47 protein-coding genes and 2 pseudogenes are annotated in these 51941 nt (G+C 72.7%); 27 read left to right on the top strand and 22 right to left on the bottom strand.

Going from position 1 to position 51941, the window contains the following annotated elements; genetic code table 11:
- The first annotated feature begins 12 nt into the window (after window positions 1–12).
- Window positions 13–942 carry an ATP-grasp domain-containing protein gene (locus tag IEZ17_RS32705; RefSeq protein ID WP_189306548.1) on the top strand — a complete coding sequence of 310 codons (930 nt, stop codon included), beginning with the start codon at window positions 13–15 and terminating at the stop codon, window positions 940–942.
- 15 nt (window positions 943–957) lie between these two features.
- Here IEZ17_RS32705 and IEZ17_RS32710 read toward each other — a convergent pair whose 3' ends face one another.
- A complete protein-coding gene (locus IEZ17_RS32710) occupies window positions 958–1446 on the bottom strand; it encodes a rhodanese-like domain-containing protein (RefSeq protein WP_189306550.1) in 489 nt (162 codons plus the stop codon).
- Between the two features lie 94 nt (window positions 1447–1540).
- Between IEZ17_RS32710 and IEZ17_RS32715 the strand changes: the two genes are divergently transcribed.
- Window positions 1541–1987 carry an Lrp/AsnC family transcriptional regulator gene (locus IEZ17_RS32715; RefSeq protein WP_189306552.1) on the top strand — a complete coding sequence of 149 codons (447 nt, stop codon included), beginning with the start codon at window positions 1541–1543 and terminating at the stop codon, window positions 1985–1987.
- Here IEZ17_RS32715 and IEZ17_RS32720 read toward each other — a convergent pair.
- Complete coding sequence (locus IEZ17_RS32720) at window positions 1977–5129, bottom strand: AAA family ATPase (RefSeq protein ID WP_189306554.1); 3153 nt, start codon at window positions 5127–5129, stop codon at window positions 1977–1979. The genes IEZ17_RS32715 and IEZ17_RS32720 overlap by 11 nt on opposite strands.
- On the bottom strand, window positions 5129–6292 hold the full coding sequence (locus tag IEZ17_RS32725) for an exonuclease SbcCD subunit D (RefSeq protein WP_189306556.1): 1164 nt from the start codon (window positions 6290–6292) through the stop codon (window positions 5129–5131). The genes IEZ17_RS32720 and IEZ17_RS32725 overlap by 1 nt, the downstream gene beginning before the upstream one ends.
- Before the next feature lie 527 nt (window positions 6293–6819).
- Between IEZ17_RS32725 and IEZ17_RS32730 the strand changes: the two genes are divergently transcribed.
- Entirely contained in the window at window positions 6820–9489 is a 2670-nt protein-coding gene (locus tag IEZ17_RS32730; RefSeq protein WP_229852864.1) for a SpoIIE family protein phosphatase, read from the top strand.
- A 449-nt stretch (window positions 9490–9938) separates the two neighbouring features.
- On the opposite strand, the gene tgmB is transcribed toward IEZ17_RS32730, so the two are convergent.
- From tgmB to IEZ17_RS32745, 3 genes are all read right to left on the bottom strand, one after another.
- Window positions 9939–10868: an ATP-grasp ribosomal peptide maturase gene (gene tgmB / locus IEZ17_RS32735; RefSeq protein WP_189306560.1), complete on the bottom strand. Its 930-nt coding sequence runs from the start codon at window positions 10866–10868 to the stop codon at window positions 9939–9941.
- A gap of 6 nt (window positions 10869–10874) precedes the next feature.
- Window positions 10875–11066 (bottom strand): putative ATP-grasp-modified RiPP, encoded by a 192-nt coding sequence (gene tgmA / locus IEZ17_RS32740; RefSeq protein ID WP_189306562.1) that lies wholly within the window; start codon window positions 11064–11066, stop codon window positions 10875–10877.
- A gap of 441 nt (window positions 11067–11507) precedes the next feature.
- Window positions 11508–11858, bottom strand: a complete 351-nt coding sequence (locus IEZ17_RS32745; RefSeq protein WP_189306564.1) for a DUF7691 family protein — start codon at window positions 11856–11858, stop codon at window positions 11508–11510.
- 439 nt (window positions 11859–12297) lie between these two features.
- On the opposite strand from IEZ17_RS32745, the gene IEZ17_RS32750 reads away from it, so the two are divergent.
- From IEZ17_RS32750 to IEZ17_RS32765, 4 genes are all read left to right on the top strand, one after another.
- Complete coding sequence (locus IEZ17_RS32750; protein ID WP_189306565.1) at window positions 12298–12798, top strand: ricin-type beta-trefoil lectin domain protein; 501 nt, start codon at window positions 12298–12300, stop codon at window positions 12796–12798.
- A gap of 386 nt (window positions 12799–13184) precedes the next feature.
- Window positions 13185–14054 carry a universal stress protein gene (locus IEZ17_RS32755; RefSeq protein ID WP_189306567.1) on the top strand — a complete coding sequence of 290 codons (870 nt, stop codon included), beginning with the start codon at window positions 13185–13187 and terminating at the stop codon, window positions 14052–14054.
- Window positions 14055–14169: 115 nt separating this feature from the next.
- On the top strand, window positions 14170–14469 hold the full coding sequence (locus tag IEZ17_RS32760) for a DUF1876 domain-containing protein (protein WP_189306569.1): 300 nt from the start codon (window positions 14170–14172) through the stop codon (window positions 14467–14469).
- Between the two features lie 40 nt (window positions 14470–14509).
- Entirely contained in the window at window positions 14510–15871 is a 1362-nt protein-coding gene (locus IEZ17_RS32765) for a nicotinate phosphoribosyltransferase (RefSeq protein ID WP_189306571.1), read from the top strand.
- 23 nt (window positions 15872–15894) lie between these two features.
- Here IEZ17_RS32765 and IEZ17_RS32770 read toward each other — a convergent pair whose 3' ends face one another.
- Window positions 15895–16761, bottom strand: coding sequence for a universal stress protein (locus IEZ17_RS32770; protein WP_189306573.1), 867 nt, complete (start codon window positions 16759–16761; stop codon window positions 15895–15897).
- A gap of 172 nt (window positions 16762–16933) precedes the next feature.
- Here IEZ17_RS32770 and IEZ17_RS32775 point away from each other — a divergent pair, with 172 nt between their 5' ends.
- Window positions 16934–18652: a sensor histidine kinase gene (locus IEZ17_RS32775; protein WP_189306575.1), complete on the top strand. Its 1719-nt coding sequence runs from the start codon at window positions 16934–16936 to the stop codon at window positions 18650–18652.
- A 22-nt stretch (window positions 18653–18674) separates the two neighbouring features.
- Here the strand turns inward: IEZ17_RS32775 and IEZ17_RS32780 are convergent, their stop codons facing one another.
- Window positions 18675–19379 (bottom strand): response regulator, encoded by a 705-nt coding sequence (locus IEZ17_RS32780; protein ID WP_189306577.1) that lies wholly within the window; start codon window positions 19377–19379, stop codon window positions 18675–18677.
- Window positions 19380–19910: 531 nt separating this feature from the next.
- On the opposite strand from IEZ17_RS32780, the gene IEZ17_RS32785 reads away from it, so the two are divergent.
- From IEZ17_RS32785 to IEZ17_RS32795, 3 genes are all read left to right on the top strand, one after another.
- Entirely contained in the window at window positions 19911–20672 is a 762-nt protein-coding gene (locus IEZ17_RS32785; RefSeq protein ID WP_189306579.1) for an HAD family hydrolase, read from the top strand.
- Window positions 20672–23077: a glycoside hydrolase family 65 protein gene (locus IEZ17_RS32790; protein WP_189306582.1), complete on the top strand. Its 2406-nt coding sequence runs from the start codon at window positions 20672–20674 to the stop codon at window positions 23075–23077. The genes IEZ17_RS32785 and IEZ17_RS32790 overlap by 1 nt, the downstream gene beginning before the upstream one ends.
- Window positions 23078–23297: 220 nt before the next feature.
- Complete coding sequence (locus IEZ17_RS32795) at window positions 23298–23702, top strand: STAS domain-containing protein (RefSeq protein ID WP_189306584.1); 405 nt, start codon at window positions 23298–23300, stop codon at window positions 23700–23702.
- Here the strand turns inward: IEZ17_RS32795 and IEZ17_RS32800 are convergent.
- The 3 genes and pseudogenes from IEZ17_RS32800 to IEZ17_RS32810 all read right to left on the bottom strand — a co-directional run bounded on the left by IEZ17_RS32800 (window position 23650) and on the right by IEZ17_RS32810 (window position 26681).
- Window positions 23650–24334: pseudogene (locus tag IEZ17_RS32800) on the bottom strand (CBS domain-containing protein). The gene IEZ17_RS32795 and the pseudogene IEZ17_RS32800 sit on opposite strands and share 53 nt — an antisense overlap.
- A 99-nt stretch (window positions 24335–24433) precedes the next feature.
- Window positions 24434–25897 carry an APC family permease gene (locus IEZ17_RS32805; protein WP_189306587.1) on the bottom strand — a complete coding sequence of 488 codons (1464 nt, stop codon included), beginning with the start codon at window positions 25895–25897 and terminating at the stop codon, window positions 24434–24436.
- Between the two features lie 157 nt (window positions 25898–26054).
- A complete protein-coding gene (locus IEZ17_RS32810) occupies window positions 26055–26681 on the bottom strand; it encodes a YigZ family protein (protein WP_189306589.1) in 627 nt (208 codons plus the stop codon).
- 241 nt (window positions 26682–26922) lie between these two features.
- On the opposite strand from IEZ17_RS32810, the gene IEZ17_RS32815 reads away from it, so the two are divergent.
- Complete coding sequence (locus IEZ17_RS32815) at window positions 26923–27687, top strand: type VII secretion system-associated protein (protein ID WP_189306591.1); 765 nt, start codon at window positions 26923–26925, stop codon at window positions 27685–27687.
- Between the two features lie 580 nt (window positions 27688–28267).
- Window positions 28268–29707, top strand: coding sequence for an RtcB family protein (locus tag IEZ17_RS32820; RefSeq protein ID WP_308427736.1), 1440 nt, complete (start codon window positions 28268–28270; stop codon window positions 29705–29707).
- 759 nt (window positions 29708–30466) lie between these two features.
- On the opposite strand, the gene IEZ17_RS32825 is transcribed toward IEZ17_RS32820, so the two are convergent.
- Window positions 30467–31357, bottom strand: coding sequence for a universal stress protein (locus IEZ17_RS32825; protein ID WP_189306593.1), 891 nt, complete (start codon window positions 31355–31357; stop codon window positions 30467–30469).
- 756 nt (window positions 31358–32113) lie between these two features.
- The gene (locus IEZ17_RS32830) at window positions 32114–32548 is read right to left on the bottom strand and encodes an archease (RefSeq protein ID WP_229852865.1); all 435 of its coding nucleotides are present in this window, start codon (window positions 32546–32548) and stop codon (window positions 32114–32116) included.
- A gap of 219 nt (window positions 32549–32767) precedes the next feature.
- Here IEZ17_RS32830 and IEZ17_RS32835 point away from each other — a divergent pair, with 219 nt between their 5' ends.
- Window positions 32768–33208, top strand: coding sequence for a hypothetical protein (locus IEZ17_RS32835; protein ID WP_189306596.1), 441 nt, complete (start codon window positions 32768–32770; stop codon window positions 33206–33208).
- Window positions 33175–34665, top strand: coding sequence for an AAA family ATPase (locus IEZ17_RS32840; RefSeq protein ID WP_189306597.1), 1491 nt, complete (start codon window positions 33175–33177; stop codon window positions 34663–34665). The genes IEZ17_RS32835 and IEZ17_RS32840 overlap by 34 nt, the downstream gene beginning before the upstream one ends.
- A 449-nt stretch (window positions 34666–35114) precedes the next feature.
- On the opposite strand, the gene IEZ17_RS32845 is transcribed toward IEZ17_RS32840, so the two are convergent.
- The 3 genes and pseudogenes from IEZ17_RS32845 to IEZ17_RS32855 all read right to left on the bottom strand — a co-directional run bounded on the left by IEZ17_RS32845 (window position 35115) and on the right by IEZ17_RS32855 (window position 37260).
- Window positions 35115–35612, bottom strand: a complete 498-nt coding sequence (locus tag IEZ17_RS32845) for a DoxX family protein (protein WP_189306598.1) — start codon at window positions 35610–35612, stop codon at window positions 35115–35117.
- 115 nt (window positions 35613–35727) lie between these two features.
- A pseudogene (locus tag IEZ17_RS32850) lies at window positions 35728–36090 on the bottom strand (amino acid permease); the annotation flags it as partial.
- A gap of 297 nt (window positions 36091–36387) precedes the next feature.
- Window positions 36388–37260 carry a universal stress protein gene (locus IEZ17_RS32855; RefSeq protein ID WP_189306599.1) on the bottom strand — a complete coding sequence of 291 codons (873 nt, stop codon included), beginning with the start codon at window positions 37258–37260 and terminating at the stop codon, window positions 36388–36390.
- A 246-nt stretch (window positions 37261–37506) separates the two neighbouring features.
- Here IEZ17_RS32855 and IEZ17_RS32860 point away from each other — a divergent pair, with 246 nt between their 5' ends.
- From IEZ17_RS32860 to IEZ17_RS32870, 3 genes are all read left to right on the top strand, one after another.
- Complete coding sequence (locus tag IEZ17_RS32860; protein WP_189306600.1) at window positions 37507–37965, top strand: pyridoxamine 5'-phosphate oxidase family protein; 459 nt, start codon at window positions 37507–37509, stop codon at window positions 37963–37965.
- 149 nt (window positions 37966–38114) lie between these two features.
- Complete coding sequence (locus IEZ17_RS32865; protein ID WP_189306601.1) at window positions 38115–38480, top strand: transketolase C-terminal domain-containing protein; 366 nt, start codon at window positions 38115–38117, stop codon at window positions 38478–38480.
- Between the two features lie 219 nt (window positions 38481–38699).
- Complete coding sequence (locus IEZ17_RS32870) at window positions 38700–38945, top strand: acyl carrier protein (RefSeq protein WP_189306602.1); 246 nt, start codon at window positions 38700–38702, stop codon at window positions 38943–38945.
- Between the two features lie 495 nt (window positions 38946–39440).
- On the opposite strand, the gene IEZ17_RS32875 is transcribed toward IEZ17_RS32870, so the two are convergent.
- Window positions 39441–40433 carry an Acg family FMN-binding oxidoreductase gene (locus IEZ17_RS32875; protein ID WP_189306603.1) on the bottom strand — a complete coding sequence of 331 codons (993 nt, stop codon included), beginning with the start codon at window positions 40431–40433 and terminating at the stop codon, window positions 39441–39443.
- 251 nt (window positions 40434–40684) lie between these two features.
- Between IEZ17_RS32875 and IEZ17_RS32880 the strand changes: the two genes are divergently transcribed.
- From IEZ17_RS32880 to IEZ17_RS32890, 3 genes are read left to right on the top strand one after another with little or no spacing between them, the layout of a single operon-like run.
- Window positions 40685–41380: a CBS domain-containing protein gene (locus tag IEZ17_RS32880; protein ID WP_189306604.1), complete on the top strand. Its 696-nt coding sequence runs from the start codon at window positions 40685–40687 to the stop codon at window positions 41378–41380.
- A gap of 18 nt (window positions 41381–41398) precedes the next feature.
- The gene (locus tag IEZ17_RS32885; protein ID WP_189306605.1) at window positions 41399–42262 is read left to right on the top strand and encodes a universal stress protein; all 864 of its coding nucleotides are present in this window, start codon (window positions 41399–41401) and stop codon (window positions 42260–42262) included.
- Between the two features lie 52 nt (window positions 42263–42314).
- Window positions 42315–43037: a helix-turn-helix domain-containing protein gene (locus tag IEZ17_RS32890; protein ID WP_189306607.1), complete on the top strand. Its 723-nt coding sequence runs from the start codon at window positions 42315–42317 to the stop codon at window positions 43035–43037.
- Window positions 43038–43197: 160 nt separating this feature from the next.
- Here the strand turns inward: IEZ17_RS32890 and IEZ17_RS32895 are convergent, their stop codons facing one another.
- Window positions 43198–43659, bottom strand: a complete 462-nt coding sequence (locus IEZ17_RS32895) for a cyclic nucleotide-binding domain-containing protein (protein WP_189306609.1) — start codon at window positions 43657–43659, stop codon at window positions 43198–43200.
- Between the two features lie 383 nt (window positions 43660–44042).
- Here IEZ17_RS32895 and IEZ17_RS32900 point away from each other — a divergent pair, with 383 nt between their 5' ends.
- The 3 genes from IEZ17_RS32900 (at window position 44043) to IEZ17_RS32910 (ending at window position 45799) form a co-directional block, all read left to right on the top strand.
- Window positions 44043–44291 (top strand): DUF1918 domain-containing protein, encoded by a 249-nt coding sequence (locus IEZ17_RS32900; protein WP_189306611.1) that lies wholly within the window; start codon window positions 44043–44045, stop codon window positions 44289–44291.
- Window positions 44292–44328: 37 nt separating this feature from the next.
- Complete coding sequence (locus IEZ17_RS32905; RefSeq protein ID WP_189306613.1) at window positions 44329–45180, top strand: universal stress protein; 852 nt, start codon at window positions 44329–44331, stop codon at window positions 45178–45180.
- 334 nt (window positions 45181–45514) lie between these two features.
- A complete protein-coding gene (locus IEZ17_RS32910) occupies window positions 45515–45799 on the top strand; it encodes a DUF1876 domain-containing protein (protein ID WP_189306615.1) in 285 nt (94 codons plus the stop codon).
- Window positions 45800–45972: 173 nt separating this feature from the next.
- Here IEZ17_RS32910 and IEZ17_RS32915 read toward each other — a convergent pair whose 3' ends face one another.
- Window positions 45973–46410: an Hsp20/alpha crystallin family protein gene (locus IEZ17_RS32915; protein ID WP_189306617.1), complete on the bottom strand. Its 438-nt coding sequence runs from the start codon at window positions 46408–46410 to the stop codon at window positions 45973–45975.
- A 494-nt stretch (window positions 46411–46904) separates the two neighbouring features.
- Here IEZ17_RS32915 and IEZ17_RS32920 point away from each other — a divergent pair, with 494 nt between their 5' ends.
- Window positions 46905–47480, top strand: a complete 576-nt coding sequence (locus IEZ17_RS32920; RefSeq protein WP_229852866.1) for an Rv1733c family protein — start codon at window positions 46905–46907, stop codon at window positions 47478–47480.
- 18 nt (window positions 47481–47498) lie between these two features.
- Here IEZ17_RS32920 and IEZ17_RS32925 read toward each other — a convergent pair whose 3' ends face one another.
- The 3 genes from IEZ17_RS32925 to IEZ17_RS32935 all read right to left on the bottom strand — a co-directional run bounded on the left by IEZ17_RS32925 (window position 47499) and on the right by IEZ17_RS32935 (window position 50170).
- Window positions 47499–48146, bottom strand: coding sequence for a CBS domain-containing protein (locus tag IEZ17_RS32925; RefSeq protein WP_189306619.1), 648 nt, complete (start codon window positions 48144–48146; stop codon window positions 47499–47501).
- A 418-nt stretch (window positions 48147–48564) separates the two neighbouring features.
- Window positions 48565–49233 (bottom strand): CBS domain-containing protein, encoded by a 669-nt coding sequence (locus IEZ17_RS32930; RefSeq protein WP_189306621.1) that lies wholly within the window; start codon window positions 49231–49233, stop codon window positions 48565–48567.
- A 268-nt stretch (window positions 49234–49501) separates the two neighbouring features.
- Window positions 49502–50170: a CBS domain-containing protein gene (locus IEZ17_RS32935; protein WP_189306623.1), complete on the bottom strand. Its 669-nt coding sequence runs from the start codon at window positions 50168–50170 to the stop codon at window positions 49502–49504.
- Between the two features lie 706 nt (window positions 50171–50876).
- On the opposite strand from IEZ17_RS32935, the gene IEZ17_RS32940 reads away from it, so the two are divergent.
- Together IEZ17_RS32940 and IEZ17_RS32945 are read left to right on the top strand one after the other, a co-directional pair.
- Window positions 50877–51284, top strand: a complete 408-nt coding sequence (locus IEZ17_RS32940; protein ID WP_189306624.1) for a CoA-binding protein — start codon at window positions 50877–50879, stop codon at window positions 51282–51284.
- Between the two features lie 25 nt (window positions 51285–51309).
- Window positions 51310–51801, top strand: a complete 492-nt coding sequence (locus IEZ17_RS32945; RefSeq protein WP_189306626.1) for a GNAT family N-acetyltransferase — start codon at window positions 51310–51312, stop codon at window positions 51799–51801.
- Window positions 51802–51941: the final 140 nt, after the last annotated feature.

Genomic DNA, 51941 nt, shown 5'->3' on the forward strand with positions numbered 1-51941 from the left:
GGGTCCGCTGCCATGGCAGTCGATCCTGCGGCGGACCGCCCGCTCTTTCTCTTCTCCGGCGACCCCCTGCACCCGCGGCGCACCGACCCGCACTTCGCGGACGAGGCCGCCGCGGCACGTTCCGCGGGCGCGGTCACCTCGGTGCTGGACCACGAGGCGCTGCTGGCCGGGGAGGCCACGCGGGCGGTCGCCCGGGTGCCGCGCGAGGCCGGCCCGGTCTGGTACCGGGGTTGGATGCTGCCCGCCGGCCGCTACACCGAGCTGGCCGCGGCGCTCGCCGGGCACGGCTGCCGTCTGCTGACCTCGCCCGCCGCCTATCGCACCGCCCATGAACTCCCCTGCTGGTACGGCACCTTCCGCGCGCTCACCCCGTCCAGCGCCTGGCTGCCCTGTGCGCCCGGCAGGCCGCCGGAGCCCGCGACGCTCGCCCGGCTCGCCGCACCGTTCACCGCGCCGGGGCGGCGCCGGTCGCTCGTCGTCAAGGACTGGGTCAAGTCCCGCAAGCACGAGTGGCAGGAGGCGGCCTACGTCCCGGACGCCGCGGACACCGCCCGGCTGGCCTCGGTGGTCGGCCGCTTCGTGGCCCTCCAGGAGGAGTTCCTGACCGGTGGTGTGGTGCTGCGCGCGTTCGAGGACTTCGACCGGGCGGCGGGCGAGGCGCGGGTGTGGTGGGTGGACGGCGAGCCGGTGGTGACCGGCCCGCACCCCGACACCCCGGATCTGCGCCCCGCGCCCGATCTGGACCATGTGGCCGGTGCGGTACGGGAGTTGGGCGTGCGCTTCGTCACCACGGATCTGGCGCTGCGTACGGACGGGGTCTGGCGGGTGGTGGAGGTCGGCGACGGCCAGGTCAGCGGGCTGCCCGCGGGGGCGGACCACCGGCCGCTGTTCGCGGCACTGGTCGCGGCGGGCGCGGAACGGCCGCGCGCCGCGGCCGGGTAGGCCGGCGCATCGGCCTCAGCAGCCGCACTCCCCGTCGCCCACGGGCGCGGTGAGCGGATCGGCCGGGAGCCGCCGCGGGCCCTGCCGGGTCGTGACCGCGTAGCCCTCGCGGATCCAGTACTCGATGCCGCCCAGCATCTCCTTGACGCGGTAGCCGAGGCGGGCCAGGGCGAGGGCGGCCCGGGTGGCGCCGTCGCAGCCGGGGCCCCAGCAGTGGACGACGACCGGGACGGCCGGGTCCAGCAGCCCGGCCGCGTCCTGCGGGATGCGGGCCGTGGGGAGGTGCACGGCGCCGGGGACATGGCCCTGGTCCCAGGCCGCGGCGCTGCGGGAGTCGACGAGGGCGAAGCCGGGGGCGCCGGTGGTGAGCGCGGCGTGGACGTCGGCGACGTCGGTGTGGAAGGCGAGGTGGGCGGCGAAGTACGCGGCGGCGTCGGCGGGCGCGGCGGGCGGCACGGCGAGGACCGGGCCGGTGGCCGGGGGCCGCGGGGTTTGGGTGGTCATGGCCGATAATCTACGGTCGGCCGCCCGGCCGGCGAAGGGACGATCACCGGCAAGAGCCTTGATATGCCGGGGATTCCACTGCTAGACAGCGAGGATGACCGGTTATTCCCCTGACGCCACCGACTGGCGCATCCTCGACGTCCTCCAGCAGCACGGCCGCGCGGGCTACGCCGAGCTGGCGCGTGCGGTGAACATGTCCGCGAGCGCCGTCACCGAACGGGTCCGGCGGATGGAGGAGGCCGGGGTGATCTCGGGGTACGCGGCGGTGATCGAGCCGGAGCGGATCGGGCTGCCGGTGCTGGCGTTCGTCCGGCTCCGGTATCCGAACGGGAACTACAAGCCGTTCCACGATCTGCTGGAGACCACACCGGAGATCCTGGAGGCGCATCACGTCACGGGCGACGACTGCTTCGTGATCAAGGTTGCCGCGCGGTCGATGAAGCATCTGGAGGAGGTGTCCGGACGGATCGGTGCGCTGGGCGCGGTGACGACCAGCGTGGTCTACTCCTCGCCGCTCCCCCGGCGTCCCGTCAGCCGCTGATCCGGCCCGTCCCGGGGACCGGTCGGCCGGGCACCCGGTGGCGGACCGTTGAGCCGGCGCGGTCCTTGACGACCTCCAGCTGCGCGGGGATGCGCGCCTTGAGGTCCGCGACATGGCTGACGATGCCGACGCTGCGGTCCCGTTCGCGGAGCGCGTCGAGGACGTCCAGGACCTCGTCGAGGGTCTGTTCGTCGAGGCTGCCGAAGCCCTCGTCGATGAAGAGGGTGTCCAGCCGGGTGCCGCCCGCCTCGTCGGTCACGACATCGGCGAGGCCGAGGGCCAGCGCGAGCGAGGCGAAGAAGGTCTCGCCGCCGGAGAGGCTGGCGGTGTCCCGCTCCTGGCCGGTCCAGGCGTCGATGACGTGCAGGCCGAGGCCGGAGCGGCGGGCGCCACCGGCCCGTTCGTCGGAGTGGACCAGGGTGTACCGGCCGCCGGACATCCGGTGCAGCCGGGCGGTGGCCGCGGCGGCGACCTGCTCCAGGCGGGCGGCCAGCACATACGACTCCAGGCGCATCCGCCGTTCGTTCTCGCTGGAGGTGCCGGAGGTCAGCGAGGCGAGGCGGGCGATCCGGTCGTACGCGGCGCGCAGCGGGGCCAGGCGGCGGGCGTCCTCCTCGGCGCCGGCGGAGAGCCGGTCCAGGGCGGTGCAGCGTTCGCGGGCCGCGACCAGGCCGGCGGCGGCGGTCCGCAGCCGCTCCGCCGCCGCCCGGTGCGCGGTCCGGGCGGCGTCCGGGTCGGCGGGCGGCAGCGCCGCGGCGGCGGCGAGCTCGGGCCGGTCCAGCTCGGCCGCCACGGCCGCCGACTCGGCCTGCCGGTCGTCCAACTCCCGCTGGACGGCGCGCCGTTCGGCTTCCGGCAGCAGGGCCTCGGCCGCCGCTTCCGGTGTGCCGAAGCCGGCACGGTAGGCGGCGTCGGAGAGCTGTGCGTCGGCCTCCTTGAGGCGCTGGGCACAGCCGGCGGCCGTACGGGACGCCTCGGCCGCGGCGGCGAGCAGCGCGATCCGCCGCTCCAGCCGCTCGGCCCGCTCGGCGACACTGCCGCAGTCGCCCCGCGCCTCGGCCAACTCCGCCTCCAGCGCGGCCCGTTCGCGGTCCAGTGCCTCGCGGTGGGAGGTCCGGGCGGCGGCCCGGCGCTCGGCCTGCTGCTGTTCGTCGCGGCGCCGCTCGTACTCCCGCTCGGCGCGCGCCAGCGCCTCGCGGGCGCCGTGCAGATCGGCTCCGGCGGCGTGGGCGCGGGCGAAGTCGTCCCGCAACTGCTCGACGTGGTGGGCGAGTTCGGCCGTCGGGGCCTCGCCGGCCGCGGCGTCGGCGGCGGCCAGCGACTCCTTGACGGACTGGCGGTGCTCCTCGATCCGCTGGCGAGATTCCTCGGCGCGGCGGTGGACCTCCTGGGCGGCCTCCTCGGCGGCCCGGTCGACATGGCCGGCGCCGGCCCGGGCCGGGTCCGGGTGCTCGGTCGCGCCGCACACCGCGCACGCCCGGCCGTCCTGGAGTTGGGCGGCGAGTTCGGCGGCGATACCGCGCAGCCGCAGCTCCTTGAGCTCCAGCCAGTGCTCCTGGGCCTCCGCCGAGCGCTCCCGGGCGGTCAGCAACTGCGCTTCGGCGTCCCGCAGTTCGCCGGCGAGACGGTCGCGCCGGCGGGCCGCGTCCAGCCGTCCGGCGGCCGGGGCGATCCGGTCGCCGAGTTGTTCCGCGCGGCCTGCGGCCTCCTGCGCGGTCTCGATCCGCCGCTGGTGGGTCCGGCGCGCGGCGTCCCATTCGGCGAGCCACTGGGCGGCGTCCAGCAGCGTCTGCTCGTCGGCACGCGCCTCGCGGTCGAGGCCGGCGCGCTCCCGGCCGAGGTCGGCGGCCCGCCGCTCGGCTCGGCGCGCCGCCGCGAGCGCTCCCAGGTCGGCCCGCAACGTCCGCTCCAGCGCGGCGAGCCGGTCGCCCTCGGCGTCCGCGAGGTCGGGCGGCAGCGGATCGCGGTGCTGCCGTTCGGCGCGCTGGGCGGCGGCCAGCTCCTGCCAGGCGCCCTCGCGCAGCGCGAGGACGGGTGCCACGTCCGCGGCGGCACGGGCCCGCTCCAGCCGTTCCCGGAGACGGTCTCCCTCGTGGGCGCGGGCGGCGAGTTCGGCGGCGCGGCGGCGGGCGTCGGCGTGCCGCCGCTGGAGCCGGTCCCGCTCCAGGGTCTCCTCCAGCCGTGCGGCGGCCGACCGCTCCGCCGTCTCAGCGGCCTGGACCGCGGACGCGGCGATCTCCCGGCGCTCCCGGGCGCTCACCCGGGCGACCGCGGCGCGGGCCAGCACCGCCTCGGCGAATCCGGGCTCGCCGGGGCCGGGCGCGGCGGCAGCGGCGGTCGCAGCGGTGGCCGCCGCCCGTCCGCCGCGCCGGTCCGCGCCCGCCTGCACCGGCACAACCACCCTGGCCAGGGCGGGTACTGACGGGTCGTCGAGATCCGGGACCGCCCCTGCCGCCTGCGCCATCCGGTGCGCCAGCGCGAGCAGCCGGTCGTCCCCGGCCGCGACCTGGTCGGCCGCGGCCCTGCGGCGCGCCGTCAGCTCCTCTTCGAGCGCGGCGAACCGCCGGGTGTCGAAGAGCCGCCCCAGCAGCCGGGCCCGCGCCTCCGCGTCCGCCCGCAGGAAGCGCGCGAAGTCGCCCTGCGGCAGCAGCACCACCTGGCAGAACTGCTCCTTGCTCATGCCGAGCAGCTGCTGGATCTCCTCGCCGATCTCCTGGTGCGAGCGGCTGAGCGCCTTCCACTCACCGGCCGGCGCGCCGCCGGCGACCGGCCCGGCGGGGACGAACTCGCGCAGCCGGCTCTGCGCCTTCTCCTTCGTCGTACCGCCGCCGCGCTTCTTGGGCCGGGGCTGCTCGGGCAGCCGGGTGATCTCCAACCGCCGTTCGGCCACGGTGAGTTCGAGGACGACCTCGGTGAGGGTGGACGGGTCGGCGAGATCGCTGCGCAGCGCCTGGCCGCTCTGCCGCGCCCCGGGCACCGACCCGTACAGCGCGAAGCAGACCGCGTCCAGGACCGAGGTCTTGCCCGCGCCGGTCGGTCCGTGCAGCAGGAAGAGGCCGTCCCGCGCCAGCCGGTCGAAGTCGACGGTCTGGGCGCCGCCGAACGGCCCGAACGCGGTCACGGTCAGCCGGTGCAGCCTCATCACGCCACCTCCGCCGCCGCGTCGGCGGCCCGTACCTCGTCGATGGCGGACCGCAGTTCGACCCGCTCCGCGTCGTCGGCGGCGCGCCCGGACCGGACGTGTGCCACGAAGTCCTCGGCGATCTCCTGGTCGCTCCGGCCGCGCAGCCGCTGCGCGTACGAGGCCGCGGACCGGGCCGGGCCCTCGTCGGGGTCGAAGACCAGGCTGAGGGTGTGCGGGAAGCGCTTGGCGAGCCGGGCCATGGGCTCGTGCGGCCGGGAGCCGTCGGTGAGCGTCGCCTCGACCCAGGAGTCCTCGTGCCGGGCCAGTTCCGGGTCGTCCAGCAGCCGCTCCAGCGGTCCGCGGATGCGGGCCAGCGGTCGCGGGGCCGGGCAGTCCACCCGCTCGGCGTGCACGGTGCCGTCCGCGTCGAGGTCGACGAGCCAGGACGACTTGCGGTGCGCGGCCTCGGAGAAGGAGTAGGCGAGCGGCGATCCGGAGTAGCGGATCCGCTCGGTGAGGGTCTGGCAGCCGTGCAGATGGCCCAGGGCCGCGTAGTCGACGCCGTCGAACACGGCGGCGGGGACGGACGCGACCCCGCCGACGGTGATGTCCCGCTCGCTGTCGCTGGCGGTGCCCCCGGTGACGAAGGCGTGCGCGAGCACCACGGAGCGCGTCCCGTCGGGCCGGGCGGCCAGGTCGTCGCGGACCCGGTCCATCGCGGCGCCGAGCACCGCGGCGTGATCGGCGCGCGGGGCGCCGAGGGTGTCGCGCACCATGGCCGGTTCGAGATACGGCAGTCCGTAGAGGGCGACCGGGCCGTGTGCGTCGTCGAGGAGGACGGGGGTGCCGCAGGCCGCCGGGTCGGTGCGCAGGTGGATGCCGGCCTGCCGCATCAGTCCGGAGCCGACGCCCAACCGGCGGGCCGAGTCGTGGTTGCCGGAGATCATGACGGTGGGCACGCCGAGGGCGGCGAGCCGGTGCAGGGCCTCGTCGAAGAGCTCGACGGCGGCGAGCGGCGGTACGGCGCGGTCGTAGACGTCGCCCGCGACGAGGACCGCGTCGACCTCCCGGTCGCGGACCGTTCCGACGAGGTGGTCGAGGAACGCACGCTGGGCGGGGAGCAGGCTCACGCGGTGGAAGGACCGCCCCAGATGCCAGTCGGAGGTGTGCAGAAATCTCAAGAAGCTACTCCGACCTGCACGTTTCCCCCCACTGCACCTACAGAACCAGCACGAGCCAGCACGGGCTCGCCATCAGCACCCACCACGCTAGCGCCTGTCGGCACCTGATCCGTCACGATCCTCGGCCTGCCACTGGCATGCGACGTCAGATCGCCGCACATGTCCGTGGTGATCCGATTGGCGGCGCCGCGGTGATCAGTATGCGCCAGAGGAGGCAAGGCAGATCGTCTTCCGCAGATCGCCTCTCAGCGGGGGATGATCTGGTGGGGTCGCCTCGTCAAGGGGGGAGAAGACCGCGAGCCGGACCGCGCGGGACTGACAGGACCGGGCGGGCCGCAGGACTGGGCAAGCCGTGCGAGTGCCCGGCGTGGTGCATGACGTCCGTGCCGGAGCGAGGTTAGACAAGAGGCATGGCCCGAATCCCGGGCCGCTCCACGCGTGAGCGTCGACAGCGGCCGCCAGGCTCGCCGGAGACACCGAAGCAGCGTTCCCGGCCCAGGGCGAGCACGAGCAGCGTCGCCGGACAGATGTTCGCGCTTCAGGCGCTGATCATCGTGCTGCTCGTCGCAGCAGCTGTAGCCGCACTGGCGCTGATGGCTCGGAACGACAGATTCCAGGCGGCGCGAGCCCGCTCGCTGGCCGCCGCCGAGAGCTTCGCCCACGCCCCCGGCCTGCCCGCCGTGCTGCGCGGCCCGAACCCGGCTTCCGTGCTCCAGCCGCTGGCCGAAGCGGCCCGCAAGACGGGCGATGTCGCCTTCATCGTCGTGATGAACCGGGACGGCATCCGCTATTCGAGCCCGCGGCCGGAACGGATCGGCAAGAAGTTCATCGGCACCATCGGACCGTCGTCGACCGGCCACGTCACGGTCGAAAGCCTCCAGGGTCCCGTCGGCGAGGAGATGCAGGCCGTCGTCCCCGTGATGGACGGGGGCCGGGTCGTGGGCATGGTGGCGTCCGGGCTCAAGGTCAGCAACATCAGCGGCGCCGCCGACCGGCTGCTCCCGTTCCTCATCGGCGCCGGCGCCGGCGCGCTGGCCCTGGCCACGGCCGGGACGGCTCTGGTGAGCAGGCGACTGCGGCGGCAGACCCACGGTCTCGGACCGGCCGAGATGACGCGGATGTACGAGCACCACGACGCGGTGCTGCACGCCGTGCGCGAGGGCGTGGTCATCGTCGGCGACGAGGACCGGGTCGTACTCGCCAACGACGAGGCGCGCCGGCTCCTCGCTCTGCCCCCGGACGTGGTGGGGCGGCAGGTCGACTGCCTCCGCCTGGACCCCGCGGTGGCGGGGCTGCTGCTCTCCCGGCGCGATGCCTCCGACGAAGTGCTCCCCGTCGGCGACCGTCTCCTGGCGGTGAACAACCGGTCGACGGGCCGCCGCGGCGGCCCGCCCGGCAGCGTCGCCACCCTGCGGGACTCCACCGAGCTGTGTGCCCTCACCGGGAAGGCCGAGGCCGCCCAGGGCAGGCTGCGACTGCTCTACGAGGCAAGTGTGGCCGTCGGCACGACCCTGGACGTCACCCGCACCGCCGAGGAGCTCACCGCGGTGGCCGCCCGCTGGTTCGCCGACTACGTCACCGTCGACCTCGTCGAGCCCGTCCTGCGCGGTGACGAGCCGCCCGGCGCCTACGCGGAGGCGCCGGAACTGCGTCGCGTGGCGCTCAGCGGTACGTTCTCCCCTCCCCCATACCGGGTGGGCGAGGTGTACCGGTACGCCCCCGCCACGCCGATGGCCACCGTCTTCGTCAGCGAACGGCCCGTGCTCGTACCCGATTTGACCGCCGCCTCGGAATGGCGTGCGGGAGACCCCGAGCGCACGCGCATCGTCATCGAGCACGGTTTGCAGTCACTCATCACCGTGCCGCTCAAGGCGCGCGGTGTGCTGATGGGCGTCGCCGACTTCTGGCGGATGCGGGAAAGCCCGCCCCTGGAAGAAGACGACCTGACCCTGGCCGAGGAGCTGGCGGCCCGGGCGGCCGTCTGCATCGACAACGCGCGCCGCTTCACCCGCGAACACACCATGGCCGTCACCCTCCAGGGCAGCCTGCTCCCCCGCGTGCTGCCCGAACACACCGCGCTCGACGTCGCCTACCGGTATCTCCCCGCCCGGACCGGAGTGTGCGGAGACTGGTTCGACGTCATCCCGCTGCCCGGGGCCCGGGTCGCGCTCGTCGTCGGCGATGTGGTCGGCCATGGCCTGCACGCAGCCGCCACCATGGGCCGACTGCGCACCGCCGTGCAGAACTTCTCGACCCTGGATCTGCCACCGGACGAGCTCCTGGCCCATCTCGATGACTTGGTCGGCCGCATCGACCAGGATGCGGCCGCAGATACGGCCACGGACGCGAACACGGCCGCCGATACGGACTCGGACAAGGACGCGGGCCCGGCGAAGGACGAACTCGCCATCACGGGCGCCACCTGCCTCTACGCCATCTACGACCCCACCACCGGCACCGGCACCATGGCCCGGGCCGGCCATCCGCCACCCGCCGTCGTCCACCCCGACGGCACCGTGGAATTCACCGAGCTCCCCGCAGGCCCGCCGCTCGGCGTGGGCGGTCCCCCCTTCGAGGCCGTGGAGCTACGGCTCCCGGAGGGCAGCAACGTCGTCCTCTACACCGACGGCCTCGTCGAGGACCGGGAACGCGACCTCGACACCGGCCTGGAGCTCCTCGGTAGGACCCTGGCCCGCCCCTCCCGTCCACCGGAGGAGATCTGCGACGTCGTCATCAGCGCGCTGCGGCCCGACCGCCAGAGCGACGACATCGCCCTCCTCGTTGCCCGCATCCACCGCACGGATCCCGGCCGCATCGCCGAGTGGGACGTGCCGTCCGACCCCTCGGCCGTGGCGGGCGCCCGCGCCGACGTCACCCGACAGCTGACGGGCTGGGGGCTGGAGGAGCAGGCGTTCACCACCGAGTTGATCCTCAGTGAGCTGATGACCAACGCCATCCGCTACGCCCCCGGCCCGATCAAGGTGCGCCTCCTGTACGACCGGACTCTGATCTGCGAAGTGACCGACACCAGCAGCACCTCGCCCCACCTACGCTACGCCGCCGACGAAGACGAGGGCGGCCGCGGCCTCTTCCTCGTCGCCCAACTCGCCGAACGCTGGGGCACCCGCTACTTCCCCCGAGGCAAGGTCATCTGGGCCGAGCAGGCGGTGCCCGGAGAGATGCAGAGCAGTCCGTGACCTGGAGAACCGACGACATCGGGCGGTGTGCAGCGGTCGCCAACGCCGATCGGGAGCGGTCTCTGCGACAACGACATCGGAGCGACCTGCCGCGCACTCATGGGAATACGCCTTCCGAGCGTTGACCGACCGCCTTCTCGCCGCTCGGCGACTCATGCGATTCAACCGTATGCACGTGGACCCGACCGAACCACCAAGGCCGGAAGTTCATGACTGGGCACTCTCACCTCTTCTGTTGCCCCGGTGCAGTCGGATCCGGAAAGACCGCAAAGACCACGGACGAAAGTGGTACGTGTTCTCTTCTGGCCTCGACAGCACAGGGAAGCGGTATTCCGTGAGGGGAGTCGCCTACGACGCGACAGGCTGTGGCTGGACGCCGCACAGCTCCATGCAGCGGGTGCCTTGAGCCCCATACCCGTGACTTGGGTGTGGGGCCCAAGGAGGCCGGGTCAGGCGAGGGGAGCCGCCGCCAGCCAGGTGGCGATTGCCTGGGTGATGGGCTGGTCGGTGTCGAGCTGGATGAATCCGAACTGGCCGCCCTGGTTGCATTCGAGGAACCACCAGGTCCCACTCCCGTCCTCGGCGAAGTCGAATGCTCCGTAGGCGAGTTGGGCGGCACTCATATAGGCGGCCACCGACCGACGGACGAGGTCGGGGACCTCGGCCGGCTTCCAGGAACCGTTCTGCGTGAAGCGGCCGTCCACTTCCTCGGGGTCGGCCTCCTTGCGGGCGGCGAAGAGGCGACCGTCGACACAGGTCAGCCGGATGTCGGCCTGTTTGCGGATGTGCTGCTGGAGCAGGGTCGGGCCGGCCGCGACAGCGGTGAAATCCGCGTCGAGGCCGATGCGGGTGGTGGGCAACACCATCGGAGGGTCGCCGGGGTGCTTCCCGGACACCGACTTGACCACGAGATCCTGGTACGCGGCGGCGAACTGACGCGCGACCGCGGGGAACGAGGTGATCAGCGTGGCGGGCACGGCGAAGCCGCTCTGCTGGGCGGTATGGAGCTGCCAGGGCTTGTATCGGGCCTGTACGGCCGCCGCGGGGTGGTTCATCCAGCGAGCCCGGGTAGCGGTGAGCATGCCATAGAGCGCCTGCTCGGACTCCTCGGTGAGCCAGGTCGACTGTTCCGCTGCCCGACTACCCGGTGCACCGGGCCTGCGGACCCACACCGAACGCAGGCCGCTCAGGCTCACCATGCGTTCGTCCGTCTTGAGGTACCCGTGGAAGCCCTTGCCGACGTATTCCGCCGAGAGGTCGATCCTGCCGGGCAGATCGGCGGGGTCGAGCCGGACGAGCGGGACACCGAGGTCGTGCAGGTTCGCGACGACCATGTCCGCGGTCAGGTCTTCCTCACAGGTGAGGACCAGAACGGTCATCGACGTTCAGTCGTCGAAGTGGGTCTTGGAACCGGCGGTGGAGGCAGTGGCACTGGTGGCCAGCAGGACCAGTCGGCTACTGGTGGCCGGGCTCCCGTCGGGCAGGACGTTGAGTTGCCGCGTGGCGTCGTAGGTGTAGGGAGTGGTGGCCTCCGGCTTCACCGCCGGACGGGCGTAGCTCAACGCAAACGGTCGCATACCTTCTCCTTCAAAACCCCGTGTTCCAGCCCCAGGCCATGGTCAGGGACGGATATTTGGTCGAACAACTCTGCACATGTGACGCAACTATTCAGTCATTAGTTGCCACCTTTGCCGGTTTCCCGCGATCCACTTGACGGAACTGGCGCCGGAACGTATCGACGGACCGATGCATACCGCCCCAGAGTGAGGGCGGCACTACGCTGCGCATGCCCCACACTCGCTGAGACGAGACCGTCCGCGAGGGCGCGAGGCGCATTCCGGCCGCCGCGCCGGAAGCCGAAGTCAAGGCATATACAGACGAGTGGAAGGCGGCCACGTCGTGGAACGCCTTTCGGGCCTCGCGGTATGAACACCCCGGGCCACCTGCCGGGTTCTCTACCGCAAAACCCCTTGACCACCGCGGAGAAGCCGCGCCGGACCGTGGCCCTGTCTCACCGGTCAGCCCTTGCTGGAGAAGAAGATCGTGTGCGGGGTGGACCGGTCGAGGTTCTCTTTGCCGCACTCCCACGCTTCGTGCTCGACGTCCGGCATCTCTATGAGGACCTGGACGCCATAGGTGAAGCCGTCGTCGACCTTGTCCCGAACCGCGCAGCAAGCGTCCGCGGCGGGCTTGGCCTTGGCCGGCGGGAACATGCCGATGTGCGGGCCGCCCATAGGACAGTTGCTGGTCGGCTGGGAGGTTCCGGCGGCTCCGAGGAAGGCGACGACATCGACTTTGTCGGCGCTGCCGAGCGAGATGGTTCGGCTCGTGATCGCGCAGTTCCGGGTCGTATGAGCGAATCCGGCCACGACCGCCCTTACCGGATCGCGCCGCGGAGGCAGCCGGAGACAGCAGCAGAAGTGGCCTGATAGCGGAAGCGGACCCCTCGCGCCCGTCAGGTGGACCGGGATTCACTGGGCCGCGGCTGCCCCACCCCCCTATCAGCGCGCAAAGCCGCCCGACTATTGACGTCCGGGTAATGGCCGGAAATTTCAAGGTTTCGGCCGAACCGTCCCGTGCGTTTTACGGACAGAGACGAACAGGTCTCGATTGTCACTTGCCGGCTACCGCCCTCTACGGGAATGCAAATCCATTGAAATCCCAACATTCAGCGTCATGTGACGTCCTGAACGCACCTTTCGGGCAGGCAATGTCCGACCGTAGATTCCAGGGCGAGGCACGTGCCCCGGGAACATGCAGATCCCATCACTCGGTGACGTTCAGACGTCACGAGATCAGGAGGAGATCGTGGCAAGTCGCAAGGTCATCGCCGTCGCTCTGTCCGCATCGGCCCTGGTGAGCGCGGCGCTGCTGACCACCGGCAGCGCTCAGGCGGCGTCTCCCTCAACGTTCCGGCCGGACGTACGCTACACATTCCAGAACGTCGAGAGCGACCGGAACCTCGACGCCTTCGGCAACGACACCGTCAAGGCGTGGTCCGCAGATGCCTCCGGAACGCAGGACTTCTACCTGAGAGCCGGACGCTTCCAGGGGTACCAGTTGGAGAGCGCCCACCACGCCGGCCGATGCGTGACGGCCAAGGGCATAGGGCGGCAGGTGGCCCTGGAGAACTGCAACTCTGCCGTGCAGGCCCAGTATTGGGACTATGCGAACCGGGACGAGGGCTCGGCACTGATCAGCCGTAAGTTCGCCCGAGGCTGCATCGCCGACGCAGGCGAGTACAACAGCGTGGCTCTCGTGCCGTGCACCGGGGCCGATGCCCAGCGCTGGATTCCTCTGATCGGCTGAGCGGCACGCCGACTTCGGTCGCAGGGCCGCCTCGTTCCCGTCCTCGCCGACCTCCGCCGCCGGCATGTGGCAGCCGTGACCGGGAGGGCCGGTCAACGGGGTGGCCCGGACGGCCGGTCGGTCGGCCGTTCGGTCGGCGACGGTCATGCCCTGGCCGTCGCAGAAATCTCACCCGGCCGCTCCGCTCCCCTGACCCGCACCTGCGCCCGCCCGAACCCTGCCGACCGGCGCTTGTGTCCCGCTGACCGGCAGCCGACCAGGCTGGTCGCCGCGGTGCCCCGCCCGCTCACCGGCCGCATCCTGCCACCCCGATCACCGGTCCGTCGGACACTTGAGGTGTGGCGCGATGCGTTCGGCCGCGAGCGAGAACGGAGCGAGGTGAGGTCATGAAGGACGTCATCACCGTCGGAGTGGACGGGACGCCCGAGGCATCGGCCGCCGTCCTCTGGGCGGCGCGGGAGGCCGAGCTGCGGCGGGCGCGGCTGCGGCTGCTGCACGCCTGGGTGCTGCTCGCCCCGGAGCCGGTGCCCGGACCGGCCGGGGAGGCGGACCAGAACTACTGGGCGCACCGGATGGTGCGCGACGCCCACGAGGCGGTCCGGGCCCGCCATCCGGACCTGCCGGTGGACGAGGCCCTGGTCTCCGCGGACCCCCTGGCGGCCCTCAAGGACGCCGCCGACCGGTCCGACCTGCTGGTGCTCGGCTCCCGGGACGTGGGCACGATGGCCCGTTACGTCCTGGGCGAGGTCGGGCTCCAGGTGGTGGTGCACACCGACACGCCCACGGTGCTCGTGCGGGCACGGCAGCGCCCCGGGGCGCAGGCGCCGGACGCCCCTGTCATGGTCGGGCTGAGCCTGCACGAGCCGTGCGAGGCGCTGCTGGCGTTCGCCTTCGGGAGCGCCGCCCGGCGGGGGGCCGTGCTGCGCGCGGTGCACGGCCGGCATCTGCCCTCGTACGCGTACAACCGGGGCGGCGGGGTGGAGCCGGTCGCCGCGGAGGAAGCGGCCCGGGACGCCCGGCGGGAACTGGACGCGGCGCTCGGGCCGTGGCGGGAGAAGTTCCCGGAGGTGCGGGTGGACGCCCGGGTGGAGATGCAGAGCCCGGCGCAGGCGCTGCTCCGGGACGCCGGTGGTGTGGCGCTGCTGGCCGTCGGCCGCCGGCACAAACTGCGCTACCCGGCGCCGCGGATCGGCCACATCGTCCAGGCCGCGGTGCACCACGCGCCGTGCCCGGTGGCGGTGGTGCCGCACGAGTGAGCCGGTCCGCGGCGCCTCGGTGGGCGTGCGCGCGCCGACTTCGCCGGGTTGCTCCGACAATGGAGGTACGGGCCGGTCGGACGGCGCGGCCTGGAGGACACCGCGGAGGTGTGTCATGGCAAGGACCGCCGAGTGGCCCGTCCGGCTCGTTCTCACCGAGGAGGACGGGACGACCAGGGCGCGGGTGGATCTGGACACCGGAACACGGTCGCTGACCGGGCACGGCCGGGCCCGGTGCAATCCCGAGGACCAGGACGTACCGGTGATCGGGGACGAGCTGGCGGCCGGGCGGGCGATGAAGGACCTGGCGGGGCAGCTGATCCGGCTGGCGGACCACGATCTGGCGGGCGTCGGCGCCGCGCCCCCGGGGCACGAGCGGCGCACCGCCTACGGCTGGACGAGCGAGCCGGCCTAGGGCCCGTGGAAGAGGTCCTTGGCCAGGGAAGGAGTCGGCCGTGCCGGATGTGACGACGGCCGGGGTGACGACGACCGATCTGTACGAAGTGACCATGGCGCTCTCGTACCTCCAGGAGCGGATGGAGCAGCCGGCCACGTTCAGCTGCTTCGTCCGGGAGCTGCCCCCGGACCGGGGGTTCCTGATCGCCGCCGGGGTGGACTCGGTGCTCGACTTCCTCACGCGGTTCCGGGTCGGGCTGGAGGACGTCGAGGTGTTCGCCGAAGCGCTGCGGCAGCCCGTCGGGGAGTTGGCACCGCTGCTGGACCTGAGCTTCGACGGCGAGGTGCGCGCGGTGCCCGAGGGCCGGGTGGTGCTGGCCGGAGAGCCGCTGCTGGAGGTCACCGCGCCGCTGCCGCAGGCGCAGCTGATCGAGACCTTCGTCCTGAACCAGATCAGCCACCAGACGGCCGTCGCCGCGAAGTGCGTGCGCTGCGTCCTGGCCGCGCGGGGGCGGCCCGTGGTGGATTTCTCGCTGCGCCGGACGCACGGGACGGAGGCGGGGTTCCAGGCGGCCCGGCTGTCGGCGATGGCCGGTTTCGCGGGGACCAGCAATGTGGCGGCGGCGTACGCCGAGCGGCTGCCGGCGGTCGGCACGATGGCGCACTCGTACGTCGAGGCGTTCGAGGACGAGGAGACGGCGTTCACCGCGTTCGCACGCACCCACCCCGGGCCGGTGACGTTCCTGGTGGACACCTACGACACCGAGTCCGGGGTGGCGGCGGCGGCCCGGGTGCTGCATGCGCTGGACCGCGCCGAGGGTGCGGCGATCCGGCTCGACAGCGGCGATCTGGGGGCACTGGCGGTGCGCGCGCGGGCGATGCTGGACCGGGCGGAGCTGCCGCAGGTGCAGATCGTGGCGAGCGGCGGGCTGGACGAGTTCGCGGTGCACGACCTGGTGAGCGCGGGGGCGCCGATCGATGTGTACGCGGTGGGCACCCGGGTCGGGGTCAGCGCCGACGCGCCGTTCGTGGATTCGGCGTACAAGCTCGTCGCCTATGACGGGCGGCCGGTGATGAAGCTGTCGTCGTCGAAGGTGACCGCCCCTGGCTGCAAGCAGGTGTTCCGCGGGCGCGGCTGCCGCGATGTGATCGGGCTGGCCGACGAGCTGCCGCCCGCGGGGACGGTGCCGCTGCTGGAGACGCTGATGCGCGACGGGGTGCGCTGTGCGCCGCGTACGACGCTGGCGGACGCCCGGCAGCGGCTGGCGGCGGATGTGGCGGATCTGCCGGCGGCGGCCCGCGCCATCCGGTCGCCGGTGCCGGTGGAGGCATCGGTGTCCGCGCCGCTGGCCGCTCTGACCGAGGACGTCCGGCGGCGGATCGAGCGGGCGGTGCTGGCGCCGTACGGCCACTACGCCTGACGGCCGGCAGTGCCCGGCGGGCCTCAGCCGTGCGGGACCACCGCCACCGGGCAGGCGGCGTGGTGCAGCGCGGCGTGTCCCACCCGGCCGAGCTGGAGCCCGAAGTGCCCGTGGCGGCGCCGGGCCCCGACGACCAGCAGGTCCGCGGCGGCCGAGCGGCGGACCAGCACCTTGTGCGCCGGGCCCTCGACGGTGGTGCGGCGCAGCTGCACCGACGGGTGGTCGGCGATCTCCGGCTCCAGCGCCTCGTCGACCAGCGCCGACGCCTGCTGCTCGTGGTAGTGCTCCGGTCCGGCGGGGCGCTCCTCGGGGTCTGCGGTCTCGTACGCGGGGCAGCGCCAGGCGCGGACCGCGTCCAGGGCGCAGCCGCGGGCCTCCGCCTCGCGGAAGGCGAACCGGACGGCCGGGGAACCCTTGGCGGTGTCGCCCACGCCGAGGAGGACCCGGTCGTGGGTCCCGGCCAGCCCGGCCTTGTCGCCGCGGACCACCACGACGGGGTGCGTGGCGCGGGCGGCCACCGAGAGGCTGACCGACCCCAGCAGCAGGTCGACGAACTCGCCGCGCCCTTTTGAGCCGAGCACCACGGCCGTGGCGTAGGGGGCCTCGCGCAGCAGGGCAGTGACCGGGTCGTCGGCCAGCACCTGGATGGAGACCTCGACGTCGGGGTTGCGGCGGCCTGCGCGGTCGGCGGCGGATCCGACGATGCCGTCGGCGATGAGCTGCTCGGCGGGGGCGCCTTCGGCAGGTGCCACGCCTTCGTAGCGCTCCCATCGGGAGGCGTACACCAGGCGCAGCGGCAGCCCGTGGAGTGCCGCCTCGTCCACCGCCCAGTCGAGCGCCCGCAGCCCGGATTCCGATCCGTCCACACCTACGACCAGGGGGAGTTCCATGGTTCCCACCGCCTTCTGTCGCTCGTGCCGCTGCGGTGTGTTCCTGCTGTCACCATCGCACGGCGGGGCGTCCGGGAGGAGGGCCGCTCGGCTCTCGTTGCGGCCCCGGAGCCCGTCGGCGGCTACCGTGGAGTTGTGGTCCCGGCCGCGTGGCGGGGGCCACGGCGGAGGCATGGTGGGCGAGCGGGAAAGCGACCGGAACGGTGCGCCGCGGCGGCGGCTGGCGGCCCTGCCGGAGGACCTCCAGGCGCAGCTGGACGCGGTGCACCGCGGCGGCGGCGAGTCGGCGCATCTGCTGCTGGAGGCCGTGCTGTCGGTGAGCCGCGGGCTGGATCTGCCGCAGGTGCTGCGCCGGATCGTCGAGGCGGCGATGCTGGTCGTGGACGCCGAGTACGGCGCGCTGGGCGTGGTCGGCGAGGGCACCCGGCTCTCGCAGTTCCTGCCGGTGGGGATCAGTGCCGAACAGGAGCGCGCCATCGGCTCGTTGCCGGCCGGGCACGGCATTCTCGGCGAGCTGATCCGACATCCCCGGCCGCTGCGGCTGGCGGAGCTCTCCGCACATCCCGCGTCGTACGGATTCCCGCCGCACCACCCTGCGATGCACAGCTTCCTGGGCGTGCCGATCCGGGTCCGCGACGAGGTGTTCGGCAACCTCTACCTGACCGAGAAGCGGGGCGGCGGCCCGTTCGGCCCCGAGGACGAGACGGTGCTGTCGACGTTCGCGGTGGCGGCGGGGGTGGCCATCGAGAACGCCCGGCTCTACGAGGAGGCCGGGTACCGCCAGCGGTTGCTGGAGGCGAACGGCGAGATCGTGGCGAGCCTGATGCCGGGGGCGGACGAGATGCATGTGCTGCACCTGATCGTCGGCCATGCGCTGCGGATCCTCGCCGCCGACCTCGGCGTCCTGGCGCTGCCGGACGCGCCCGGTGAGCTGCGGATGGTACTGGCGTCCGGCGTCGACGCCGATGACCACCGGGGGCTGGTGCTGCCCCTGGAGGGCTCGTTCGCCGGGACCGCCTTCGCCGCCGGCAAGCCGCTGATCAGCCTGGACATCGAGCACGACCCGAGGATCACGGCGGGGCCGCCCCGCTGGTCCGGTCTGGGGCCGGCGGTTGCGGTTCCGATGATCACCGGGGAGCGGGTGCGGGGTGTGCTGATGCTGGCCCGGCTGCACGGCGGTGACCCGTTCACCGAGCCGGAGACCGCGCCGCTGCTGACGTTCGCCGGGCAGGCGGCGCTGGCGATGGAGCTGTCCGAACAGCGGGCCGCCGCCGAGCAGTTGGCGCTGCTGGAGGACCGCGACCGGATCGCCCGTGACCTGCACGACCTGGCCATCCAGCGGCTGTTCGCCACGGGGATGACGTTGCAGAGCGTGGTGCGGTTCGTCGACCATCCGGAGGCCGGCGCGCGGCTGCTGCGCGCGGTGGACGATCTGGACGAGACGATCAAGATCATCCGGTCCACCATCTTCGGGCTGCGCGCCCGCGACGCGGGGCGGGCGGGCCACGGGCTGCGGGTGCGCACGGTCACCGCCGTGGAGCAGGCCGCCCGCCCGTTGGGCTTCACCCCTGCCCTCCACATGGAGGGCCTGATCGACACCGATGTGCCGGCGGAGATCGCCGACCATGTGCCGGCGGTGCTCGCCGAGGCGCTGAGCAATGCCGCGCGGCACGCCCGGGCGACCGCGGTGGGCGTCTCGCTGATCGTGCGCGGCGGCACGCTGACCCTGTCGGTCACCGACAACGGCGTGGGCATGCCCCGGGGCGGCCGGCGCAGCGGGTTGCAGAACCTCGCCAAGCGGGCCGAGAGCGTGGGCGGCGAGCTGGCGGTGGAGACACCGGCGACCGGCGGCACCCGGGTGGTGTGGCGGGTGCCGCTGCCCACGGGGTGAGCGGGCGGGGCGCCGGCCGGTGTCAGAGGCGCGGCCGGGCGTCGGTGGCGGCGGGCGGGGTCGCGCGGGTGGCCAGCACCGCGGCCTGGATCCGGCGTGCGACACCGAGCTTGGCGAGCAGCCGCGAGATGTGGTTCTTGACGGTCTTCTCGGAGAGGTAGAGCCGTTGCCCGATCTGATGGTTCGTCAACCCTTCGCCGACCAGGGCGAGTATCTCCCGCTCCCGCGGCGACAGCCCGGCCAGCGCATCCGCCTCGGGCCCGGCGCCGGCGCCCTCGCCCCGCAGGCTGTGCATCAGCCGCGCCGTGGTCGCCGGGTCGAGCATCGAGCGGCCGGATGCGACGGTGCGCACCGCGGCGACCAGGTCCGCCCCCTTGATCTCCTTGAGCACATAGCCGGCCGCGCCCGCCATGATCGCGTCGAGCAGCGCGTCATCGTCGTCGAACGAGGTGAGCATCAGACACGCCAGGTCCGGCAGCCGGGCCCGCAGCTCCCGGCAGACGCTGATCCCGTCGCCGTCCGGCAGCCGTACGTCGAGCACCGCGACATCGGGCCGCAGCGCCGGGCCGCGGGCCAGCGCGTGCCCCGCGGTGCCCGCGTCGCCGATCACCTCGATGTCGGGCTCCGCGTCGAGCAGGTCCTGCACACCGCGCCGCACCACTTCGTGGTCATCGACCAGGAACACCCGGATCGGCCGCTGCGGCGAGAAGACACCCGCCTCGCTCATCATTCCTCCACGCTGCCGTACGGGCCCCGCCCCGCTCCTTCATCGTGGGCCCGCCTCCGCGGTCTCGCCAGGGCCGAACGGGCACCCGTCCCGCGGAAGCCGGCCCGCCGGTCGTCAGGGCCGTTCGGCCCCTCTCCGCCGCCGCCGTGGTGTGCGAGGTCGGACCGTAGGCCCGCGCGCGGGAAGGAGCCCGCGAGGCGTCTCCCGGCAGTCCTCCCGCCCCGGCGGCCCAACCCGCTGCGGCACCGCCCTGCTGCCGGCCGGCGCGGAGCGGTGCGGTACCGCCCTCCTCGGCCACCGGTTCCTGGACCGGTGGGAACGGGAGTGGGCGGCGGCGGGCGGCAGCCTCGGGCGCCCGTCGTCGCGAGGGGCGCACCCCGCATCCGGCGCCGGATGCCGTGACGGCAGGTGTCGTGGTGCCATGGAGAGACCACCGTCCCGTCCATCCATGCCCGTCCGTATCCGTCCACGTTCGTCCATGTCTTTCGTGCCTCTCGTGTCTTTCCGTGTCTTCCTTGAAGGGATCGGGTCATGGCCGCCGCGTCGCCCCTGGCCGCGTGTCTGCGCTCGCTGGGGGCCGTGCTCTTCGACACCGACGGAGTGATCACCGACTCCGCCGGGCTGCACGCCGCGGCCTGGCAGGAGGCGTTCGACGCGTGCCTGACGGCCGTGGGCGGGCAGCGCCCGTTCGATCCGGTGGGCGAATACCTCCGGTACGTCGACGGCAGATCCCGCGAGGACGGCGCCGCCGCCTTCCTCGCCTCCCGGGGCCTGGAGCTGCCGCTCGGCTCCCCCGGCGACCCGCCCGGCACCGGAACCGTCCGGGCGGTCGCGGCCCGCAAGGACGCCCTGTTCACCGCGCTGCTGGAGGCACAGGGCGTCACCGCCTGGCCCGGCACCGTACGGCTCCTGGAGGCCCTGCGCCGCGAGCGGGTGCCGTGTGCCGCCGTCTCCGCGTCCCGCCACGCCGGCGACCTGCTCTCCCGCGCGCGACTGCTCGACCGGTTCGCGGCCGTCGTCGACGGCAACGAAGCCGCGCGGCTGGGGCTGCCGGGCAAACCGGACCCGGCGCTCTTCCTGGAGGCCGCCCGCCGCCTGGCCGTACCCGCCGAGGACACCGCCGTGATCGAGGACGCGCCGGCCGGTGTCGAGGCGGGCCGGCGCGGCGGCTTCGGCCTCGTCGTAGGCGTCGACCGGACGGGCGGCCCGTACCGCGCGGGTCAGCTGCGGCGGCGCGGCGCCGATGTCGTCGTCAGCGACGCCGGCGAGCTGCTGCTGCCCGGGACCGGCTGATGGGAGCGGACGCCTGGACCTGGTCGTACGAGGGGTACGACCCCGGGGCCGAGCGGCTGCGTGAAGCCCTGTGCACCCTCGGCAACGGCCGTTTCGCCACCCGCGGCGCCGCCTCGGAGACCCCCGCCGGCCCCGCGCACTACCCGGGCACCTACGCGGCCGGCTGCTACAACCGCCTCACCTCCACCGTCGCCGGACGCACGGTCGAGAACGAGGACCTGGTCAACCTCCCCAACTGGCTGCCGCTGCGCTACCGCATCCTCCCGGCGGACACCCCGGACCCCGGCCCCTGGCTCTCCCCCGACCACCCCCAGCTGACCGGCCACCGCCGGACGCTCGACCTGCGCCGCGGCACCCTGACGCTCCGGTCGGTCTACGAGGACGGCGCCGGGCGGCGGCTGACCGTGACCGAGCGCCGCCTGGTGCACATGGCCGAGCCCCAACTCGCCGCGCAGCGCCTGACGTTCACCGCCGAGGGCTGGTCCGGCGCCGTGGAGGTGGTGGCCGGACTCGACGGCGATGTCCGCAACTCCGGCGTGGACCGCTACCGCGAGCTGGCCGACACCCATCTGACCGGCTGGTACACCGGCATCGAGGACGACGGCACGTTCTGGCTGCACTGCCGCACCCGCACCTCCGGCATCCGGATCGCGCTGGCGGCCCGCACCCGGACCGCACCGCGCCCCCGCGCCGGCCACGCCCGCCTCACACCACGGCGCGCCTCCCGCACCCTGACGGTCCCGCTCCGCCCCGGCGCCACCGCGACCGTCGACAAGACGGTGGCCCTGTACACCTCCCGCGACCGGGGTGTCACCGATCCGCTCGCCGCCGCCCTCGGCACCGTACGGGACGCCCCGGCCGTTCCCCGGCTGCTGGCCTCGCACCATCGCGGCTGGGACCGGCTCTGGCAGCAGGCGCGCCTGGACGTCCCCGAGGAGGCGGGCCGGATCCTGCGGCTGCACGTCTTCCACGTCCTCCAGGCCCTCTCCCCGCACACCGCCCGGCTGGACGCCGGGGTGCCCGCCCGCGGTCTGCACGGCGAGGCGTACCGCGGGCACGTCTTCTGGGACGAGCTGTTCGTGCTGCCGTTCCTGAACCTGCACTTCCCGGAGGTCTCCCGGTCGCTGCTCAACTACCGCCACCGGCGGCTGCCCGCCGCCCGCGAGGCGGCCCGCGAGGCGGGGCTGGCGGGGGCGATGTATCCGTGGCAGAGCGGCAGCGACGGCCGCGAGGAGACCCAGCGGCTGCACCTCAACCCGCGCTCGGGCCGCTGGCTGCCGGACCACTCCCGGCTCCAGCACCATGTCGGCTCGGCGGTCGCCTACAACGTGTGGCAGTACTGGCAGGCCAGCGGGGACACCAAGTTCCTGCACACCAAGGGCGCGGAGATGCTGCTGGAGATCGCCCGCTTCTGGGCGGCGAAGTCGGACTGGGACCCGGCGCTGGGCCGCTACCGCATCCGCGGCGTGGTCGGCCCCGACGAGTACCACGACGGCTATCCGGGCGCCGACCGGCCGGGCCTGGACGACAACGCGTACACCAACGTCACCGCGGCCTGGGTGCTGAGCCGGGCGCTCGACCTGTGCCGCACCCTGCCCGAGGCCCGTCGGCAGCAGCTCTTCGAACGGCTGGCGCTCGCCCCCGACGAGCGGCAGCGCTGGGACGACATCGCGCACCGGCTCCACGTGCCGTACCACCACGGCCTCATCAGCCAGTTCGCCGGCTACGGGCAGCTGGCCGAACTCGACTGGGCCGGCTACCGCGAGCGCTACGGCGACATCCGGCGGCTGGATCGGATCCTGGAGGCGGAGGGGGACACCGTCAACCGCTACCAGGCGTCCAAACAGGCCGACGTGCTGATGCTGGGCTACCTCTTCTCCCCGGCGGAGCTCTCCGGCGTCTTCGGGCAGCTCGGCTACCGGCTCGACGACGACATCTGGCGCGCCACCGTCGACCACTACCTCCACCGCACCAGCCACGGCTCGACGCTGAGCGCCCTGGTCCACGCCTGGGTGCTGGCCCGGGTGCGCCGCGCGGACGCCTGGACGTACTGCGAGGAGGCGCTGACCGGCGATGTCGCGGACGTCCAGGGCGGCACCACCGCGGAGGGCATCCACCTGGGCGCGATGGCCGGCACGCTGGATTTCGTCCAGCGCGGGTTGACCGGTCTGGAGACCCGCGACCGCGCCCTGTGGCTGGACCCCGCGCCGCTCCCCCAGCTCTCCAAGTTCGGGGTCCGCATCCGCTACCGCCGCCACCGCGACATCGACCTGCGGATCCGCGCCGACCGCGTCACCATCGCCGTCCCGGACTCGGAGCACGCCGCGGTGCAGGTCCGGCTCCGCGGCCAGCCGTTCACGGTCGCACCGGGAACGGTCCGGCGGCTCGGACTGCCCGGCGGCTGACGGTCGGCGGACGGGACCGGTGGCGGTGGGCCGCTCCGGGTGCCGCGGGCGGCAGCCGATGGGGCCGAAGGGCCCTGTCCGGTATGGCCCGTCCGGCACTCCCCCCGCCGTCCGCACCGGCCCTTTGCTGATCTCAGCGGCCGTCCGGCCGTGATCGCGCGGGCAGGTGAGGACCATGCGGCGGGAGCCGGCGAACGCCCCACAGAGGCGCGGCACCGGCATGCCCGGGACCGCCCGCGTCGTACGGCTGCGTGGTGCGCTCGACTACGTCAGCGCCCCCGGCACCGTCGCGCGCCTCGACGCACTGACCTCCGGGCCGCGCCCCGACCTGGTGCTCGACCTGGCCCGACTGGACTTCCTGGACTGCTGCGGCGTCGGCGTGCTGTGCCGTGCCCGTCGCCGCGTCCTGGAGCGCGGCGGCCGGCTCTCGCTGGTGATCACCGACCCGCATCAGCTGTGGATCCTGCGCACCGTCGGCCTGGGTGCCAGCTTCGACGTCCTCGACACGGTCCCGGACGACGGTCCAATACGGGGCGGCGGCGCGCCGTACGGTCCCCGGGGCGGTTCCCCGCTCACCGGTCCCGCATCGCCGCCGGGGCCGTCTGCACCGGCGTCGGCCCGGTGACGTCGAACGTCACGTCCACCACGCCCTCCACCGCGCGCACCAGCCGCGCCGCCACCGGGATCAGCGAGGTGTCCCGCACCCGCCCCGCTGAGCGTCACCACCCCGTCGGAGACGGTCACCCGCAGATCGCCGTGGGACACCGCGAGGAGATGCCCGACGATGTCCCGCCGGATTTCTGCGGCGAGTTCGTCGTCGGACCGGAGGAACACCTTCAGCAGATCGGCCCGGCTGACGATCCCCTGGAGCATCCCCTCGGCGTCCACGACCGGCAGCCGTTCGACGGACCGGCGGGCCATCGCGCGCGCCGCCTGGGCGAGCGTGGCATCGGCAGGCACCGTGACAGCGGGCGCGCTCATCAGCTCCCCGGCGGTCAGCTCCCCGGCCTTGCGCAGGTCCTCCGGCCGCCGCAACTGCTCCGGCCGGTCCGGATCCGCCTGCCGGACCTCCTCCTTGGGCAGCAGATCGGCCTCCGAGACCACCCCGGTCACCCGCCCCTCCCTGGCCAGTACGCGCACCGCGCCGACCTTCCACCGCGCCATGGTCTCGACGATCTCCTTGAACGTCGCCTCCTGGCCGACCGCGACCACGGTCCGGGTCATGACATCACCGACGAGGTGCGGGCTGTGCCGCATGACGCCTCCTCATACGGACCCGCCGATGGCACCCCCAGCGTGAACTCCCGCTCCTCCGGGGGGCAGGGACCGTCCGGCCCCCTCCGCGGGCGGCCCGGCTCACCCCTCCGCCACGGGCACCGCTTCCTCGTCCGGGTCCGCCCCGTGGAGATACCTTTCGTCGATGCGCTTCGGCCCGAACGGCCACTCCCGCTCGCCACGGGCCCACACCAGGAACGCCAGCCCGCCCGCCGCGACCCAGGCCAGCGACCATTCGATGGGGTGCCGGCCCGGAGGGCTGCGGTCCGCACAGCCGTAGATCACCAGCCAGCCGACCAGCGCCACGACGCTCGGCAGCGGGTAGAGCCACATCCGGTACGGGCGGCGCAGCGCCGGCTGGCGGCGGCGCAGCACGGTGACCGCGGCGACCTGCGCCAGCGACTGGACGATCACCATCACCGTGGTGAGCAGCTGGATGATCGTCGCCAGATCGGTGTGCCGGCCGAGGAGGAATCCGGCGGCCATGACGACGCCCATCGTCAGCAGCCCCAGGACGGGGAAGCGGTGGCGCGGGTGCAGCGCCCCGTACACCCGGAAGAACACACGGTCGCGGGCGGCGTCGTAGGGGACCCGCGAACCGCCCAGCAGCCCGGTGAGGACGGAGGTGACGGCGGTGACGAGGATGAGCGCGGTGACGGCGTCGGCTGCGGCCGGCCCCCAGGTCTTCTCCAGTACGGCGGCGGCGACGGACGAGCCCGCGGTGCTCTGCGGGTCCAGCATCTCCCGCCAGTTGACGACCCCGAGGGTGCCGATCTGCAACAGCAGGTAGATCGCCATGATGCCGAGGATCGAGGAGATGATGGCGCGCGGCAGGGTGCGGCCGGGCTGCCGGATCTCGGCGCCCATGTAGGCGGCGGTGTTGTAGCCGAGGTAGTCGTAGATGCCGATGGTGAGCCCGCCGGCGAACCCGATCCAGAAGTGACCGGCCGTCAACTCGACGGCGTGTGCGGGATAGGTGAACGCCAGCGCCGGGCTGAAGTGGGTGAACGCGGCCACGATGACGAGGGCTACGGAGGCGATCATCACCGCCCACAGCACGACGGTGAGCCGGGCGATCCGCTCCACCCGGCGCCACAGCAGCACCACGATCCCCACCGTGACCACCAACCCGACGGCATCCCCCTGCCCCTGGCTCATGCCCGGCCACAGGTACCCCAGGTACTGCACGAAGCCGATGACGCCCGTGGACATCCCGAGCGGGATGAACAGCATGGCCGTCCACACGAACAGAAACGGCATCAGCTTCCCGGTCCGGTACTGGAACGCCTCCCGCAGATAGACGTAACTCCCGCCCGCCCCCGGCAGCGACGCACCCAACTCCGCCCAGATCAGCCCGTCCGCCAGCGCCAGCACCGCGCCCGCGAGAAACCCGATGACGGCCTGCGGCCCGCCGAACGCGGTCACCATCAAGGGGATCGTCACGAACGGCCCGATGCCGCACATCTGGCTCATGTTGATGGCCGTGGCCTGGAAAAGCCCGATCCGGCGGACGAATCCCACCCGGTCGTCGAGGAGTTCAGGCATGCGTGAAGCCCCTTCCCGTGCCGGCGCGCACGCCGGTCCGCGGCCCGTTCCGCCGCGCCCCAGGCTGACACGCCGGACGCCGCCGCGCACCGGTGCGTACCGCACCGGCCCCGTCGGCCGCCCGCGCCCGGTCACCGCCCTCCGCCGGGCCGGCCGGTCACGCCTCCCCGTACGCCTCCCCGCCGAGCTCCAGCCGCGCCGCCCCGGCCGTGGTGTCCGCCAGCCAGGCCCCGAACCCCGCCACCTCCGCCTCCGGCACGCCGACCTCGATACGGACCTCGGCCCCGTACGTCACCTCGCGCACCGCCCGGCCGGTCGTCCGCAGGTCGTTCTCCACCCGCCCGGCGCGCTGGTGGTCGACGGTCACCGTCACCAGCCGGAACCGCTGCCGGACGACCGTCCCGAGCGTGTCCAGCGCCTCGCCGACCACGCCCCCGTAGGCGCGGATCAGCCCGCCGGCGCCCAGCTTGACCCCGCCGAAATACCGCGTGACCACGGCGACCACATAGCGCATCTCGCGCCGCACCAGCATCTGGAGCATCGGCACCCCGGCCGTGCCGCCCGGTTCGCCGTCGTCGCTCGCCTTCTGGATGCCGCCGTCCGCACCGAGGACGTACGCGAAGCAGTGGTGCCGGGCCGTCGGGTGCTCCTTGCGGATGCGCGCGATGAAGTCCTGCGCCTCGGCCTCCGTCGCGACCGGCGCGAGCGCGCAGATGAAGCGGGACTTGTTGATCTCGATCTCATGGACGCCCTCGCGCGCGAGAGTCCGGTACTGCTCCTGCATCCGACCAGCCTAAGCGGGCCCGCCGGCCGGCGGACACCGGCCGGTCCCGGTCCCCGCGCCGCGCTGCGGTGTCCGCCGTACGGGGGCAGTGCGCACGGCCACGCGGCGTACCCGGGCCGTCCGCACGGTGCGTCGGGCAGACGTCCGCGCCGCCCGTGGGCACTGTGACCCAAGGCAACGGGCTCGTGTTTGGGGCCCGCTCGTACCGCAGGAACGGATCGGCGGCTTGGCGGAGGGCTTCATGGAAAACAGCACACAGTCGGCGATGGCGGCCGGCGTACCCGTGACGGGCGACGAGATGCCCGAACCGCCACCAGAGGTCATCGAGGCGGCCCGCAACGCGCCCGACCACTGGCTGGCCATGGTGGACCTGACCTGGTCGGGCGACGGGGCGCCGCCGCTGTGGGCGCTGGTCGGGCAGTGGCGCTCGGGGCCGACCGGCGAGATCGAGGAGTGGCGGAACAACCCGGAGTACCGCCCGTCACCGCAGATGCTGGACTGGTCCGACCCCACCGACCCCGTGGACCGCGCGCTACAGCTGGCCGCCACCGGCTACGGCCCGGCCCAGGACGTCTCCGACGAGCTGGCGCGTGCCGAGGTGTCCGTACTGGTCACCTCCACCGGCACCCCCCTCGCCGCCGCCTCCCCCGAGGGCACTCCGGTGATCCCCGTCTACACCTCCGCGGCCTATCTCGAATCCGTGGGCCGGCTCCTCTACGACCGCCGGCCGGTCGCCGAACTCGTCGAGCAGCTGCCGCCGGGCCACGCGCTCTACCTCAACCCGACCGGCCCGGTGAGCATGCTCGTGGAGACCGAGCAGCTGCGCACCGCACTGGCCGAGGCCGGGGCCGCCCGCACCGCGGAGACCGCGGACGGGGCCCGGGAGTCGGCCGCCACCACGGCCCTGCGCCCGGGGACCGGCGCGGGGACCGCCGAGCCGGTGAACGGCGGCCGGGCGATCGGCAAACCCGCCCGCTCTGCGGGCAGCACCGTCGTCGGCGCCTGACCACCCGGCAGCGGGAGGCCGGCGCACGCCCCCGGCCTCCCGCATCCGAACCCGCCCCGCCCGTCTTCCCCTTCGGGCGGGGCGTCTTGCTGCCGCCCTGCCCCGCCCGTTCCGTCCCCGCCCGGCGGAAGTGCCTGCCGGAAGCGCCTGCCGCACGCGCGACGGCAAGATCGCACCGACGTTTCGTGGTTGTCCCCCGGCTCCCGCGCTGTCTGTCGGAGCGGCCGACACCACCGGAGCTGCGCCGCCGGGACGCGGAACGGGTGGGCCCATCCGCCCGTGCGGCGTGCGCCGAGCGGAGTCACAGTGGAAGGAAACCCCCCGTCGTCGGCTCTTGTGTGAGGAGAGGCAGCAGATGGCTTGAGCGTTCGGGACCCGGGCTCCGTCGGCCGGTGGGAGGAAAGGGCCAGGTCCGACACCCTGGAGGCGCAGGACCGCTGTCCAGCGGCATCGGGGCCGGCGCACCGCCCACCACGGCGGACGGGTTCCCGGCATCATCCCGATCACGTACCACTGCGAGGCCACGTGAACAGCTTGCTTCTCCCGCCGGCGCCCTGACCAGGTGGGTCAGGAGGACTCAGTGGGAACGACGGACATGGACGTCACCGTCACGGAGGAGAGCCCGTTCCGGTTCCGCATCGACCGGCAGGGTGCCATGCGCGTGCCCGGTGTCGTCTTCGCCAGCCGTGAGCTGCTGCCGCAGGCGTCCGGTGACAGAGCCCTGGAGCAGGTGGTGAACGTGGCCACGCTGCCCGGCATCGTCCGCGCCTCCTTCGCCATGCCCGACGTGCACTGGGGGTACGGCTTCCCCATCGGCGGGGTCGCCGCCACGGACGTCGACGCGGGCGGGGTCGTCTCGCCGGGCGGCGTCGGCTTCGACATCTCCTGCGGTGTCCGGCTCTTGGCCGCCGGCATACAGCAGGCCGAGCTGGCCCCTCGCTTGAAGAGGCTGATGGACATCCTTGGGGACACCACCCCGCGCGGCGCGGGACGCGGCGGACTGTGGAAATTGTCCGGACGCGCACAGATGGAGAAGCTGCTCACCGGCGGCGCCCGGTACGCGGTCGAACGCGGCCACGGCGTACCGCAAGATCTGGGCCGCTGCGAGGACTGCGGGGCTCTGACAACCGCCGACCCGGAGCAGGTCGGGCAGCGTGCTGTGGAGCGTGGGCTGCACCAGGTGGGCAGCCTCGGCTCGGGCAACCACTTTCTGGAAGTCCAGGCGGTGGACCGGGTGTACGACGAAAGGACAGCGACCGCCTTCGGCCTGCGGGACGGCCAGGTCTGCGTGATGATCCACTGTGGCTCCCGCGGCCTCGGTCACCAGGTGTGCACCGATCACGTCCGGGTCATGGACCACTCACTGCGCGCCTACGGCATCGTCATCCCGGACCGACAGCTGGCCTGCGCACCCGTCGTTTCCCCTCCCGGCCGCGACTACCTCGGGGCGATGGCCGCCGCCGCGAACTACGGCCGCGCCAACAGGCAACTGCTCACCGAGGCCGCACGTCGTGCGTTCGCCACCGCGGCCGGTGTGGGCGTGGACCTGGTGTACGACGTCTCGCACAACATGGCCAAGATCGAGACCCATGAGGTGGACGGTGTGCCCCGCCCGCTGTGCGTCCACCGCAAGGGAGCCACCCTCGCCCTCCCGCCCGGTCACCCCGACCTGCCGGAGGATCTTGCCGAGGCCGGCCAGCCCGTCCTCGTCCCCGGCACGATGGGCACCGCCTCGTATGTCATGGTCGGCACGTCCGGCAACGATGCGTTCTTCTCCGCCTGCCACGGCGCGGGCCGCGTGTGGAGCCGCCATCGGGCGCTGCGTGAAGTCCGCGGAGAAGAGTTGCACAGCGCACTCGAGTCCCGCGGCATCGTTGTCCGGCCCTCGTCCTGGCGCGGCCTCGCGGAGGAGGCTCCCGCCGCCTACAAGGACGTCGATGCGGTCGCCACCGCCACCGTAGGTGCCGGGCTGACCCGGCTGGTCGCCCGGCTGATCCCGCTCGGCGTCGTCAAAGGATGACTCCAGGGGCCGGTGGGCACGCCCCGGGGACGCCCCGGGGCGTGCCCGCAGTGAAGGGAGAACGTGCATCGTCAGCGCTTGAGGAAGGCGCGGGCACACGCTGCACCGGAGGGTCGGAGACCTCATGACGACGGCCGTGGTGCGCCCTCGGTCACGGTCCAGGCCACCGACGGACGGGGGGCGCTCGGCGGGATCGTGCCACGCGGGAGCCTCGTCCCCATCGCGATCCGTCTCTGCGAAAGCGTCGACGGCGTCGATGGTGTCGCCGACGTCACGAACCACCTCCGCTTCGACGCCGATGACACGAGGGGCGCGCCACGGCCGTGACCCCCGCGTGCCCCGTCCACGGTGCGGGCGAGGAGACCCTCCTCGTCGTCGCCGTGGCGGGCACCCGTGCCCGTCCTGCTGTGAAGTTCGGTGATCGACCGGTTGGTTGAGCTGAGCGTCGCGCGCAGATCGGCCTCCGAAACCCCCGGGACTGCGGGCATGTGCCGTGGTAGATCTTCGTCGGAGCACCCCCTGTTCAGCCGAGCATGGGCACGGCTGACGCGGTGCAGCGTCCAGGTAGGTCGACTGCTGTTCGTCACCCCGGCAGTGGTAGGGCGCCCAGCCGGGCACGGTGTCGAATCCGCCGTCGTCGTACGCCCGCAGGTCCAGAGCATCTCCCGCCGCGAAGTCGACGGCTGACGGATCGAAGTCGAACGACTCGGCCCTGCCTTCCCTTGCGTCGATCAGCGCGCAGCGGGCCGGTGCCTCCGTTCAGGCACCGGGCGTCCGGGAAGGTGGGACGGCGATGACGGGACAGCGTGCGAAGTGGACCACACCCTGACTCACGGAGCCGAGCAGCATGCCGGTGAAGCCTCCGTGACCCCGGGTTCCCACGACCAGGGCCAGCGCCCGGGCAGACGCCTTGATGAGCTCTTCCACAGGGTGGCCGGTGACGACCTCGTGGTGCAGCTCCACCTCGGGATACGACGCGGTACGGCCGGCCACGGTCTCGGACAGCAGGCGGCGGCATTCCTGCTCCATGGCCTGTTCGTCCAACAAACCGAACCGGTGCGACTGCCGCACGTACAGGGCCCGCAGGGCCGCGCCGTGCAGGGCGGCTTCCTGGAAAGCGAAGTCGACGGCGGACGCTGAGTACGGACTCCCGTCGACCCCGACGACGACAGACAGCGGCTGCCCGGTGAGATGCTCGGCCTCGGGCACCACGACCACCGGGCAGCGGGCGTGTGCCATCACCGGCAGCGTGACGGCGACCGCGCTGAACACCTCCTTGATCCGGCTCAGGTGGGAGGAACCCAGCACCACCGCGGCGGCGTCGTGAGCCTCCTCCCGCAGCACCCACGCCGGACTCCCCTCCGCCAGCACGGCGGAGAGTTCCACCTGCGGTTGCCGGGCCTCGGCAAAAGCCACCGCCTCTTTCAGCACGCGCTCACCGGTCTCGTGCAGCGCCTGGCTCCACTCCTCCCAGGACGGCCGCACCGCCGTCTTCCGGTAGCCGCCGGTGGGCACCCCCTCGGCGTGCACCAGACGCAACGGAACACGACGCCGGGCCGCCTCGTCCGCTGCCCAGGCAAGAGCCGTCCGCTGGGAGGATTCCGGGGCGACACCGACCACGATCGGCCGACGCGTTTCCGCTGGAGCCATCGCCACCTCCTGGCTGCTCCCCCCATGCCTCGCCCCTCCTGTCCCCAGCATGACTCCGCCGGCAAGGGGCGTCTCGGCGTGTGGTCGCGGTGCCCGCTCAGGTCGTCGCCGCGTTCCCTCCGCCCAGTGGGCCGGTATCCCGTCGGATCGGACGGCGCCCGCTCGTGCCCAAGCTCGGTTCCAGGCACTGCGGGATGCCGGCGACTGGATGCAGGCACCGTTCGGACCGTGACGCTTTCGCGGCGCCCGCGTCAGGCAGCGCACGGCACGGTCCGGAGAGTGGGCACTCGCTCCAGGCGGAATATCGCCCCCCAACCGGAACCGGACAAAGATCGATGCGAATTTTTTGATTCGCCGCCTAGCCGGTCGAAGACTTCCCTTCGGAGACATGGCCAAAAAATCGGCCGCCGACGTGCACATCCTGCTCCGGCATTTAATCCCGTGCCACCTTGCACAATGCCTCCTTCTTTTCCCGCAGGACCTGTCACGGAAAGAGACATTGACGCCACCGCGTTACCGAGCACCCGCAGTCCGGATACATTCGACCGAGGCCTCTGGAGCGATCGGTCGCACACCAGCAGCAGGTGCGCGAAGTCAGCCATGGATGCACGGCTTGTCGAGAACGGAGAAGAGGCCCCTGACCGGGAGTTCCCCGGTCAGGGGCCAGCCATCTCAGGATCGCTGTGGGATGTGAGCCCACGGTGGCGTCGCCGCCACGACAGTTTTCAAGACCGTCAAGGGCGTGGAAACGAGTGGTCACACATCGAGCGTGACCGAGCACCGCCAGCCATCCTGCCCGCGATCGAATGCCAGCTCATGGAGGGTGGCCGCTTTCGGCACGGCCCCCGTCACCGGGAGCGATCCGATGTCCGCCATGCACAGCAGGGCACGCAGCCCACCGCGGACGGCGGTCACCTCCACCTCGACCGGAACCTCGTCGTGGGTGTCAAGCCAGTAAACGAGCTCTTCCAACAGGGCCAACAACAGATCCTGGTTCGTGTCGCCCCGCACTACGACGTCCCGCTGACGCACACCGACCGCACCCGCCAGGTCCAGGAACGACTCGCAGACACCCCGCACGGCCTGCGCCAGACACATCTCACGAGTCGGGCCCCATGCCTCGACCCGCAGATCCGCGGTGTGCGGAACGCTGCGGTGCCCGCCGAGCCGCGCGGAGTCCTCCGGCCGCATCATGCCCGCGCTCCTCCTGTGACGGCCCCCATCGGACCGGATGATCCGCCCGGTTCGTGAGGGGCGATCGGCTGTCGCCGGGCTGCGGCCGAAAGCGCCCGGAAGTGGATGTCGCAGCCGACGACATCTCCGACCCTCGCACCACGGCACGCTCGATTCCACCGGAGCACCGGCGCTCCGCCGGTGCTCCGGACTTCCGTGCTCATGGGGGGCACGGTGGTGTCCGAACGGCCCCAGGTCCACCACGCCGGGACCGGCGACATCGGGGCGATCGACCGCCGATCCCACACCGTCCGGAGCCTTCCCGGCACGGGCATGCCGCATGTCACCCGGGAGATCTCCGACGGGGCCGGCGGTGCGCCGGTGGCGGCTGCCCACTCTTACGACGAGTTCGTCATCCCGGACGAGCTGCCGGTCGAGCAATGTGCTGCTGAGGGGCTGGAGTTGGTCAACGCCGGGCCGGTGGCCGACCGGGCGCCCGACCACCGTCACCGCAGCGCCCTGGTGACCGTACCGTCCACCTCTCGGGTACCCCGGACGGGCCAGCCGGCAGGGCGCGGCCCGGGCTCCGGAGCTGTACTGGACGTACCACGACGTCGTCGGTCACCGAACGAGGGGAGCGGTCCGTGTCGCCATCGGATGCTGCCGCCCACCCGGTGAAGCCCGATCACGTATTCGATCGAGAGGTCGAGTGGGCCGAGCTGACCGGCTTCGTGAGTGATCCGCGTCCCGGGGCCACGCTCGGTCTGGTCTCAGGACAGCGCCGGCAGGGCAAGACCTTCCTGCTCCAAGCCGTCGCCAAGGCCACCGAAGGCTTCTATTTCGACGGGCAGGCTGCGGCGGAGGCCGAGACACTGCACCGCCTGGCAGAGCATTTCGGGGAGCACACCCGGGCCACGCATCCACCGCACTGGCAGCGCTGGGAGGACGCCGTGGACGCGCTGCTGGCGCTCGGTGACCAGCGCCCGGTCCCCGTGATCATCGACAACTTCCCCGACCTTGTCGGCCCGAGCCCAGCGCTGCCGTCCGTCATTCACGGTGCCTACCGCCGTCTGCACCAGGTGCGTCGGCACAACCGGGCCCGTCTCATCCTCAGCGGAGGGACCCCCTCCCTCATGCGGAGGCTCTTCTCCGGCCCGTCCTCCCTGCACCGGCTCGCCTCGCTGGAACTCCTGGTGCAGCCCTTCGACTTCCGCGAGGCGGCGCGATTCTGGGGCATCCGATCCCCACGGCTCGCCGTGCAGGTGCATGCCGTCGTGGGCGGTACTCCCGCCTATCGAAGTGACCTGGTGTGTGACGATGCCCCCACGGGCCCGCATGACTTCGACGCATGGGTGTGCCGAACCGTCCTCAGCCCACGCGTCCCCCTGTACTGGGAGGCGCGCAATCTGCTGGAGGAGGAGGCGAATCACGCGGACCGGGCGCTGTCCCACTCCACGCTGGTCGCGATCGCCGCCGGCTGCTCCACACCCGGCGGGATCGCCGAACGCATCGGAGCCTCGCTGACCGACGTGTCCCACGTCCTGGCCGTACTGCGGAACCGTGGTCTGCTGCACGCAGAGCCCGACGCGTTCCGGCCCGCGCTGACGCGCTACCGCATTGCCGAGCCGCTACTGGCCTTCGAGCACGCCGTCGCATGGCCCCATCGCGCCTTGATCGAGCAGGAGGACGCCGCCGGTGTGTGGCAACGCGTCCGCCCCACGTTCGACGCCGCGGTTGCCGCGCCGCACTTCGCCCAGCTGTGCCGGGGCTGGACCACCGAATTCGCCGCCCCCGACACCTTCAGAGGGGAACCCACAACAGCCGTGCGCGGCACCGTTTCCGGCCCTGCGGGGCACGCCCGTCTCGATGTCGACGTGGCGGTACGAGGGACCGTCGAGGGCCGGCCCGGTGTCCTGCTCTCGGTCGGACTCGCCCGCTGGAACGAGACCATGGACATCCACCACCTGGAACAGCTGCGCCGCGCGCTATCCGTCCTCGGAGCTTCCGGCGAGGACGTCAACGGGGCCGCGCCGGCGTGTTACAGCGGGATCGGGTTCGGCCCGGAGCTGCGGGCCGCGGAAGCCAGGGGAGAGGTCCTCCTGGTCGACCTCGACAGGCTCTACCACGGCGGGTGACCGGTCGTGACGCGGTCAAGCGGTATTGGGTCGCCGATGGCCGCCGGCCGAGACGAGTCCGTGGACGGTGACCACGTCATCGCGGGTCCACCGCACCACCTGGACGTGATCACCCAGTGGTCCGGCGGCGCACCGGCGCTCCCCGCCTCGGAGCCGGTCGGCTGCCGGCTGTCCCTTCCCAGGGTGGCCGCCCGGACGTATGCGCGCCGACACCCTGCTTCGGCTGCGTTCCTGGCGTCGTCGGACCCAGCCAGGCCGGCGGGAGCACCAGTGCCGGCCGAGTGTTGCCGCTCAACGTTGCAGCGTCAGGCGTCAGGCGTCAGGCGTCAGGTCGACTGTCCCGAGGACGACAGACCGGGAGCCGGGCCGAGCAGCCGCAGCCCCCTGGCTGCGGGTCTCACACCGGGCCCCTCGCCTCTCGGATGCGTGTCCGGCAGGGCGATGGCGCTTCACTCGCGCGCAGGACCGGCAGGACGGCCACCACCGGAACTCAGGCGTGCGTCCACGGACCAGGCGCCCGCGCCGACGATGAGCAGGAAGAGACTGCCGCACAGCTGGGCGAAGTCCAGGCGGGCCTCGTGGGCGAAGTCCCACCAGCCGGACTCGCCGTGGTAGACCCCCGAGCCACCCCACAGGATCGCCAGTTTGGTGATCAGCAGCGCACCGAGCATGTCCACCACCATCGGCACCGCCGCAAGCCTGGTGAGCAACCCGGCGAGGATCAGCACTCCGCAGAGGATCTCGAAGACCCCGTCCAGCGCAGCGAAGAAGTCCGGGGCGGGGATGCCGGCCTTGCCGAAGCGTCCGGTTCCCAGCGTCTGCTCGCGGAGGAACTTCAAGATGCCCTCGACGAGGAAGACCGCCCCCACGTACAGGCGGATGAGTACCACCGAGCGCGGCGCGGTGGTGCCGACCAGCTTTGCTGCCCACACGCTGAGCTGTGCCATGCCCTTGGCCCCTTCACCGTCGACGACGTATCGGCTCCCGAAATCATCCCGCAGTCGGGGCGCGCCCGGGCGGCTGGTAGGCCCGTTCGGCGTACCCTGCCGCACCGACCTGCGGCTACCGCCGCGCGGCGAGAGCCCGCCTGATCCCGTAGGCGGCGGTGCCGACCGCCGGCACCGCCGCGCCCCAGACCACCGCGGCAACCGGCAGGGCGAAGGCGAGCACCAGACAGCCGGCCAGGCCGACGACAGGCACACTGCACGGCGGGCGCCCCTGATCCGAAGTCAGCGTCCGGGCAGGGGCGTTGGTGATGGCGTGGTAGGCCAGTACCGCGAAGCAGGAGAAGCCGATCGCCCCGCGCACGTCCATGGCAGCCGTCGGCACCGCCGCTACCAGACCGACGGCGAGCTCGGCCCGGTGCGGCACCGCGAACCCGGGGTGCACCCCGGACAGGGCGTGCGGCAGGTGCCGGTCACGAGCCCTCCCCGAGCCGTCACCGAAGGCAGCCTCAGCATGTCTGGGCAAGACGGCCGCACACGTCGCGGTCCTCACCCGGCGTGCCCCACAGCAGGCCGCCCACCTTGGGTGGGGTGTCCTGGAGGACCGCCCGGCGAGGTGCCGGCAACGGCGGCGCATGCGGGCGGACTTGCCCGGCTCCCTGCCCACGATGGCGGCGACGGAGGGCGGCGGAGCATCGGACGCGGTCCTGTGTCACCTGTCGGAGCACGCGGTGCGGGACGACCACAGGCCGTCGCGGGTGGACCGGTCCCGGGTTCTTCAGTCGTGGGGAACGATGACGACGGGGCACGACACATGGTGTGCCGCGGCATGCGCGACATTGCCCAGCCGCGGTGCCAGGGTGGGCCGTTGCCCGCGTCGTCCGAGCACCAGCAGATCGGCGGCCGACGCCGCTTGTGCGACGGCCCGGGCGGGGCTCTCCAGCAGTACGCTGCCGACCACCCGCACACCGGGGAACTTTTCGCACCACGGGCGGAGTGCCGCGTCGAGGCGTTGCCGGGCTTGCTCCGTGATCTCTTCGATGACGTCGGGATTCATGTCCCACGGCGCATACGCCTCCACCGGCAGGCTTCTTCCGTGGACGGCGTGCAGGGGCACCTCGCGCACGGCAGCGGACTCGAAGGCGAACTCCAACAAGCCCTCGCACCCCCCGTGCAGGCCGACCCCAACCACCACCACTCCCCCGGCACGACGGGCCGAACCCGGGAATGGACGCCCGCCGGCGCGCACCAGGGCCACCGGCCGTTCCGCTCGGGCCACGATCTCCATGCTGGTGTCCCCCAGGAAGAAGCTTGCGGCGGGGGAAAGTCCGCGTGATCCCAGCACCAGCAGCTGGGACTGCGCCGACGCGCTGAGCAGGGCGGTCTCGGCGTCCGATGCGACGAGATCGTCGACGATGGGGAGATCCGGGTGCTGCTCGCGGATTTCCGCATGCGCGTCGCGCACGATCAGCTTCGCCCAGTAGTTCTGGTCCGCTTCGGGAGGCATCTCCACGGGCTCCGGCGCGAGCATGGGCCAGGCGTGCAGCAGGCGCAGTGTGAGCCGGCGACGGGCGGCTTCCTCGGCGGCCCAGCGGGCTGCCGCCAGGCTCTCGACCGAACCGTCGAGGCCCACAGTGACGACGCGGTCCATAGCGGTTGCCTCCATCGTGCCGCGAGTCGGAGCGGGAAACGAGCACGTCTCCTCCCTTCCAGCGTGCTGTCGCCATGCGGTCGGCGACAGGGCCCCTCGGCCCAAAGAAGCGAGGAACGGCGGCCACCGGGCCGTGGACAACGCCGGGCGGGTGGCGTACGGCCCCGCCGGGAAGGCCCGAACCGCCCTACGGCGAAGGCCCACCGGCCCTACGCCGCGCCGGCGCAGTGCGCACACGATGAGGGCATGCAGTGGGAGAACGGCCTTCGGCAGCTGGACCGGCAGGAGTGCCTTCGCTTCCTGACGCTGGTGCCCATCGGGCGCATCGTGTACACGCACGAGGCGCTGCCCGCCGTCCTGCCGGTCAACTTCTCTCTGGACCAAGACCACGCGGTGGTCCTGCGGACGTCGGCTCTGTCACGTATGGCACACGCCGTCGACGGTGCCGTCGTGGCTTTCGAAGCGGACTCGTTCGACGAGGCTGCGCAGTCGGGCTGGAGCGTCATCGTGATCGGGCGAGCCACACTGGTCACCGACCGGGGAGAGCAGGAACGGCTGCGTGCGGTCGGGCTCCGCTCGTGGGTGGACGTGGCCGAGGACGCCTTCATCCGGATTGCCCCCGAGCTGGTGGCCGGTCGGCTCTTGAAAGGGCACCCGCACGGCGGCGACGAGCGGGGCAGGGCGTCGTTGGCCGACGTCCCGTGACGGGTGTGACGTCCGTCGGTGCCGGTGGGCGCGACAACACGGCGGCTCATCCCGCCGGCGGTCTGGCCGGCCCGTGTCCCACGCCCCCTGCGCGCGGAGGGCGGATTCCGTGATCCTGGAGAGGGCGCGAGAAGCCGGAGGGAACCGCGATGGCGTGGAAGACCTATGGAGGTTCTCGTCCCCAGGCCCTCGCGGCGGCGGACGAGTTCGCGGCCGGCGGCATCAGCGCCGAAGTGGTCCACCTGCGCACGCTGCGCCCCCTCGGCGACGAGGCCATCGCCGCCTCCGTAGCGCACCTGTACCGCGCAGTGGTCATCGACGAGGCATGGCGCACCGGCAGTCTGGCCGCGGAGGTTTCGGCGCGGAGCGCCGAGGGCTCCCACCACGACCGGGACGCGCCGGTCGAACGGGGGTGCCGTGCGGAAGTTCCCATCCCGTGCACGCGCCTGCGCGAACAGGCTGCTCTCCCGCGGACTGAGGACAGCGTCGCGGCCGTACACCGGGCGGGTGGCTGACGATGGCCGGGTTCACGTTGCCGTCGCCGGGCGCCGACATGGACGAGGGGACGTTGCGGGAGTGGTGGCGCACGCCGGTGCGCCCGTCCGCAAAGGGGATCCGGTCGCGGTGGTCGAGACCGCGAAGTCCACGATCGCGGACCACCGGGCGACCGACGGGGCCGTCGGGGCGCGCTGTCCCACCGCTGGCGACCGCCTTTTGCAGAGCCCGGAGGAGCTATGAAACACGACGAAGCACTCGACATCGTGAAGGAGTCGCTGGCCGAAGTCGTCCCGGATGCCGACCTCGGCGCTCTGGGCCCCAACGACACCTTTCGGGACGCGCTGGGAATCGACTCACTCGACTTCCTGCGCCTCATCGAGCTCCTCTCAGAACGCACCGGCATCCGGATCGGCGACGAGGACACTCCGCACCTCACCACTCTGGCCGACAGCACCAGGTTCCTCGCGGCCCGCGCGATGTAACGCGGCACGACCGGCAAGGCCGGTTCGGGTACGCGGCCGACCTGCTCTTCCGGCAGGTGACGGGCGAGGTCCGCTCGCTGACCATGCCGGCAGAGCTACCCGGAATCGCGGTGTGGTGCGCCGGCACACCAGGGGATGGCCCAGGCACTGCACCACCGCCGTGCGTCGGCTGCCGCCCGGCGCGCCGGCTGCCGGGAGGGACCGAACGGCCCTCCCCTCGCGCCCCCTTCGGGACCTTGGCGCGATGGTCCACGGCGCCGACAATGGCATGTACGCGGACTGGTCCTCCGCTGCTGGGGCGGACGTCTCCTGGACGGCCGTCCCAGCTCGACGGGCCGACCGACGCGGCCCGCTCTCCAGCACCGGCTATGTCCTGTCCCGCTCGTCAGCAGATCCGGTTGCCCGGCGGTATCGGTGCGGAACCATCCTGCGCTGCTGTGCAGCCGGGCACCGCGTGATGTGGTCGCCGCACCCGGCCTGCCCGGTTCCAGGCGCTCACGCCGTGATCGTCAGGACCTCGTCCACCGGTCGGCGCGGGGTGCGCGGGCCCTGGGGGCCGTAGCCGAGGCGGAGGATCATCTGGACGTAGCCGGTGCCGGAGAGCGGGTCGCGCAGCAGCCAGCGCAGGTCGGGCCATTCCAGGGGCTGGGTCGCGAAGGAGCTGGCGAGTCCCTGGCGGGTGGCGAGGAGCAGCACGCGTTGGAGTGCCTGGCCGGCGCGGAGCCAGTCGGCGGGGCCGTCGCGGGTGGTGCTGAGGGAGGCCAGTTGCGGCCGTTTCTCGAAGTCCGCGTAGGCACGGCCGGGGACCGTACGCCGGCCGGCGAAGTCCCGTACGGGGGCCGCACCGCCGCACTTCGCCGGGCCGAAGGCATACTCCGGGATGCCGTCTCCGGGGGCTTCGGCAGAGGCGTCGCGGGTCCATCTGCGCTGCTCGGCGTCCCGGCCGTCGTCCATGCGGTCGTAGCCCTCCGCGTGCAGGATGAGGTCCAGTACCGCCTCGCGGTGCGGGGTGGTCAGGAACGCCAGCCTCGCCCCCTCCCGGGCCGCGGCCTCGACGAGGGCGGCGCGGAGGCTGTCCGGGATGCGCCGCTCGGTGAAGGGGTGGCGGCTGGTGTGCCGGTCGGCGATGGCGGGGTGGAGGCCGGAGAGGGCGACGTCCAACGGCTCGTGCGGCACGTCGAGGCGCACGGAGGCCAGAAGCGTAGGGGTGTGGGGAGCCGGCAGCAAAGTGGTCGCCGTGCGGTGGCCGGCGTGCGCGGCGGCGGCGCGCAGGTTCAGCAGGGCCGCGCCGCAGCCGAGGTGCAGCCCCCGGGTGGTGGGGTCGGCCAGCGGCATCGCGCGATCCAGGTCGGCGGAGAGAAGCATGGTGCGCGACGCCCGGGAGTAGGCGAAGTGCCACGGCTGGGCGTTGTGCATCGAGGGCGCGGCGGTGGCATCGGCCACCAGCGACGTGACGGCCGTGTCGTCGAGGGTGGGGTGGGTGAGCACCGGGGGCCTCCCGCGCGGATCGGACCACGCCCGAGCCGGACGCGGTCGGTGGAATCAGCAGGTGCCTCCAGCGTTGCGGGGCTCCGTCGGCGGCATCAGGGGCCATAGGGCCCGGGCTGGGGACCGGTCGGCCTGCCGGGGGACGGCCGGCCACACGAGGGGGCCAAGTGGCTCATATCGGTTCGATCGCCGTCCCGGCCACGCTTGGGGTGTGGCCGTACCGCCGGCCGCCGCGGTGGAAGGAGCTGGAGATGGAGCACCGCACGATAGGTGAGCTGATGACCCGGAAGGTCGTGAGCGTGCGGCTCGACACTCCGTTCAAGGAGATCGCGCAGACGCTCGCCGACAACGCGGTGAGCGCCGTACCGGTGCTCGACGGCCTCGGCAGACCGGCCGGCATCGTCTCGGAGGCCGATCTGCTGCGGAAGGCAGCCGACCGGTCCGATCTGTCCGGCAGGACCCCGCTGCCGCATCTGGAGGCATGGGAGCGGGCGCGGGCGGAGGGGCGCACCGCCGGTGAGCTGATGTCGGCACCGGCGGTGTGCGCCCATCCGGACTGGACGGTGGTGGAGGCGGCGCGACTGATGGAGGTGCAGCAGGTCAAGCGGCTGCCCGTGGTCGACGAGGCGGACGTCCTGCTGGGCATCGTCAGCCGCAGCGATCTGCTGCGTGTCTTCCTGCGCAAGGACAGGGCGATCCGGGAGGAGATCACGCGCGAAGTCATCGGGCGCACGGCACGGCTCGGTGCGTCGGGCGTGACCGCCGACGTCCATCGGGGTCAGGTGACCCTGCACGGCACGGTGACCGACCTGTTGTTCGTTCCCGTGCTGGTGCGGATGTGCGCGAGCCTCGACGGCGTGGTGTCGGTGTCCGAGGACCTGAAGCCGGAGCCGGCCAACGGCGGCCCGTCGGACGGGACCGCCGAAGGACGAGCAGAGGAAAGCTGAGGAAAGCCGGTCGCCCTCATGAAGAACGTCATCACCGTCGGTGTGGACGGTACTCCCCAGGCCCTGGCGGCAGCTCAATGGGCGGCGCACGAGGCGCAGTTGCGGCAGTCCCGCCTGCGGCTCCTGACCGCGTGGCAACCCCTCACGGCGAAGCCGCGGGGCGCACCCCGGGCGCCGGAAGTGCCGCATTGGCCGGACCCGATCATCGAGGAGGCCAGGGCCGCGGTCGAGTCGGCACAGCCCGGGCTGCCCGTTGACGTGATGCTGGTGCGCGAACAGCCGCTGGAAGCCCTGGTCGAAGCCGCCGGGCAAGCGGATCTGCTGGTCCTGGGGTCGCGGGGGCTGGGACCGGCGGCGCGCTTCGCTCTGGGGGGAACCGGACTCGACCTGGTGCCACGGGTCGCGGTTCCCGTCGTCCTGGTGCGGGCCCGAGAGGACGGCCCGGCGACCGAGGGCGGCAACAGCGTCGCGGTCGGCGTCAGCCTGCACGCCCCCAGCGAAGGGCTGCTGGCCTTCGCCTTCGAGACCGCGGCCCGACGAGCCGTCCCGCTCTGCGCCGTGCACGGCAGGAACCTGCCGCCGTTCGCCTACGACCAGGGCGGTGCCGTGGAACGGGCCGCTGCGGAAGAAGCGGCCCGGATCGCGCGCGAGGAGCTGTCCGAGGCGCTGCGCCCGTGGCAGGAGAAGTTCCGGGACGTGCGGGTCGAGGAGCAGGTGGTGATGGAGAGTCCGGCGCCGGCCCTCCTGCACGGCGCAGCGGAGGCACAGCTGCTGATCGTCGGCCGCCGGCACATCGGCCACGGGGTCCCCCGCATCGGCCACGTCGTCCATGCGGCCGTCCACCACGCCCCCTGCCCCGTGGCGATCGTGCCGCACGAGTAACCCCGTCCGCACAGACGAGGCCGCACCCGCTGAAAGAAAGGATGCATGCGCGATGACGACCGAACAGGCACCGGGATCCGGCGCCGCGCCGGGCCGGCCCGGCAGCGATCTGGGCCGGCGCGCCGCGCTGCGCCGACAGCAACTGGGGCTGACCCGCGAGGAGGTAGCGGCCCGGGCCGCCGCCTCGCCCGGGTATGTGCAGTACGTCGAGGAGCACCCGGCCGAACCGGACATCGGGTTCCTGCTGCGGCTCGCGCATGCCCTCGACACCACGGTCGCCGACCTCACAGGCGGAACCGCCGACCTCCCGGAAGGCTTCGGCAAGGCCGCGGCCCACCCCGAGGTACTGGCGCTCGGCCCCGCCGAATGCCGGGAGCTGCTCTCCACGCACGGCATCGGCAGAGTGGCCGTCACCATCAACGACGCCCCCGCCGTCTTCCCCGTCAACTACACCGTCGTCGACGACGTGATCGCGTACCGCACCCACGCGGACTCCGGCCCGGCCGCGGCGGCCGGCCACGAGGCCGCACTGGAGGTGGACCACATCGACGACGCGTTCAGCCAGGGGTGGAGCGTACTGGCCGTCGGGCCTGCCGAGGTCGTCACCGGCTTCTACGCGTCCCGCAAGTTCGAAGAGCAGGCGTACACCGCCCCCTGGGTGGGCGGTGGCCGGTATCAGTGGATCGCCCTCCGGCCGACCCGCCTCAGCGGGCGGCGCATCCGCGTCCCCGGGGCGCCGGCAGCCCCGACCGGGAGCACCGACGCGGACGCGTGAACCGGCCGGGCACGCCGTGGGGAGGCCGTCTCGCAGCCGCTCGCCGCGCTGACCCGGCGCGGGCGGCGGCGGGTCGAACGTGAGGTGGTCGGCACGGCTCCCCTCGGACGTACGGACCGCGTATGCGGTGGAGGCCGCACGCGGTCGCCGGGGGAATCGTTCACGGCGGTGCGGGCGGGGTGCTCGCGCCCACTCTGCTGAGATCGACCACCCGGCGCCGGGTGGCCAGGAGCCGGCGGGCGACCACGTCGAGGACGCGGCGGGTCACCACCAGCCCCAGGACCGGGTCCGCCTCGCACAACGCGCGGATCCCGGTCGCGTCGAACTCGTGGGCCCGCACGAGGGTGAATGCCTCCGCGCCCATCCGCCAGCGGTACGGCGGTACCAGCCACGACCAGCCCAGCAGGTCGCCCGGGCCGAGGACGTCGACGACCGCCGGCCGTCGGGTCGGCATCCGGATGTCGAGATTGACCGAGCCGGTGCGGATGATCCAGAACCGGTCGGCGGCCCCGCCCTCCTCGAAGATGCGGGTGCCTTCCGGAAAGGACACCTCGTGGGCGAAGGCCAGCAGCCGTTCCCTTCCATTGGTCGGGAGCTGTTGCAGCAACGGGGTGGTGGTCATGGCGGCTCTCCTCGATACCGGCCGCGCCGCGACGGGACCGCCACGGCCCAAGTCATCCGGATACGGCGCCCGTTCGCCTGTCCGCAGGCAACGAACGGGCCGGCCCGCACGGGCGAGCCGGCAACCGACGGCAAGGAGGACCACCCACTTCTCGCGGGCCCTGATTGCGCGGTGCGCGGTCTCACTCGCTCCGCTCCTCCGCGTCTGCCGTCCTCCTCGTCACTTTCAGTGAAGCGCGCGGAGCTGCCGCGCACGAGTTCCGTTCGGTCCCACCCCATGGGCCGGACGGCCTTTTCTCCGGGCAGCTCGCCCCATAACGCACACGGCGGTCCCTGTGGCACGTTCGGCACAAGGCATTGGTGCGTGCAGAGGCGGTGACGGCAGTGAAGGCACATGTCGGCGATCTGCTCGTGGTCGAGAGCCCGACCACGGGCGCCACCCGCCGGGACGGGGAAATCGTCGGACTGCACCACGAGGACGGCACCCCGCCCTATGACGTCCGCTGGTCGGACAGCGACCAGATCACGATCTTCTTCCCCGGTCCCGACACCCACGTCCGGCACCTCGAAGGCCCTTCGGGAGCCGCCTCGGAGCACGGCTTCACCGAGCGGCAAACGGGCGGTGGCATCTGATGCCGGTCCTCCCGCAGCGACTCCGCGGAGGTGTGACATGGGCGGCTCGGTCCTCGTAGGACTGGACGGAACCGGGAACAGTGTGCCCGCGGTGCGCTGGGGCGCCGAGGAGGCGAGCGTCCGGGGCCTCACCCTTCAGCTCCTGCATTCCTGGGTCTCCCAACCCTGGCCGGCCTCCCCCACCTGGGGCGAAGCCGAGAAGCACCGGTACGGAGCCATGGTGCTCAGCCGGGCCGAAGCCCTGGTCCGGGAGGTGCATCCGGGTATCGCGGTGACGGCCGAGCAGGTCGCGGAGGAGGCGGCGGACGCCTTGGCCGAACGCAGCAAGGCGGCGACACTCCTGGTGCTCGGATCGCGCGGACACGACACGATCTCGGGATTCCTGCTGGGCTCGGTGAGCCTGCGCGTCCTGGGGCGCGCGCAGTGCCCGGTGGTCACGGTCCGCGAGGAGGAGTCGTCCGTCGGCCCCGGGCCCGAAGTCGTCGTCGGCGTACAGGACGTGGGCACCGAAGGCGACGCCGTGCTCGACTACGCGTTCACCACGGCCGCGGCCCATCACGCGGCCCTGCGCGCCGTACGGGCCCACCCGCCCGACACGGCCGCCGGTACCCTCACCGCCCCGCTGGACGAAGCGGGGCGCACCGCGGGCGGCGAGCGGGAGTCGCCCTCCCTGGGCCTGGCACTTTGGCGGGAGAAGTTCCCTGATGTGCCGGTGATCGAGGAGGTGACCGGCGGCAGGGCCGTGCCCGTTCTGCTGGGGGCCTGTTCACGGGCCGGCCTCCTGGTCATCGGACGCCGGCCGCAACGCGCTCCGATGCCCCTCGGCCCGGCCGTACTCGCCGTGCTGCACCATTCCCGCTGCCCGGTGGCGGTCGTTCCGCGGTGGTGACCTCGGCCGGCCGGACGTCCAGCGCCCCCGGACCGGCCGCCGACCGGGCACGGCCGCGCCGGGGGTTGCCGTCCTCTCACAACTCCCTTACGGAGAGCAGGGGTTCGGCGGACCTCCGGCGCCACAGCGACGCGGCTCACCGAGTCTGACAGCCGGCGCGAACCGTCTCCGCGGGACGAGTCCCCGAAGAGACCGATCGGCCCACGGCGCGAGGCGGTTCAGCCCTGTCGGGATGCGGTGGCGCGGGTACACGCTGACGTCGGGGGCCGTCCGGTCCGCGATGCGGCGGGCACCGGCCGACGGGCGTCCCCTACACCGCCGCAGGAGGTACGCCATGGCCCGGACACTTGAGTGGCCGGTGCGCCTGCACCTCTTCGAGGAGGGCAGCACGACAAAAGCGCACGTGGTGCTCGACACCGGCACCACGAAACTCACCGGACACGGCACGGCCCGGTGCAATCCGCAGGACCCGAACGTCCCGGAGATCGGCGATGAACTGGCGGTGAGCCGCGCGATGAACGATCTCGCCGCGCAACTTGCGCTGACCGCATACGACGACCTGGAAGGCGTATGGAAGACGCTGCGTGCCGCAGCGAAGACGGCTGGACAACCTGCCTAGTGGAACCGCAGCTTCAGGAGAGACGGCCAGGTGCCGCGGGCTTCTGACCGCCAGGTCCTCCCGCCGGCTTCTCTCGTCGGTGCGGCCGGCGCGCTCCGGCGTCGGCCGACCGAAAGGCAGCCGTCGAGCCCCGGATGGGGGGATCCGGGGCCCAAACCCTGCCGTTCGAGGCTTCAGCCTGTCCGAGTACCCCGCGTGACGGCGATCTTGGTGGTCTCGTCCTTCCGTCCTTCCAGCGGTATCCGGACCGTGAGGATGCCGTCGGTGTACTCCGCGGTCGCCCGGTCACCGCGAGCTCCTGCGGGCAGCCGGACGGCGCGTGCGAAGGAACCGTAATGGAATTCGGAGTTCTCCTTGGTCTCCTTGCGTTCCTCGCGCTCGGCGCGGATGGTCAGGACATCACCGGTCACATCGATCGTGAGGTTCTTCTCCGGGTCGATTCCCGGCAGCTCTGCACTGACCTGGTAGGCATCATCGCCCAGCCGCTCCTCGATGCGGATCTCGTGCGTGCCGAAATGCCACGGCCCCCCGAGGATTCCGCTTTCGAGCCGGTCGAACACGTCCTGCACCGAGAGGGTCCGTGCCGGGTGGTGTTGCAGTACGTTGCCCATCGTTGCTCCTCAGTCGACGTGTCCAGTGGGCGGAGCCAACGCTCCTCGTTGTCGAGCCTGCTCAGCACCCGGCCGATGGCCAATGAGTCGATGGGCTCTGCGCCGGGGCCGATCGGCCCATGAGCGGCGGCGAGGTCGCCGATGCCGCCTCGTACGGCCCGGTCGACCCGGTCGACCCGGTCGACCCGCAAGGCCGTCGCCTCTCAAAGGTGCCTGCCGGCTCCTCGCACTACCGTGGAGGGTGGGACCGGACCATGGATTCCGACCGCAACGGAGGGATGTCCCTGGAGGCGCGGCCGGACGGCGGCACTCCGAGTCGGAAGACGAGCCCCGTTCCACCGACCCGTCGTGGTGGCAGGCGTGGTGTACCAGGGCCGAACGGTCCCCGCCCAGCCACGCCGAGCGCACACCGGGCCCCGTGCAGGACCGTTCGGCCCTCTCCCCGCCCGATGCCGGGGTGGCACGCTCGGAACAGCAGGTGAAGGTGGTGCCGGATGCCTCTGGTGAAGTTCCGCCCGCCGTGGCGGCACGATCCGCTCCGGCGGGGCACGGACGTGGCGCAGTCCTGGATGGCCCTGGTCACCGGGCTCCTCATCGCCGTGGCAGCGCCGGCCGCGGGGGTGGTGGCCGGCCAGGCGGTGGACTCGGCGTCCCAGCAGCAGCGCGCCGAGTGGCACCGTGTCACCGCCGTGGTGACCGAGGAGCCCCCTACCCAGGTCGGGGGCGACAGGGGGGACGGGGCGGGTGCCCGGGTCTTTGCGACGGTGCGGTGGACGGCCCCGGATCGCACGGTGCGGAAAGGTGAGACGCTCGTGTCACCCGGTGTGCGCGCCGGGGACCGGGCAACGGTGTGGCTGGACCGGCGCGGCGCGCTGGTGCGGGACCCCGGCGACCCGGTGAACACCGTGGCCATGAGCATCGCGGCCGGCACCGTGGCGGCATCCACCACCGGTCTGCTGCTCTTCGCCGTGGACCGGGCCGGCGTCCGTCTGCTGGACCACCGGCGCCAGGCCCAGTGGGAGAAGGAGTGGGCGGAGCTGGACACGCCAGGGCGGCACCCCCGTCCGTGACCGTCCCCGGGCCCGGCGTCACGGTCGGAGTCCGCCCTGGTCCTTGGCCGGTTCCGGCCCCGGATATGCCTTCTCCCGCCGATGGGTGAGCCGGCCGATCACCGCGACGACGCCGTCGACCTGCCGCACCATCCGTATCAGGACGGCGGCCTGTCCGCTGCTGTCCAGACATCCGCCGAGCGTCACCGTTCCGTCGCGGACGGCGACGTCGATGCTCCCCGGGTCCAGCCACATCGTCCGCACCACGATCTCGTCGACCACCTCGTCCCGGATCTCCTCGTCGGAGCGGGCGAAGAACCTGAGCACGTCGCGCCGGGTGAGCATGCCGACGAGGCGGGCCTCCTCGTCCACCACGGGGAGCCGCTCGACGCCGTATGCCGACATCATGCGGGCCGCCCGGACAACCGAGTCGTCGGCGCGGACGGTATGGGCCGGGGCGGACATCACGGCCTCCGCACAACGGTCCTGACAGCTGTCGTCCGTCCGCCGCGCGCGCTCCAGATCCGTCGCCGAGACCACCCCGATCACTTTGTCGTCGGCGTCCACCACCGGCACGCCGTTGAAGCCGAACTCCGCCATCCACCGCGCCAGTTCACCGGTCGACGTCCCGCTGCTCGCGCGAACGACGTCCCCGGTCATGACGGCCCCGACGCGGCGGCGCTTCATCCCGGACCCCCTCTCGCCGCGTGCTGCCCTCCGCCGCCCGGCCGCACCGTGCCGCGACCCCGGCAACGTCCGCTGCCGGTACGGCGATGACGACGAGGTCCGCAGGAGCGGTCAGGGTGCCGACGGACGCGAACGCGGGGACGTGCGGGACGGCGTGCGCATGCGGATCGACCGCGCTGCGGAACCGGAACCCCCGTAAACGGCCGCAGCAGCGGGCCCGGACTCGCGGTACCGGCGGTGCGCCCCGGGAGGTCCACGGCAGCGAGGTGGTTCTCGTCCGGTACGCGGCGTACGACGGCGGAAGCCGCCTGCGTCGTCGCGCCGTGTCCTGTGTCAGCCATCGCCCTGCCTCCCGCCCCGGCCGGTCTCCCGCAGTCCGGCATCGTCAGTTCTGCCCGGCGTTCTCACCGTGAGCCGACTACCCGTCGTCCGCACCGGGCTCCTCTGCGGCCTGCACGTCGCACGTCACGTCCACCACGCCTTCGACCGCCCGCACCAGTCGGGCCGCGACGGGCACCAGCGCCCTGTCGTGGATCCGGCCGCGCAGCGCGACCACCCCGTCCTTCACACTGACGCCAACTCCCGTCGGTGCACCGGGAAACAGCCGGTCGACGACCTCCGTCCGCACTTCCGCCGCCAATTCCTCGTCGGAGCGCAGAAAGACCTTCAACAGGTCGGAGCGGCTGACGATGCCCTCCAGCATCCCGTGGCTGTCGACCACCGGCAGCCGCTTGACGGACTTACGCGCCATCGTCCGCGCCGCCTGGGCGATGGTGTCACCGGCGCGCACCGTCAGCGCCGGGGCACTCATCAGCTCACCGGCCGTCAGACCGCCGGCCTTGCGCAGATCGCCCAGCCGCCGCCACTGCTCCAGCCTGTCGGGGTCCTCGTCCCGGAACTCCTCCTTGGGCAGCAGGTCGGCTTCGGACACCACGCCGATCACCCGCCCCTCCCCCGCGAGCACCGGCAGGGCACTGACCTTCCACTGCTCCATGGTCTCGACGATCTCCTTGAAGCGGGCCTCCTGTCCGACGGCGACCACCGTCTGGGTCATCACATCACTGACGGTGTGCGGGGTGTGCGCCATGACGTCGCCTCCCTACGGGCCACTGTCGCCCTGGCGCTGCGACTTCTCCAGCGTGCTGTCGCCCGCCAAGCACCCGGCAGGGGCCGTCCGGCCCTTCCTCCGGCCGACCGGCCGTGCCCCCGCCGCGGCTCGGCTCCGTAGGGCCGTTCGGACCGGCAAGGGGTCCAGCGGCCCCTCGTCCGAGCGGGAATCCGTGCGCCAGGCGTTGCAGCCGTGGCGTGCGTTGCATCCGGCCGTGGACGTCACGGAACAGGCCCGGCCGGCCCGGTCACAAGGACGTGCCCGCCTGGAGGGGTACCGCACCGTTCACGTCGAAGTCCACGTCCACCACTCCCTCGATGCCGCGCACCAGACGCGCCACCACCGGTATCAGCGACCGGTCGTGGAGCCGCCCGCGCAGCGTGACCACCCCGTCGGTCACCGCGACATCCAGGTCCTTCGCGGGCGCCGTGAACAGCTTCCCGATCACCTCACGAACCTCCTGCGCAAGGTCGTCGTCGGATCGCAGGAACACCTTCAGCAGGTCCGCACGGCTGACGATGCCCAGAAGAAGCCCGTTCCCGTCCACGACCGGCAGCCGTTTCACCGATGCCCGCGCCATCGTCCGCGCCGCCTGGGCCAGCGTGGCATCGGCGCGCACGGTCACGGCGGGACTGGTCATGAGTTCCCCCGCCGTCACCGCCTCCGCTCGCCGAACGTCGTCGGATCGCCGCAGTCGTTCCAGCCGGTCGGGGTCCGCCTCCCGGAACCCCTCCTTGGGCAGCAGATCGGCCTCGGACACCACGCCGATCACCCGCCGCTCGCCCGAGAGCACCGGCAGGGCACTGACCTTCCACTGCTCCAGGGTCTCGACGATCTTCTTGAATCGGGCCTCGTGGTCGACGGCTGCCACGGGCTGGGTCATGACATCGCTGACGGTGTGCGGAGTGTGCGGCATGATGGCGCCTCCTCGGGAGCCGCAGACGCGGCTCAGCCGTCGTGTGACCGCCGTGAGCGGCCGGCCCGGCTTCACCACCAGCCTGAAATCTGTCGAGCCGACGGGACAGGGCCGTCCGGCCCTTCCGCCGCGCCGTAGGGCACCAACGCTGCGGCAGCGCACGTCGCAGCGTCCTTCCCTCCGGACTCTCTCCCCCCGCAGCCGAGGCCGGCGGCGCCAAACCCTCTGACGTGGAGACCGCCCGCCTCACTCTGGATGCCCTCGGCTTCCCCAACGTCTGCCGGACCTGGGGCGACCTGCTGACCGTCGGCCATTACGGACACCCCGTCCACCCGAGGGGACGAGAGCGGGCTGCCGCTCCGAAAGTCAGGCAGACGGAGTCGGCCGTCTCCTGGTTACTGCCGCCTGCCGACGTGTCCCGGGGCGAGCGGCATGAGCCGAGGTCACGATCCGCACGTCGCCCCAGTCGGGCACGACGAGCCATGGTGCGTAGTTCCTGCGCGGGGTTCCGGTCTGCGCCTGCTCCCGGGCCGACTTCCATTCGGCTGTCGGCGGCGTGATCCGTGGGGTACCGGTCCCACCCGCCCCTGCGTCCCACGGAGTCGGACTCTCCCCCACCGGCTCCCCCACCGCGGCGTCGGGACGGGAATCAACAACGCCGACCACCCGTTATGCCGCAGGAGGACCAGGACCACAGGAGGCACACATGTACGGCGACCGGGCGACCATCCGCAGAATCCTCACCGAGCTCGGAGACACCTGGGCAATCGTCGGCCTGTCCTCCAACCAGCAGCGCGCCGCCTACGGCGTTGCAGAGGTGCTCCAGCGCCACGGCAAGCGAATCGTCCCCGTACATCCGAACGCCGAGACCGTGCACGGGGAAGTGGGATATCCGTCCCTCGAAGCCATCCCCTTCGGGATCGACGTCGTCGACACCTTCGTGCGCAGCGAACTCGCCGGATCCGTCGCCGACGAAGCCGTCGCCATCGGCGCAAAGGCCGTGTGGTTCCAGCTCGGTGTCGTCGACGAGGACGCCTACCACCGCACCCGCGCTGCCGACCTCGACATGGTGATGGACCGCTGTCCGGCAATTGAGATACCCCGTTTGGGCTGAGTGCCGGCTGCGCTAGCGTCCGTACATGATCACGCCACGTGCCGCCCGCCCCGAGGACGCCGCCGAACTCGTCCGGCTGCGCCGCCTGATGTTCCTCGCCATGAACGGCCATGACGAAACCGGGAGTTGGGAGGCCGATGCGGAGGCGATAGCGCGCCGGCAGCTGGCCGGTCCCCACGCTCCGCTGGGGGCGTTCGTGGTGGACGGGGACGGGGCCGGTGCACCGCATCTGGCGGCCTGCGCGGTCGGCCGCATCGAGGAGCGGCTGCCGGCGCCGGGCCACCCCTCCGGCCGGTTCGGCTTCGTCTTCAACGTCTGTACGGATCCCCGCTATCGGGGCCGCGGCCATGCCCGCACCACGACCGAGGCACTGCTGGCCTGGTTCGCGGACCGGGGCGTCAGCCGCGTCGACCTCCATGCCACCGACGACGCCGAACCGCTCTACCGCAGCCTGGGTTTCACCGAGCACTCCACGGCGCTCTCCCTGGACCTGCGCTCCCGCCCGCGCGTCGGCTGAGCGGTCCCCGCCCGTCCACCGGACGAGCAGCCCGGCCGTAAGCGGCCGGACCGGGCGGTCGGCGCGGCGCGGCGCGGCGCGCTAGGTGTGTTGTTCGGACAGGTTGGTGACGCGGCTGGCTGGGGTGTGGCCGCCGATTC

The sequence above is a fragment of the Streptomyces albospinus genome (assembly GCF_014648695.1).
GTDB classification, from domain to species: Bacteria; Actinomycetota; Actinomycetes; order Streptomycetales; family Streptomycetaceae; genus Streptomyces; species Streptomyces albospinus.

Coding starts and splice junctions, on each gene's coding strand:
- IEZ17_RS32705 (WP_189306548.1), top strand. CDS start 13: ATGGCAGTCGATCCTGCGGCGGACCGCCCGCTCTTTCTCTTCTCCGGC.
- IEZ17_RS32710 (WP_189306550.1), bottom strand. CDS start 1,446: ATGACCACCCAAACCCCGCGGCCCCCGGCCACCGGCCCGGTCCTCGCC.
- IEZ17_RS32715 (WP_189306552.1), top strand. CDS start 1,541: ATGACCGGTTATTCCCCTGACGCCACCGACTGGCGCATCCTCGACGTC.
- IEZ17_RS32720 (WP_189306554.1), bottom strand. CDS start 5,129: ATGAGGCTGCACCGGCTGACCGTGACCGCGTTCGGGCCGTTCGGCGGC.
- IEZ17_RS32730 (WP_229852864.1), top strand. CDS start 6,820: ATGTTCGCGCTTCAGGCGCTGATCATCGTGCTGCTCGTCGCAGCAGCT.
- tgmB (WP_189306560.1), bottom strand. CDS start 10,868: ATGACCGTTCTGGTCCTCACCTGTGAGGAAGACCTGACCGCGGACATG.
- tgmA (WP_189306562.1), bottom strand. CDS start 11,066: ATGCGACCGTTTGCGTTGAGCTACGCCCGTCCGGCGGTGAAGCCGGAG.
- IEZ17_RS32755 (WP_189306567.1), top strand. CDS start 13,185: ATGAAGGACGTCATCACCGTCGGAGTGGACGGGACGCCCGAGGCATCG.
- IEZ17_RS32760 (WP_189306569.1), top strand. CDS start 14,170: ATGGCAAGGACCGCCGAGTGGCCCGTCCGGCTCGTTCTCACCGAGGAG.
- IEZ17_RS32770 (WP_189306573.1), bottom strand. CDS start 16,761: ATGGAACTCCCCCTGGTCGTAGGTGTGGACGGATCGGAATCCGGGCTG.
- IEZ17_RS32775 (WP_189306575.1), top strand. CDS start 16,934: ATGGTGGGCGAGCGGGAAAGCGACCGGAACGGTGCGCCGCGGCGGCGG.
- IEZ17_RS32780 (WP_189306577.1), bottom strand. CDS start 19,379: ATGAGCGAGGCGGGTGTCTTCTCGCCGCAGCGGCCGATCCGGGTGTTC.
- IEZ17_RS32785 (WP_189306579.1), top strand. CDS start 19,911: ATGGCCGCCGCGTCGCCCCTGGCCGCGTGTCTGCGCTCGCTGGGGGCC.
- IEZ17_RS32790 (WP_189306582.1), top strand. CDS start 20,672: ATGGGAGCGGACGCCTGGACCTGGTCGTACGAGGGGTACGACCCCGGG.
- IEZ17_RS32795 (WP_189306584.1), top strand. CDS start 23,298: ATGCCCGGGACCGCCCGCGTCGTACGGCTGCGTGGTGCGCTCGACTAC.
- IEZ17_RS32805 (WP_189306587.1), bottom strand. CDS start 25,897: ATGCCTGAACTCCTCGACGACCGGGTGGGATTCGTCCGCCGGATCGGG.
- IEZ17_RS32810 (WP_189306589.1), bottom strand. CDS start 26,681: ATGCAGGAGCAGTACCGGACTCTCGCGCGCGAGGGCGTCCATGAGATC.
- IEZ17_RS32815 (WP_189306591.1), top strand. CDS start 26,923: ATGGAAAACAGCACACAGTCGGCGATGGCGGCCGGCGTACCCGTGACG.
- IEZ17_RS32825 (WP_189306593.1), bottom strand. CDS start 31,357: ATGGCTCCAGCGGAAACGCGTCGGCCGATCGTGGTCGGTGTCGCCCCG.
- IEZ17_RS32830 (WP_229852865.1), bottom strand. CDS start 32,548: ATGCGGCCGGAGGACTCCGCGCGGCTCGGCGGGCACCGCAGCGTTCCG.
- IEZ17_RS32845 (WP_189306598.1), bottom strand. CDS start 35,612: ATGGCACAGCTCAGCGTGTGGGCAGCAAAGCTGGTCGGCACCACCGCG.
- IEZ17_RS32855 (WP_189306599.1), bottom strand. CDS start 37,260: ATGGACCGCGTCGTCACTGTGGGCCTCGACGGTTCGGTCGAGAGCCTG.
- IEZ17_RS32860 (WP_189306600.1), top strand. CDS start 37,507: ATGCAGTGGGAGAACGGCCTTCGGCAGCTGGACCGGCAGGAGTGCCTT.
- IEZ17_RS32865 (WP_189306601.1), top strand. CDS start 38,115: ATGGCGTGGAAGACCTATGGAGGTTCTCGTCCCCAGGCCCTCGCGGCG.
- IEZ17_RS32870 (WP_189306602.1), top strand. CDS start 38,700: ATGAAACACGACGAAGCACTCGACATCGTGAAGGAGTCGCTGGCCGAA.
- IEZ17_RS32880 (WP_189306604.1), top strand. CDS start 40,685: ATGGAGCACCGCACGATAGGTGAGCTGATGACCCGGAAGGTCGTGAGC.
- IEZ17_RS32885 (WP_189306605.1), top strand. CDS start 41,399: ATGAAGAACGTCATCACCGTCGGTGTGGACGGTACTCCCCAGGCCCTG.
- IEZ17_RS32890 (WP_189306607.1), top strand. CDS start 42,315: ATGACGACCGAACAGGCACCGGGATCCGGCGCCGCGCCGGGCCGGCCC.
- IEZ17_RS32895 (WP_189306609.1), bottom strand. CDS start 43,659: ATGACCACCACCCCGTTGCTGCAACAGCTCCCGACCAATGGAAGGGAA.
- IEZ17_RS32905 (WP_189306613.1), top strand. CDS start 44,329: ATGGGCGGCTCGGTCCTCGTAGGACTGGACGGAACCGGGAACAGTGTG.
- IEZ17_RS32910 (WP_189306615.1), top strand. CDS start 45,515: ATGGCCCGGACACTTGAGTGGCCGGTGCGCCTGCACCTCTTCGAGGAG.
- IEZ17_RS32915 (WP_189306617.1), bottom strand. CDS start 46,410: ATGGGCAACGTACTGCAACACCACCCGGCACGGACCCTCTCGGTGCAG.
- IEZ17_RS32920 (WP_229852866.1), top strand. CDS start 46,905: ATGCCTCTGGTGAAGTTCCGCCCGCCGTGGCGGCACGATCCGCTCCGG.
- IEZ17_RS32925 (WP_189306619.1), bottom strand. CDS start 48,146: ATGAAGCGCCGCCGCGTCGGGGCCGTCATGACCGGGGACGTCGTTCGC.
- IEZ17_RS32930 (WP_189306621.1), bottom strand. CDS start 49,233: ATGGCGCACACCCCGCACACCGTCAGTGATGTGATGACCCAGACGGTG.
- IEZ17_RS32935 (WP_189306623.1), bottom strand. CDS start 50,170: ATGCCGCACACTCCGCACACCGTCAGCGATGTCATGACCCAGCCCGTG.
- IEZ17_RS32940 (WP_189306624.1), top strand. CDS start 50,877: ATGTACGGCGACCGGGCGACCATCCGCAGAATCCTCACCGAGCTCGGA.
- IEZ17_RS32945 (WP_189306626.1), top strand. CDS start 51,310: ATGATCACGCCACGTGCCGCCCGCCCCGAGGACGCCGCCGAACTCGTC.